The 57,671-nt window shown below is 29.0% G+C and carries 58 protein-coding genes and 1 riboswitch (2 of these 59 cut by a window edge); of the genes, 3 read left to right on the top strand and 55 right to left on the bottom strand.

The features are described from left to right. From ffh to pta, 13 genes are all read right to left on the bottom strand, one after another. Window positions 1-1,101, bottom strand: the 5' portion of a protein-coding gene (gene ffh, locus OXH55_RS17350) for a signal recognition particle protein (protein WP_268051370.1). Its footprint begins 252 nt before the window's first position; the window shows 1,101 of its 1,353 coding nt (coding positions 1-1,101); its start codon is at window positions 1,099-1,101; the stop codon falls past the left edge of the window. Between the two features lie 10 nt (window positions 1,102-1,111). After that, the gene (locus OXH55_RS17345; protein WP_268051368.1) at window positions 1,112-1,459 is read right to left on the bottom strand and encodes a putative DNA-binding protein; all 348 of its coding nucleotides are present in this window, start codon (window positions 1,457-1,459) and stop codon (window positions 1,112-1,114) included. 80 nt (window positions 1,460-1,539) lie between these two features. Next, the gene (ftsY, locus tag OXH55_RS17340; RefSeq protein ID WP_268051366.1) at window positions 1,540-2,457 is read right to left on the bottom strand and encodes a signal recognition particle-docking protein FtsY; all 918 of its coding nucleotides are present in this window, start codon (window positions 2,455-2,457) and stop codon (window positions 1,540-1,542) included. 22 nt (window positions 2,458-2,479) lie between these two features. Further along, the gene (gene smc, locus OXH55_RS17335) at window positions 2,480-6,043 is read right to left on the bottom strand and encodes a chromosome segregation protein SMC (protein WP_268051365.1); all 3,564 of its coding nucleotides are present in this window, start codon (window positions 6,041-6,043) and stop codon (window positions 2,480-2,482) included. A 163-nt stretch (window positions 6,044-6,206) separates the two neighbouring features. Next, window positions 6,207-6,467, bottom strand: a complete 261-nt coding sequence (locus OXH55_RS17330; protein WP_268051364.1) for a stage V sporulation protein S — start codon at window positions 6,465-6,467, stop codon at window positions 6,207-6,209. 62 nt (window positions 6,468-6,529) lie between these two features. After that, window positions 6,530-7,618 carry an elongator complex protein 3 gene (locus OXH55_RS17325; protein ID WP_268051363.1) on the bottom strand — a complete coding sequence of 363 codons (1,089 nt, stop codon included), beginning with the start codon at window positions 7,616-7,618 and terminating at the stop codon, window positions 6,530-6,532. Continuing rightward, window positions 7,611-8,318: a ribonuclease III gene (rnc, locus tag OXH55_RS17320; RefSeq protein WP_268051362.1), complete on the bottom strand. Its 708-nt coding sequence runs from the start codon at window positions 8,316-8,318 to the stop codon at window positions 7,611-7,613. The genes OXH55_RS17325 and rnc overlap by 8 nt, the downstream gene beginning before the upstream one ends. A gap of 59 nt (window positions 8,319-8,377) precedes the next feature. Then, window positions 8,378-8,611: an acyl carrier protein gene (gene acpP / locus OXH55_RS17315; RefSeq protein ID WP_268051361.1), complete on the bottom strand. Its 234-nt coding sequence runs from the start codon at window positions 8,609-8,611 to the stop codon at window positions 8,378-8,380. Window positions 8,612-8,701: 90 nt separating this feature from the next. Beyond that, window positions 8,702-9,700, bottom strand: coding sequence for a phosphate acyltransferase PlsX (gene plsX, locus OXH55_RS17310; protein WP_268051360.1), 999 nt, complete (start codon window positions 9,698-9,700; stop codon window positions 8,702-8,704). Window positions 9,701-9,867: 167 nt separating this feature from the next. Continuing rightward, complete coding sequence (rpmF, locus tag OXH55_RS17305; protein ID WP_268051358.1) at window positions 9,868-10,050, bottom strand: 50S ribosomal protein L32; 183 nt, start codon at window positions 10,048-10,050, stop codon at window positions 9,868-9,870. 18 nt (window positions 10,051-10,068) lie between these two features. Next, window positions 10,069-10,566, bottom strand: coding sequence for a YceD family protein (locus OXH55_RS17300; RefSeq protein ID WP_268051357.1), 498 nt, complete (start codon window positions 10,564-10,566; stop codon window positions 10,069-10,071). Window positions 10,567-10,696: 130 nt separating this feature from the next. Next, window positions 10,697-11,890: an acetate kinase gene (locus tag OXH55_RS17295; protein WP_268051356.1), complete on the bottom strand. Its 1,194-nt coding sequence runs from the start codon at window positions 11,888-11,890 to the stop codon at window positions 10,697-10,699. Between the two features lie 52 nt (window positions 11,891-11,942). Beyond that, window positions 11,943-12,944: a phosphate acetyltransferase gene (gene pta / locus OXH55_RS17290; protein WP_268051355.1), complete on the bottom strand. Its 1,002-nt coding sequence runs from the start codon at window positions 12,942-12,944 to the stop codon at window positions 11,943-11,945. Between the two features lie 314 nt (window positions 12,945-13,258). Here pta and OXH55_RS17285 point away from each other — a divergent pair, with 314 nt between their 5' ends. Together OXH55_RS17285 and ylbJ are read left to right on the top strand one after the other, a co-directional pair. Further along, complete coding sequence (locus OXH55_RS17285) at window positions 13,259-14,446, top strand: nucleotidyltransferase (RefSeq protein ID WP_268051354.1); 1,188 nt, start codon at window positions 13,259-13,261, stop codon at window positions 14,444-14,446. A gap of 73 nt (window positions 14,447-14,519) precedes the next feature. Further along, window positions 14,520-15,719, top strand: a complete 1,200-nt coding sequence (gene ylbJ / locus OXH55_RS17280) for a sporulation integral membrane protein YlbJ (protein ID WP_268051353.1) — start codon at window positions 14,520-14,522, stop codon at window positions 15,717-15,719. Here the strand turns inward: ylbJ and OXH55_RS17275 are convergent. The 6 genes from OXH55_RS17275 to OXH55_RS17250 form a co-directional block, all read right to left on the bottom strand. Continuing rightward, window positions 15,699-16,226: an ATPase gene (locus OXH55_RS17275; protein ID WP_268051352.1), complete on the bottom strand. Its 528-nt coding sequence runs from the start codon at window positions 16,224-16,226 to the stop codon at window positions 15,699-15,701. The genes ylbJ and OXH55_RS17275 overlap by 21 nt on opposite strands. Window positions 16,227-16,239: 13 nt before the next feature. Then, complete coding sequence (gene coaD / locus OXH55_RS17270) at window positions 16,240-16,722, bottom strand: pantetheine-phosphate adenylyltransferase (RefSeq protein WP_268051351.1); 483 nt, start codon at window positions 16,720-16,722, stop codon at window positions 16,240-16,242. Window position 16,723: 1 nt separating this feature from the next. Beyond that, on the bottom strand, window positions 16,724-17,281 hold the full coding sequence (gene rsmD, locus OXH55_RS17265; RefSeq protein ID WP_268051350.1) for a 16S rRNA (guanine(966)-N(2))-methyltransferase RsmD: 558 nt from the start codon (window positions 17,279-17,281) through the stop codon (window positions 16,724-16,726). Window positions 17,282-17,372: 91 nt separating this feature from the next. Next, complete coding sequence (recG, locus tag OXH55_RS17260; RefSeq protein ID WP_268051349.1) at window positions 17,373-19,397, bottom strand: ATP-dependent DNA helicase RecG; 2,025 nt, start codon at window positions 19,395-19,397, stop codon at window positions 17,373-17,375. A 51-nt stretch (window positions 19,398-19,448) separates the two neighbouring features. Then, on the bottom strand, window positions 19,449-21,113 hold the full coding sequence (locus OXH55_RS17255; RefSeq protein WP_268051348.1) for a DAK2 domain-containing protein: 1,665 nt from the start codon (window positions 21,111-21,113) through the stop codon (window positions 19,449-19,451). Window positions 21,114-21,126: 13 nt separating this feature from the next. Beyond that, a complete protein-coding gene (locus OXH55_RS17250) occupies window positions 21,127-21,474 on the bottom strand; it encodes an Asp23/Gls24 family envelope stress response protein (RefSeq protein ID WP_268051346.1) in 348 nt (115 codons plus the stop codon). A 198-nt stretch (window positions 21,475-21,672) separates the two neighbouring features. Here OXH55_RS17250 and rpmB point away from each other — a divergent pair, with 198 nt between their 5' ends. Continuing rightward, on the top strand, window positions 21,673-21,864 hold the full coding sequence (rpmB, locus tag OXH55_RS17245) for a 50S ribosomal protein L28 (protein ID WP_268051345.1): 192 nt from the start codon (window positions 21,673-21,675) through the stop codon (window positions 21,862-21,864). A 257-nt stretch (window positions 21,865-22,121) separates the two neighbouring features. On the opposite strand, the gene OXH55_RS17240 is transcribed toward rpmB, so the two are convergent. From OXH55_RS17240 to ftsZ, 36 genes are all read right to left on the bottom strand, one after another. Further along, window positions 22,122-22,757 carry a thiamine diphosphokinase gene (locus OXH55_RS17240; protein WP_268051344.1) on the bottom strand — a complete coding sequence of 212 codons (636 nt, stop codon included), beginning with the start codon at window positions 22,755-22,757 and terminating at the stop codon, window positions 22,122-22,124. 2 nt (window positions 22,758-22,759) lie between these two features. After that, entirely contained in the window at window positions 22,760-23,410 is a 651-nt protein-coding gene (gene rpe / locus OXH55_RS17235) for a ribulose-phosphate 3-epimerase (protein ID WP_268051343.1), read from the bottom strand. Further along, the gene (gene rsgA, locus OXH55_RS17230; RefSeq protein WP_268051342.1) at window positions 23,404-24,273 is read right to left on the bottom strand and encodes a ribosome small subunit-dependent GTPase A; all 870 of its coding nucleotides are present in this window, start codon (window positions 24,271-24,273) and stop codon (window positions 23,404-23,406) included. Before rsgA ends, rpe begins: the two co-directional genes overlap by 7 nt. A gap of 22 nt (window positions 24,274-24,295) precedes the next feature. After that, window positions 24,296-26,191, bottom strand: a complete 1,896-nt coding sequence (pknB, locus tag OXH55_RS17225; RefSeq protein ID WP_268051341.1) for a Stk1 family PASTA domain-containing Ser/Thr kinase — start codon at window positions 26,189-26,191, stop codon at window positions 24,296-24,298. Continuing rightward, window positions 26,188-26,943 (bottom strand): Stp1/IreP family PP2C-type Ser/Thr phosphatase, encoded by a 756-nt coding sequence (locus tag OXH55_RS17220; protein WP_268051340.1) that lies wholly within the window; start codon window positions 26,941-26,943, stop codon window positions 26,188-26,190. The genes pknB and OXH55_RS17220 overlap by 4 nt, the downstream gene beginning before the upstream one ends. Window positions 26,944-26,992: 49 nt before the next feature. Continuing rightward, a complete protein-coding gene (gene rlmN / locus OXH55_RS17215; RefSeq protein WP_268051339.1) occupies window positions 26,993-28,021 on the bottom strand; it encodes a dual-specificity RNA methyltransferase RlmN in 1,029 nt (342 codons plus the stop codon). Window positions 28,022-28,029: 8 nt separating this feature from the next. Then, complete coding sequence (gene rsmB / locus OXH55_RS17210; RefSeq protein WP_268051338.1) at window positions 28,030-29,361, bottom strand: 16S rRNA (cytosine(967)-C(5))-methyltransferase RsmB; 1,332 nt, start codon at window positions 29,359-29,361, stop codon at window positions 28,030-28,032. 26 nt (window positions 29,362-29,387) lie between these two features. Beyond that, window positions 29,388-30,065 (bottom strand): zinc metallopeptidase, encoded by a 678-nt coding sequence (locus tag OXH55_RS17205; protein ID WP_268051337.1) that lies wholly within the window; start codon window positions 30,063-30,065, stop codon window positions 29,388-29,390. Between the two features lie 37 nt (window positions 30,066-30,102). Further along, on the bottom strand, window positions 30,103-31,032 hold the full coding sequence (fmt, locus tag OXH55_RS17200; protein WP_268051336.1) for a methionyl-tRNA formyltransferase: 930 nt from the start codon (window positions 31,030-31,032) through the stop codon (window positions 30,103-30,105). A 1-nt stretch (window position 31,033) separates the two neighbouring features. Continuing rightward, entirely contained in the window at window positions 31,034-31,489 is a 456-nt protein-coding gene (gene def / locus OXH55_RS17195) for a peptide deformylase (RefSeq protein WP_268051334.1), read from the bottom strand. Between the two features lie 63 nt (window positions 31,490-31,552). Then, window positions 31,553-33,754 (bottom strand): primosomal protein N', encoded by a 2,202-nt coding sequence (gene priA / locus OXH55_RS17190; RefSeq protein ID WP_268051332.1) that lies wholly within the window; start codon window positions 33,752-33,754, stop codon window positions 31,553-31,555. Window positions 33,755-33,812: 58 nt separating this feature from the next. After that, window positions 33,813-35,003 (bottom strand): bifunctional phosphopantothenoylcysteine decarboxylase/phosphopantothenate--cysteine ligase CoaBC, encoded by a 1,191-nt coding sequence (coaBC, locus tag OXH55_RS17185; RefSeq protein ID WP_268051330.1) that lies wholly within the window; start codon window positions 35,001-35,003, stop codon window positions 33,813-33,815. Window position 35,004: 1 nt separating this feature from the next. Further along, a complete protein-coding gene (gene rpoZ, locus OXH55_RS17180) occupies window positions 35,005-35,226 on the bottom strand; it encodes a DNA-directed RNA polymerase subunit omega (RefSeq protein WP_268051328.1) in 222 nt (73 codons plus the stop codon). Further along, window positions 35,207-35,845 (bottom strand): guanylate kinase, encoded by a 639-nt coding sequence (gmk, locus tag OXH55_RS17175; protein ID WP_268051326.1) that lies wholly within the window; start codon window positions 35,843-35,845, stop codon window positions 35,207-35,209. The genes rpoZ and gmk overlap by 20 nt, the downstream gene beginning before the upstream one ends. Beyond that, on the bottom strand, window positions 35,845-36,117 hold the full coding sequence (gene remA, locus OXH55_RS17170) for an extracellular matrix/biofilm regulator RemA (protein WP_268051324.1): 273 nt from the start codon (window positions 36,115-36,117) through the stop codon (window positions 35,845-35,847). Before remA ends, gmk begins: the two co-directional genes overlap by 1 nt. Before the next feature lie 16 nt (window positions 36,118-36,133). Then, window positions 36,134-37,015, bottom strand: coding sequence for a YicC/YloC family endoribonuclease (locus OXH55_RS17165; RefSeq protein ID WP_268051323.1), 882 nt, complete (start codon window positions 37,013-37,015; stop codon window positions 36,134-36,136). A 131-nt stretch (window positions 37,016-37,146) separates the two neighbouring features. After that, the gene (locus OXH55_RS17160; protein WP_268051321.1) at window positions 37,147-38,298 is read right to left on the bottom strand and encodes an aminotransferase class I/II-fold pyridoxal phosphate-dependent enzyme; all 1,152 of its coding nucleotides are present in this window, start codon (window positions 38,296-38,298) and stop codon (window positions 37,147-37,149) included. A 166-nt stretch (window positions 38,299-38,464) separates the two neighbouring features. Next, window positions 38,465-39,826, bottom strand: coding sequence for an NCS2 family permease (locus OXH55_RS17155; protein WP_268051320.1), 1,362 nt, complete (start codon window positions 39,824-39,826; stop codon window positions 38,465-38,467). Between the two features lie 124 nt (window positions 39,827-39,950). Then, window positions 39,951-40,050, bottom strand: a riboswitch (purine riboswitch). 89 nt (window positions 40,051-40,139) lie between these two features. Next, window positions 40,140-41,123, bottom strand: coding sequence for an asparaginase (locus OXH55_RS17150; RefSeq protein ID WP_268051319.1), 984 nt, complete (start codon window positions 41,121-41,123; stop codon window positions 40,140-40,142). A gap of 242 nt (window positions 41,124-41,365) precedes the next feature. Further along, window positions 41,366-42,844: a stage IV sporulation protein A gene (gene spoIVA, locus OXH55_RS17145; RefSeq protein ID WP_268051318.1), complete on the bottom strand. Its 1,479-nt coding sequence runs from the start codon at window positions 42,842-42,844 to the stop codon at window positions 41,366-41,368. A gap of 138 nt (window positions 42,845-42,982) precedes the next feature. After that, the gene (locus OXH55_RS17140; protein WP_268051316.1) at window positions 42,983-43,978 is read right to left on the bottom strand and encodes an NAD(P)H-dependent glycerol-3-phosphate dehydrogenase; all 996 of its coding nucleotides are present in this window, start codon (window positions 43,976-43,978) and stop codon (window positions 42,983-42,985) included. 1 nt (window position 43,979) lies between these two features. Beyond that, window positions 43,980-45,296, bottom strand: a complete 1,317-nt coding sequence (gene der / locus OXH55_RS17135) for a ribosome biogenesis GTPase Der (RefSeq protein WP_268051314.1) — start codon at window positions 45,294-45,296, stop codon at window positions 43,980-43,982. 168 nt (window positions 45,297-45,464) lie between these two features. Then, window positions 45,465-46,124, bottom strand: a complete 660-nt coding sequence (gene phoU, locus OXH55_RS17130; RefSeq protein ID WP_268051313.1) for a phosphate signaling complex protein PhoU — start codon at window positions 46,122-46,124, stop codon at window positions 45,465-45,467. 44 nt (window positions 46,125-46,168) lie between these two features. Continuing rightward, window positions 46,169-46,921 (bottom strand): phosphate ABC transporter ATP-binding protein PstB, encoded by a 753-nt coding sequence (gene pstB / locus OXH55_RS17125; protein ID WP_268051312.1) that lies wholly within the window; start codon window positions 46,919-46,921, stop codon window positions 46,169-46,171. A 12-nt stretch (window positions 46,922-46,933) separates the two neighbouring features. Further along, window positions 46,934-47,800, bottom strand: a complete 867-nt coding sequence (gene pstA / locus OXH55_RS17120) for a phosphate ABC transporter permease PstA (protein ID WP_268051310.1) — start codon at window positions 47,798-47,800, stop codon at window positions 46,934-46,936. Further along, window positions 47,801-48,691 (bottom strand): phosphate ABC transporter permease subunit PstC, encoded by an 891-nt coding sequence (gene pstC / locus OXH55_RS17115; protein ID WP_268051308.1) that lies wholly within the window; start codon window positions 48,689-48,691, stop codon window positions 47,801-47,803. It lies immediately after the preceding gene. An 89-nt stretch (window positions 48,692-48,780) separates the two neighbouring features. After that, on the bottom strand, window positions 48,781-49,692 hold the full coding sequence (locus tag OXH55_RS17110; protein WP_268051307.1) for a phosphate ABC transporter substrate-binding protein: 912 nt from the start codon (window positions 49,690-49,692) through the stop codon (window positions 48,781-48,783). Window positions 49,693-49,844: 152 nt separating this feature from the next. Next, window positions 49,845-51,545, bottom strand: a complete 1,701-nt coding sequence (gene pnpS, locus OXH55_RS17105) for a two-component system histidine kinase PnpS (protein ID WP_268051627.1) — start codon at window positions 51,543-51,545, stop codon at window positions 49,845-49,847. A gap of 7 nt (window positions 51,546-51,552) precedes the next feature. Then, window positions 51,553-52,248 carry a response regulator transcription factor gene (locus tag OXH55_RS17100; RefSeq protein ID WP_268051305.1) on the bottom strand — a complete coding sequence of 232 codons (696 nt, stop codon included), beginning with the start codon at window positions 52,246-52,248 and terminating at the stop codon, window positions 51,553-51,555. A gap of 20 nt (window positions 52,249-52,268) precedes the next feature. Beyond that, window positions 52,269-52,976 carry a peptidoglycan editing factor PgeF gene (gene pgeF, locus OXH55_RS17095; RefSeq protein WP_268051304.1) on the bottom strand — a complete coding sequence of 236 codons (708 nt, stop codon included), beginning with the start codon at window positions 52,974-52,976 and terminating at the stop codon, window positions 52,269-52,271. A 129-nt stretch (window positions 52,977-53,105) separates the two neighbouring features. After that, window positions 53,106-53,570, bottom strand: a complete 465-nt coding sequence (gene nrdR, locus OXH55_RS17090; RefSeq protein ID WP_268051302.1) for a transcriptional regulator NrdR — start codon at window positions 53,568-53,570, stop codon at window positions 53,106-53,108. A gap of 67 nt (window positions 53,571-53,637) precedes the next feature. Beyond that, window positions 53,638-53,892, bottom strand: a complete 255-nt coding sequence (locus OXH55_RS17085; RefSeq protein ID WP_268051301.1) for a YlmC/YmxH family sporulation protein — start codon at window positions 53,890-53,892, stop codon at window positions 53,638-53,640. A 281-nt stretch (window positions 53,893-54,173) separates the two neighbouring features. Next, a complete protein-coding gene (gene sigG, locus OXH55_RS17080) occupies window positions 54,174-54,947 on the bottom strand; it encodes an RNA polymerase sporulation sigma factor SigG (protein ID WP_268051300.1) in 774 nt (257 codons plus the stop codon). A 72-nt stretch (window positions 54,948-55,019) separates the two neighbouring features. Beyond that, window positions 55,020-55,727, bottom strand: coding sequence for an RNA polymerase sporulation sigma factor SigE (gene sigE, locus OXH55_RS17075; protein WP_268051299.1), 708 nt, complete (start codon window positions 55,725-55,727; stop codon window positions 55,020-55,022). 14 nt (window positions 55,728-55,741) lie between these two features. Beyond that, entirely contained in the window at window positions 55,742-56,536 is a 795-nt protein-coding gene (spoIIGA, locus tag OXH55_RS17070) for a sigma-E processing peptidase SpoIIGA (RefSeq protein WP_268051298.1), read from the bottom strand. 154 nt (window positions 56,537-56,690) lie between these two features. Further along, window positions 56,691-57,671, bottom strand: partial view of a cell division protein FtsZ gene (gene ftsZ / locus OXH55_RS17065; RefSeq protein WP_268051296.1) — the 3' portion only. It continues 162 nt past the right edge of the window; only the last 981 of its 1,143 coding nucleotides appear in the window; the start codon falls outside the window, past its right edge; the stop codon is at window positions 56,691-56,693.

Genomic DNA, 57,671 nt, shown 5'->3' with positions numbered 1-57,671 from the left:
GCTAAGATCAATTCCTTCAAGTTGTTTAGTATTAACACCAGGCATCATTTCAAGAATTTTAGTCATAGGTCCCATTTTCTTTATTTGAGACATAGATTCTTTGAAATCCTCTAAATTAAATTCCAATTTCATCATTCTATTTCCAAGTTCTTTTGCTTTCTCTTCATCAATAGCTTCTTGAGCTTTCTCAATTAAAGATAAAACATCTCCCATGCCTAGTATTCTTGAAGCCATTCTATCTGGATGAAATACCTCAAGGTCATTCATTTTTTCTCCAAGACCAACAAACTTAATTGGCTTTCCAGTTACTTTCTTGATAGAAAGAGCAGCACCACCTCTTGTATCACCATCTAGTTTTGTAAGAACAACTCCAGTAATATCAAGCTTCTCATTAAAACTTTTTGCAACATTAACAGCATCCTGACCAGTCATTGAATCAACAACAAGTAATATTTCATTTGGATTTACGTTAGTTTTAATGCTTTCAAGCTCATCCATCAAGTTTTCATCTATATGAAGTCTTCCAGCTGTATCTATTATAACTACATTCAAATCATTATTTTGTGCATGTTCTATAGATGCTTTAGCAATATCAACAGGATTTACTTTATCTCCCATAGAAAATACTGGCACATCAATTTGCTTACCTACAACCTGAAGTTGTTTGATAGCAGCTGGTCTGTAAATATCACAAGCAACTAATAGAGGTTTTTTGTTTTTCTTTCTTAGCTGAAGAGCTAATTTCCCACCCATAGTAGTCTTACCAGCACCTTGAAGACCTGCTAACATAATAACTGTCATGCCTTTTTGTGAAAATTCAATCTTACTTTCTGTTGTTCCCATGAGTTCTTTCAATTCTTCATTAACTATTTTTATAACGTGCTGACCAGGGGTTAAACTTTGCATAACCTCTTTTCCTGAACACTTTTCACTTGTCTTTTTCACAAAGTCTTTTACAATTTTATAGTTAACATCAGCTTCAAGTAAAGCTAATTTCACTTCTCTCATGGCTTCTTTTATATCTTTTTCAGACAGCTTACCTTTGCCTTTTAGTTTTTTCAAAGTTTCTTGAAGTTTTGACGCTAATCCTTCAAATGCCATCTTAAACCTCCTAAATAAACTCACTAATATAAGCTTTCAATTCTTGCAAATCTACTTCTATCTGCTTATCTTCACTTTTTTCTTGGAGTCTATTAATTTTTTTTATAATGACTTCTTTTTTTTTCTTTATATTATTATTCTTTTCTATAAGTTTTAATTTATCTTCATATTCACTAAGTATCTTATTGCCACGTTTTATAATATCATATATTGCCTGTCTACTAGTATTTGTAAGTTCTGAAATTTCTGCTAAAGATAAATCTTGATTAAAATAAAGCTCCATAATATCCTTTTGTTTTTCAGTTAAAAGCTCTTTATAATAATCTAACAAAATAGAAGTTCTTATTCTATCTTCCATGTAATCACCAACTCACAAATAAGATAATATCAAAAACTTGTATTGGTGTCAAGTATTTTTACTTAACACCTTGTTTTTTTTTAGAAAAGTGCTTCTACAAAATCTTCAGCATTAAATTCTTGCAGATCCTCAATTCCCTCTCCTACACCTATAAGCTTTACAGGAATATTCAATTGATGTTTTATTGCTATAACAACTCCACCTTTGGCAGTTCCGTCAAGCTTTGTCAATATAATTCCATCAATAGGACAAACTTCTGTAAACTGCTTAGCTTGTTGAAGAGCATTTTGTCCTGTAGTAGCATCTAAAACTAATAATGTTTCCTTACTTGCTTCATTATATTCTCTATCAATTATTCTGTTTATTTTTTCAAGTTCATTCATCAAATTCTTTTTATTATGAAGTCTACCAGCTGTATCACAAATAAGAACATCTGCTTTTCTAGCTTTTGAAGCTTGTATTGCATCAAATACTACGGCTCCTGGATCTGACCCTTCTTGATGTCTTATTATATCTACACCAGCTCTATTACTCCATACCTCTAATTGATCTATTGCCGCCGCTCTAAAAGTATCTGCTGCAGCCATAACTACTTTATAACCATCCATTTTCAACTTTGATGATATTTTCCCTATAGAAGTTGTTTTACCAGCTCCATTAACACCTATAACCAATGTAACAAGAGGTGTGGTTTTAGGTTTTATACCGCCTTCATCTTTTCCTTCACAAAGCACTTCAACCAATACTTCTTTTAAGCAAGAATATACCTCTTTAGGATCTTTGATTTTCTTTTCTTTTACTTTAATCTTTACTCTTTCAATAATGTCTAGTGATGTATCTACTCCTATATCAGCCGTTATAAGGATTTCTTCTAATTCCTCATATAACTCCTCATCAATTTTTACAGCTAAATTTAATACTTCTGAAACCTTCTCTGTTAAATTATCCTTAGTTTTAGAAAGTCCACTCTTTAATTTTTCAAATAAATTCCCTAGCATATTTTCATCTCCTTTATATGTTTTAATTTGCTTTACTTAGATCCACTGAAACAATTTTAGATACTCCTTTTTCTTCCATTGTAACCCCATATAAAACATCTCCAGCTTCCATACTCCCTTTTCTATGGGTTATTATTATAAATTGAGTATTATTTGAGAATTTTTTCAAAAACTCTGAATATCTAGCTACATTAGAATCATCTAAAGCAGCTTCTATTTCATCTAAAATACAAAATGGAGTAGGCTTCATTTTTAGTATTGCAAATAACAATGCAATAGCCGACAATCCTTTTTCTCCTCCTGACATTAGATTTATATTTTGCAGCTTTTTACCAGGAGGTTGTACGTTTATTTCTATATTTGCACTTAATTCATCCCCATCCTCCAATATTAAATCTGCATTTCCTCCTTTAAATAATTCTTTAAATGTTTCATTAAAATTCTTTCTTAATTTAACAAAGTTTTCACGAAAAACTGCTTTCATTTTATCAGTCATTTCACTAACAACACTTTTCAGTTCCTCTTTAGCTTTAATTAAATCTTCTTTTTGAGCACTCATAAAATTATATTTTTCAATAAGTTCATCATATTCCTCAATGGCTCCCAAATTAACTACTCCTAAATTTGAAATTTGATTTTTATATATTGCTATATCCTTCTTGAATTCTTCAATATTTATATTATCTATTTTAAATTCTAGAGCTTCTGCATACGTTAATTCCATTTCTTCATTTAATTTTTTATATACTGCTTCTTTCTCAGCCTCATTTCTTGCTAAAGAAACTTGTATATTATTCTTTGCACGTTCATTTTTGTCACTTAATAAAACAAGCTTTTCTAAATTCTCAGTAAAACTTTTTATACTATCTTTTATCTTTAATCTTTTAATCTCACTTTCTTTAAATTTTTCATCTAAATCATTTATTATTTCATTAATCTCTTCAATCTTTTTTTCATTATTAGTTATTTTTTCTTTTGCAAAATCTACATTTTGCCTTGCTTCTTTATTTTCACTTTCTAAGTTATATATTTCTTTTTCTAATGATTGTATTTCGCCTTCTATTCTATTTAAATCATTATATCTATTTGATACATTCTCATCAATCTGAGCTTTTTTAATTTTTAATTCAGTAATATTTTCTCTCTTATTCTTAACGTTTTCTTTTTCAATCTCAAATTCTAATTCTAGAGAAGATATTTTTATATTGTTCTCTTTTTCCAGTAAAATTAATTCTTCAATTTTATTTTGCTTATTTGTCAAATTGCTAAGACTATTATTTAAAGTGTCTTCAATTAATACTATTTCATTCTTTGATACATTCAAATCTCTTTTTAACTTTTCATTATCATTATCAATAGCACTAATTTTACCATTTATCTTAGTCTTCTCTATATTTTCATAATGAATTTCATCTCTTAAGTTTAAACAAGTATCATCCATTTCTTTTATACTTATTTTTTGGGCATCAATCTTATCTGTTAACTCACGTATATTTTCATCATATTCCTTTAATTTTGAAGACAATCCTTCTATTTCTCTTTTTCTGCTAATTATGTTTGTATTCTTGTGGTATATGCTTCCTCCCGTTAGTGCTCCTCCAACATTTATAACTTCTCCCTCTAGAGTAACAATTTTAAATCTATACCCACTTTCTTTTGCAAGTAAAAGTGCACTATCCATATTCTCTGCAATTACTGTTCTCCCCAAAACATAGTCAATAGTATTTGCATATTTAACCTCATACTCTATAAGTTCACTAGCTATTCCTATATAGCCTTTAATGTTTTTTAGTTTTTCCGTCATGTGTATTTTTTTACCTTTTATAATATTTATAGGTAAAAATGTAGCTCTTCCTAACTTATTATGTTTTAAGTAGCCAATAAGTTTTGTGGCAATCTTTTCATTGTCAGTAATAATATTAGATATTGCTCCACCTAAAGCAACTTCAATAGCAGTTTCATATTTTTGTCCTACCTTTATTATTTCTCCTAATATGTATGCCTTATTTTTTGCTTCAGAAATTCTATCTTTATCTATATGTTGCATTAAATTTTTAACAGATTTATTATATCCTTCATATTGTTTCTCTAAATTTATAAGTGCATTACAATTAGCTTCTATCTTATTATACTCAATTGTAAATTCTTTAAGCTTACTTTCATCCTTTGCTTGCTTTCTATTTTCAACAGCTATAGCTTTTTTATACTGTTTTATTTGTTCTTCGTATTGATTTATTTTATTATCGATATTTAAAATTTCATTTTTTAGCATGTCTTTTGTAGAATAATTTATCTTAATTGAGTTAATATATGCTTCACTAGCCCCTCTACACTCTTCTAATTTATTCTTTAAGGTATTCATATCATTTTCTAAAATTACTAAATCATTTTTATTTTTTGTAATTTCACTTATCAATTGAACTTGATGTGCTTTAGAATTTTTTATTAATTTATCATTATTTTCAATATTGAAATTAATTTTACTTATTTCTTTTTCAAAATTTGATATATCAGTGTTTATAGAATTTTGTTCATTTTTAAGAGCTTTATTAGATACTTCTTGAGTATTTCTCTCATTTTTTAATCCTACTAATTTTTCATTAAACTGTTGTACACCCCTAGAAGTTCTTTCAATAGTACTTTCTAAATTACTAATTCTTTCATTTAGAAGATCAATTTCTGCTAATAAATTTTGAATCATCGTTTTACTATTATAATATCTTTTTCTTTCATCATTGTTTTCTAATTCAAATTTTTCTAATTCTTCATTTGCCTGTTGAAGCTTTTCTTTTATATTTCTTTTTTCTTCTAATAATTTTCTTAAATTAACATCATTTTCATCTATTTCATTTTGAAATGAAATAATTTTCTTTTCTATAATATCGATATTATAAATAGTTAAATTTACTTCTTTACTTTTTAACAACTTTGATAATTCAAGAAATTGCTTAGCCTTTTCATTTTCATTTTTTAAAGGCTCTAACCGTTCTTCATATGTACTGAAAATATCATTTATTCTTTGTATGTTTTGCTCTGTATTTTCAAGTTTTTTTTCCGCCTCTACTTTTCTTGTTTTAAACTTAACAATACCTGCTGCTTCTTCTAAAAGACTTCTTCTTTCTTCAGGCTTTCCACTCAAAACAGCTTCAATTTTACCTTGTCCTATGATTGAATATCCTTCTTTACCTATACCCGTATCCATAAAAAGTTCCTGAATATCTTTTAGCCTACATTTAGTATTATTTAAATAATATTCACTTTCTCCTGATCTAAAAAGCCTACGCATTATGGTTACATCAGTATATTCTATAGGAAGTTGCCCATCACTATTGTCTAAAATTAGAGTTACTTGTGCAAGACTAACAGGTTTTCTGTATTGTGTTCCTGCAAAAATAACATCTTGCATTTTTCCTCCTCTTAAATTTTTAACACTCTGTTCACCAAGCACCCACTTAACTGCATCAGAAATGTTGCTTTTACCACTTCCATTTGGACCTACTACCGCTGTAATTCCTCTCTTAAAAACTAATTCTGTTTTATCTGCAAAGGATTTAAAGCCTCTTATTTCAAGTGACTTCAAAAACATACTTATCTCTCCTATTTTAATTATAAATTTTACTAAAACTTAATTGTATATGTAGTCACATATTTATTTGATACAACTTTTACCTATATAATTTTATAGCATATGGCTTTAAATATCAATTATAAGTCAAAATAAAAAAAAACCGTGCAGAGCACGGTTTATTTTATCTAGGTTCTACTATAAATTTTATAGCCGTTCTTTCTTCACCATCTATAGATATTTGAGAAAATGCAGGAATAACCACTAAATCGATTCCATTTGGTGCAACAAATCCTCTGGTAATAGCTAATGCTTTAACTGCTTGATTTACTGCTCCTGCTCCTACTGCTTGAAGTTCAACACTTCCACATTCTCTAAGTACGGCCGCAAGTGCACCTGCTACTGATTTTGGTTGAGATTGAGCTGATACTTTTAATATTTCCATTTTAAATCCTCCCTACAAAATTTATTATTGTATATTTTTGCATATCTTATAGGGAATATATTCTATAAATTTTCCAAATATCCTTCTTTATACTTTTTTTTCAAATATTCTTCGAATGATATATTTTTACATGTATTATCAAATATTAACAATACATGTCCTCGTTTAATATCATTTTTTTGTAAAACTTTGATTTTTTTTGTTTTTATTTGAATCTTCATGTCATTAAAAAATTTTTTTCTATGTGCATATAATTTTGAGATATCCTTACTATTTATGTAAATTGTATATTCTTCACATTCATTATTTTTGATTTCTTCAAAAATTATATCATTATATATACTTCCCTCAACCAATTCTCTGAAAGCAGGATGAAACGGACCTGATACAATATCTTTCCCCAAATTTATTTCTTCTGTGGGTTGAAGACCAATTCTTATTACATTAATATCATTAGCTACAAACATAGAATATATAATCTTACTAATCTTCACTGCTTCTTCTAAAGTATAAGGACTATAATTACTACTATTATACATTTTTTCCATTGGAGTATCTTTAATTACTAGTGCTGGATATATTCTTGCAATATGTGGTTTTAGTTTAATAACCTTCTTAGCAGTTTCTATATCTTTTTCAAAATTATCTCCTGGAAGTCCTAACATAACTTGATGACCTAATATAAATCCCTTTTCTTTTATAAGCTTAGAAGCCCTAGCTACATCATTTTCATCATGCCCTCTACCAGCTTTTAAGAGAACTTCATTATCTAAAGATTGGATTCCTAATTCAATTATATCGGCAGAATAATTTCTTAGATTCTCTAGTATATCCTCATCAATATAATCTGGTCTTGTAGATAAATGTATATAATCAATATAACCTTTATCTTTATATTTTTTTGCAACAGCTAATAATTCTCTTTGCTTATTTATATCTATTGCTGTAAAAGTTCCTCCAAAAAATGAAACTTCTACAACAGCATTTTCTCTATTTATAGTTTTTAGATATTCTTCTATGATATTCTCTACAAATTCTGAAGTAACTTTATCCGCTTTCCCAGTAATACTATTTTGATTACAAAAAACACAATTATGAGGACATCCTTCATGTGGTACAAATATAGGGATTATATAATGAGATTTACTCATATTTATCCTCCAAATTTTGAAGCGCTTCCTTAGCAGCATTTTGTTCAGATTCCTTTTTGCTATATCCTTCTCCTACACCCTTAGCTACAGAATCAATCAACACTTCTGTAAAGAACTTCCTTCTATGAGGAGGTCCTTCATATCCAGTTAGATTATATTCTATGATATATTCTCCAAATTTTTGAATAGTTTCTTGTAATTTTGTTTTGTAATCAATTATTATCTCATTGCTATGAGCCTTTTCAATAATTTCTTTAAAATTTTCTATTATAAATGACTTAGCACTATCATATCCTTGATCCAGATAAATAGCAGCAATTATTGCTTCAACACAATCAGCTAATATGGATATTCTTGTCCTCCCTCCAGTCATTTCTTCGCCTTTGCTCATATTAATGTACTTTCCAATATCCCATTTCCTAGCCACATTATAAAGTGAATTACCACATACTATAAGCGCCCTCTTCTTAGTTAAAAATCCTTCTGGCATATCTTTGTATTTATTGAACAAAAGTTCTGAAATACACAATTGAAGTATAGAATCACCTAAAAATTCTAAACGTTCATTATGCTCTATACTTTTATTTTCATTAACACACGAACTATGCGTCAATGCAGTATTTAATAAATTAATATCTTTAAATTTAATATTTAGTTTATCTTCTAATTTCTTGAGGATATACTCTCTATTCTCTTTCATAAAAACAGCTCCTCTATTCTAATAGAAATTTGAAGTCCCGCTAATTACGGGACTTCAAATTATTCCTCAATATGAGAATTTATGTATTCTACTACATCACCAACTTTAGTTGCTTTTTCAGCATCTTCGTCTGGTATTTCAATATCGAACTCTTCTTCTAAAGCCATTATAAGTTCTACTACATCAAGTGAGTCAGCTCCCAAGTCGTCTGCAAATAATGAATCCATTGTAATTGTATTATCATCAAGACCAAGTTGGTCTGCTATAATATTCTTAACTTTATCAAAAACCATTTTTTTCACCTCCAATCAAAATTCTACAATATGATAATATTACATAACTTATATATCGTCAATAAGGTAATATTATTTTTATAGTATATTTTATACCATTTTCTCTTCAATATGTATTTTTATTTTACCAATAATATCATTTTCATAAAAAGTAACTGCCTGTCTTATTGCATTTTTAATAGCTTTACTGTCTGAACTTCCATGAGCTTTAATACATATTCCATCAACGCCAAGAAAAGCTGCCCCACCATATTCTTTATAGTCAAAATCCTTCTTAAACTTAGTGAAAACAGGTTTTAATAATGCTCCACCTAATTTTGTTCTAAATGAAGACATTATCTCATCCTTTAAAGTTGAAAATATAGTTTGAGCAACTCCTTCATACATTTTAAGTACAGTATTTCCTATAAATCCATCACAAACTAATACGTTTACATCACCTGTTGGAATTTCTCTAGGTTCTACATTTCCTACAAAATTAAAATCACATTCTTTTAAAAGTTTATGTGCCTCTTTTGTAAGTTCATTGCCTTTTTCTTCTTCTGCGCCTATATTTATAAGACCAATGGAAGGATTTCCAATCTTTAATATATTCTCAAAATATATTTCCCCCATTTTAGCAAACTGCACTAAATTATTAGGTTTTGATTCTGCATTTGCACCACAATCTATGACCATAAATGGTCCATTCTTACCTGGCATTACAGGTGCTAATGCTGGTCTATTAACACCTTTTATCCTTCCTACAACCAGTGTGGCTCCAGCTAAAAACGCTCCAGTACTTCCTGCTGATATAACAGCATCTGCCTCATCTTTTTTAACTAACTCTAATGCTCTATATATACTGGAATCTTTTTTTCTGCGTATAGCCATTACAGGGTGTTCATTATTACTAATTATCTCTTTAGCATCTAATATAGATATTTTTTCAGAATTATAACTATATTTACTCACTTCTCTCTTCAGTACTTCTTCTGGTCCCGTTATTATTATTTCTATATCATTATATTCCTTTATTGCGTCAATACACCCTTCAATTACTACATGAGGTGAATGGTCTCCTCCCATACCATCTATTGCTATCTTCATACTCCATCCCTCGCTTTATATATATTCACACCTATTTAATTTACCAATAATTCACTTTTATTAGATTATAATATAAATTTATTTAAATATAAAGAATTAATTGTCTTAAATATTTCAAATAGATAAAAAAATTTAAAAAAAGAAAGTCATACGACTTTCTTTTTTTCTTAATTTTCTTTTGAAACTATTTCTTTTCCATTGTAGTATCCACATTCTTTACAAACTCTGTGAGCAAGTTTCATTTCGTGGCATTGTGGACATTCAACCATCCCTGGTACACTTAGTTTAAATGTTTGAGCTCTTCTTGAATCTCTTCTAGCTTTTGATGTTTTACTCTTTGGATGTGCCATCTATTTTCACCTCCTTAGTTAGTTCGGGAAAAAATCTCTTAACTTTGCAAGTCTTGGATCAATATCATTCTTTTCACAATTACATGTAGAATGATTTAAATTTGTGCCACATACCGTACATAGTCCTAAGCACTCTTCACTGCAAAGTCTTTTCATCGGTAGTGACAAAATTATGTTAGTTTCAATGATTGGTGAAAAATCCACCTTATCATCATTTATAATGATAATCTCATCGTCTTTATTATCTTCAAATTTTGAAAAATTTTCATGAATTTGAATTTCTAAAGGGTAATTAAATTTTTCAAGACATCTAGAACATACAAGTTTTAATGTTGTTTTTATTGTTCCGTCAAAGTTAATTATGTCACCTGCTATAGTAAAAATGCCTTCTATGTTAATAGGCTCAACAAATTCAATTTCTTCTTGTTCAAAGGTAATATTTTCACCTTCAAAAGACATATTGATTTTTTTTTCTTTGATTTTTTTCCCAATCAAATCAGAAATACCAATTATCATAATTACACCTCTATTATTATAAATGGGCTAATAAAGCCTATGTAACCATAGAATCTATTAGCCACAACTTATTATATAAATATGAACATAAAAAGTCAAGCATTTTTATTATACTTTGTTATATTATGCTTTATTTTTCAACAATTTCTTTTGTATCTCTTGCAATCATTAATTCTTCGTTTGTTGGTATAATAAATACTTTAACATTAGAGTCATCAGCACTGATTAATCTTGCTTCTCCTCTTACGTTATTTCTTTCTTTATCAATTTTTGCACCTAAGAATTCTAATCCATTAACTATCTCTTCTCTTGTTCCTATTGCATTTTCTCCAAGTCCTGCTGTAAATACAATGCAATCTACTCCACCCATAACAGCAGTATAAGACCCTATGTATTGTATCACTTTGTACTTAAATACTTCTAATGCTAATTCAGCTCTTTTATTACCTTCAGTAGCAGCCCCTTCAATATCTCTAAAGTCACTACTTACTCCTGAGATTCCTAAAACACCTGATTTCTTGTTCATTATATTGTCTACTTCAGCTTCTGACATATTTAATTCTTTTATTAAAAATGTAGCTATAGCAGGATCTATATCTCCACATCTAGTTCCCATTGTTAAACCTGCAAGAGGAGTGAATCCCATACTTGTATCAATACATTTACCATTTTTAACAGCAGCTAAACTTGCTCCATTTCCTAAGTGACATGTAATAATTCTTAATTTTTCAATATTTTCTCCTAACATTTCAGCTGCAGCTCTAGCCACAAATTTGTGAGATGTTCCATGGAAACCATATCTTCTTATACTATGTTTTTCATACAATTCATATGGTAGTGAATATAAATAAGCTTTTTCTGGCATAGTTTGATGAAAAGCAGTATCAAAAACTGCAACCATAGGAGTATTTGGCATTAATTCTTTACATGCATTAATACCTATTATGTTTGGTGGGTTATGAAGCGGTGCAAGCTTCGCACATTCTTCTACAGTCTTCATAACATCTTCATCTATAAGTACTGATTCAGCATATTTTTCTCCACCATGAGCAACTCTGTGACCTACAGCAGAAATTTCAGCCATATCTTTTATAACGCCTTCGTTTTCATCAACTAAAGCTCCTAAAACAAGTTCTACAGCTTTTTTATGACCTTCCATTGGTTCTTCGATTACATATTTTCTTCCATTTGCCTTTTGTGTTAAAATAGAACCTTCTATCCCTATTCTTTCAACTAAACCTTTAGCTAAAACATTTTCATTAGACATATCTATAAGTTGATATTTTAAAGATGAACTTCCACAATTTATTACTAATACTTTCATATGCTAACCTCCAAATTTATGATTTTAACGTTTTATTAACAGTATGTATGGATTAAATTCCTTTTTGTGCTTGAACTGCAGTTATAGCTACAACATTTACTATATCATTTGCACTGCATCCTCTTGATAAATCGTTTATTGCTTTTGAAAATCCTTGACATACAGGTCCTATAGCTTCTGCTTTAGCAAATCTTTGAACCAATTTATATCCTATATTTCCTGTTTGTAAATCTGGGAAAACTAATACATTAGCTTTTCCAGCTACATTACTATTTGGAGCCTTTAATGCAGCAACACTTGGATCTATTGCAGCATCTAATTGCATTTCACCATCGATTTTTAAATCTGGTCTAAATTTCTTAGCTATTTCAGTTGCTTTTCTAACTTTTTCAACAAGTTCATGGTCTGCACTACCCATAGTTGAGAAAGATAACATTGCAACTCTAGGATCTATACCACATAATTTTTTTGCTGTTTCAGCTGTAGTTACAGCAATTGAAGCTAGCTGTTCTGCTGTCGGATTAGGATTTACTGCACAATCAGCAAATACTAACAATCCATTTTCACCATATTCACAGTTAGGTACCATCATAACAAAGAATCCAGAAACTATTGATGAACCTGGAGCTGTTTTTACTATTTGTAATCCTGGTCTTAACAAATCACCAGTTGTATGTATTGCACCTGAAACCATTCCATCTACATCACCCATTTGTAACATCATAGTTCCAAAATACAAAGGATCTTTAACTACTTTTAAAGCTTTTTCAAAAGTCATTCCTTTATGTTTTCTCATTCTATATAGTTCATCAGCATATTCTTCAAGCTTCGGAGCTGTTTCAGGATTAACTATTTCTATTCCTTCAATATTTGCTCCTAATTGTTTTGCTTTGCTTTTTATTATACCTTCATTACCTAATAAAACCAATTTTGCTAATGATTTTTCATTAATTTCTCCTGATGCAATAAGAGTTCTTTCTTCTTCTCCTTCTGGAAGAACTATAGTTTGCAAATCTGCTTTTGCAATGTCCCATATCTTTTCCATAAATCCCATGTTAATTTCTCCTTTCGTTTTAACCAACAATATTGTATAGTATACTGTATAATATACTCTATATAATACTATACACCTTTTCTTATATAATTTTCAACAAAAAAAACAATATTTTTTTAATCTGTATTATTATTTTTTTTAATCTGTATTATGTTGTGTACTATATATTATGCATTATCTTTTTATCTGTATTATATTGTATACTATATATTATCCCTTATTTTATAAAGTTATTTTATAAATTATAATTTATTTCCACATACTATTTGTATATTTATTTATCTATGATTTACTTATTATAAGGTGGTGATTTAATGAATATTACTGGAATAATAGCTGAATACAATCCTCTACATAATGGTCACATATACCACATAGAAGAATCGAGAAAAATTACTAATTGTGATGGTATTATTTGCGTAATGAGTGGAAATTATGTGCAAAGAGGACTTCCTGCAATAATTGATAAATGGAATAGAGCAGAGGCTGCTTTGAAAAATGGAGTTGATTTAGTTATTGAGCTTCCTACAGTTTATAGCTTATCCTCAGCAGAATTTTTTGCCTTTGGTTCTGTTAGCCTTTTAAATAATTTATGTTTTGGCAGCGAAAGCGGAAATGTAGATATTCAAAAAAAAATAGCAACTATACTTATTGAGGAACCAACTGAATTTAAATTAAAACTAAAGGAATATTTAGACAAAGGGTTATCCTATCCAGCTGCTCGCAGCAAATCACTTTCAAATTTATTCCAAGATAATTCCTCTATATCTAATATATTATCTTGTTCTAATAATATATTAGGTATAGAATATTGTAAAAGTTTACTAAGATTAAATAGTACTATTACGCCTTACACAGTCCACAGAAAAGGTTCAGCTTATAATAGTAGTATTATTACAGAAAATAACTTTTGTAGTGCCACAGCAATTAGAAAACATTTGAAAACAAAAGATAACATAGATATTTTGAAAGAAAAGGTACCTCATTATTCATTTGAAATAATAAAAACTATAAATAATAAAAACTCTTTAACCTTTGAAGATTCAATGTTAAAATTTTTAAAATTTAAAGCTTTTACATCATCTAATACTCTTGAAAACCTTCCTGATGTTTCTGAAGGTTTACATAATAAAATATTAAAATCCATATATGATGCTAATACTTATCAAGAATTAGTTTCTAACATTAAAAGCAAACGTTATGCAGAAACTCGCATTAATAGGATTTTATGTCAATATTTTATAGGATTCGATAGATATAATATTAAAACTTTAAGAAATTTATCTTGTCCTTATGCTAGAGTTTTAGGATTCAATAACACAGGAAGAGAAATTTTAAAGAAATTAAAAGTCACCTCTTCAATTCCTCTTTATACTAAATTGCCTAAAAATTTAAATGAAACATTGACATTAGACATACAGGCTACTAATGCTTATAGTTTAATGAATAGTTCTCTTGCACCTTATTCTGATTATTTAATTAGTCCTATTACTTTACTTTAATAGTAATATTGTACCTCCCCCTTAAAATATATTAATTATATGAAAAATTAATATATTTTAAGGGGATTTTAATATGAAAATACTTTTTTTATTAATATTATTTACAATTATATATTTAATTTTTAATTTATCTAAAAGCATCTCTAAAAATTTAGGTAAAAACATTCTTTTCACAATAATATGCAGTGTGCTTATTATTTATATAACCTTAAACCCTGAACTTTGTTTAGAATCAGCTTTAGATGGATCAAAATTATTTATAAAATCTGTTTTTGTATCCTTATTTCCATTTCTAGTATTAATTAATATAATGTTATCTTATAATGCCGTAAATATTTACTCTAAATTTTTTGGAAATATTTTATGTAAACCTCTTAGATTACCCAAAAATTGTTCCATTGTTTTAATCATTAGTATATTTTGTGGATATCCTTTAGGGGCAAAATATGCTTGTGATTTATATGAAAAAAATCTAATAGATTTCAGAACTTGCCAAAGACTTGTAAACATTGCCTCCAACCCAAGCCCTATATTTGTAATAGGAGCTGTTGGAACTTCAATGCTTAATAATTCTTCTTTAGGTTTTTTATTGCTACTTTCATGTTATTTATCTTGTTTCATCACTGGAATTTTTCTACCATCACACACACCTTCTCCTTATATAAAAAGCAGCACAAATAATTATATTTATAAAGAAAGAAATATTGGTAATGTATTAAAGGAAAGTATAGATAATGCTCTTAAATCCTCATTTTCAATTGGTGGATTTATTGTTTTCTTTTCTGTTATTAGTACAATAGTAAAAAACAATATCATATCTGATATTGTTTTTACAAAACTCTCTATGGTTTTAGGTATATGTATAGAAACATTACAAAGTTTTTTACTAGGACTACTTGAAATGACAAATGGATGCAGCCTAATTTCTTCTAATAATGGCCTTACCATTTTATGCAAACTAATACTTATAAGCTTCTTTTTAAGTTTTAGTGGTTTATCTATAATTGGTCAAGTGTATTCTATTGTTTATAAATTTAAAATTTCAATCAATAACTATATAAAAGTAAAATTAATCCAAGGAACAATATGCAGCTTATTAACTGTTGTTCTTTATAAAATAGATATAATTCATATATCAAGTACAGTCTTTAATATAAACATAGAAAATATTAACTTTATTAACCATACTAGTTTATTTATATTGTGCGTACTGATATTAATATCTCCATTCCTTATAACAAAATTTAATAAATTATTTAACCGTATCTCTTAATTCTTTAATATTTTGTCTTATAACATCAGTTGTATCTGTAATATTTGTTTCCATAGATTTTAGATATTCTTCAGTTTGATTTTTAACACTTAAAAGCATTTTTTCACCCATATTATTAATTTCTTTTTCTAAACCGCATAATATTTCATCTGCATATTCTTTTGCACCTAATCTAATTACTTTTGAATCTCTTTGAGCTGAAGTTAGAATTTCTTCAGCTTTTATTTTTGCTTCTTTTGTAATATTATGATTTTCAATCTCTTTTCTTAACATATTATAACTTTCTTTCTTTATTTGCTCAGCTTGTTTATGAGCATCACTTAAAATTCTTTCTTTTTCTTCACATATCCACTGTGCTTTTTTAAATTCATCGGGGAGATAATTTATAATTTGCTCTACAACATCTATTAATTCCCTTTTCTTAACCATCGTCTTCCCTAAAATTGGTACATTGTGTGATGTTTCAATTATTTCTTGAAGATACTCCAATAACTTCATAACCTCCATTTAATTCATCACCTTATTTCTCACTAATTTTCCCCATAATATCTGGTATAATTTCATCTGGAACTAATTCATCGATACAACCACCAAACGTAACAACTTGCTTAATTGAAGATGAACTTAAATAGGAATATTTAGCACTTGTCATCATAAAAACTGTTTCTACTTCTGGATCAAGTTTTTTATTCATAAGCGCCATTTGCAATTCATATTCAAAATCTGCGACAGCTCTTAAACCTTTAATAATTACTTGAGCCTCTCTTTGCTTCATATAATTAACCAGTAGACCATGAAAACTTTCTACTCTTACATTTTCTATATCTTTTATTACTTTTTTTATTAATTCTACTCTTTCTTCTATGGTAAAAAGTCCTTTTTTATCTGGATTGATTAAAACAGCTACAATAACTTCATCAAAAATTTTTGAAGCTCTTTTAATTATATCTAAATGTCCTTTAGTAATTGGATCAAAACTTCCGGGGAAAACTGCCCTTCTCATCTTATTCCTCCTTAAATGCATAAAAACACACAGTTGTATTACCGTATTTTCTATGATTAATAAGGACTATTTTTTCATTACCTTCATATATTTCCTCAGAAGAATCAATCTTTGTTACTATTAATCCATCTCTTTTTAGCAATCCTTCATGATAAACTATTTCCACAGCCGGTGGAATCATCTCTTTAGCATACGGAGGGTCAATAAAAATCAAATCAAATATTTTATTCTTTCTTGCAACTTCTCTTAGTGCATCATATGAATCCATGTTTAAACATCTGCAAATATCTTGAAATTTTAAATTTTCAACATTTTGTTTTAAACGACTAAATGTAGTAGGATGTTTATCCACCAAATAACATTCAGCTGCTCCCCTACTAGCTGCTTCTAACCCTAAGCTTCCTGTTCCTGAAAATACATCAATTACCACTGAATCTCTTACTCTATTTTGAATTATATTAAAAATGCTTTCTTTTATTCTATCGAGTGTAGGTCTTGTTTGCATACCATCAGGTGGCAAAATCTTTCTACCTTTTGCACTCCCTGCAATTATTCTCATTTTTATCCTCCTTCGTTACCACTTTTGTGCATCTTATTTCATATTTTAACATACATCTATTAATTATACAAAAATATTTTATGACTTTATTTTAATTAAAGCAAATATATCTAGAAGTTTGTTCTAGCTTCTTTAAAATTTCATTTTTTATTATCATATCTTCTTGTAAATTACTATTAATTATACGCTTAGCCTCAGTATTTGCTATTTTAAACAAATGAATATCTTGCACTAAGTTTGCTAATAAAAAACCATCTTCTCCATGTTGGCTAACACCAAAGATTTCTCCACTTCCTCTTAACTTTAAATCCTCTTCTGCAATATAAAAGCCATCATTACTTTTAGTCATTATTTCCATTCTTCTTCTAGTTATTTCACTTTTTGCATCAGCAATCAATATACAATAAGATTTCTTATCTCCTCTTCCAACTCTACCTCTTAATTGATGTAACTGTGAAAGGCCAAATCTTTCAGCATTCTCAATTATCATAAGAGTAGCATTAGGAACATTAACACCAACTTCTATTACAGTTGTTGCTACTAGTACTTTTATTTTCCCATTTTTAAACTTATTCATAACTTCTTCTTTATCTTTGGAAGCCATTTTTCCGTGAAGAATTCCTATTTCAATATCACTAAAAAATTCTTCCTTTAATTCTGAATATAGTTTTTCTACTGATGATATTTTTATTTTCTCATTTTCCTCTACGAAAGGACAAACTACATATACCTGTCTTCCTTTTTCAATTTCCTTCAGCGCAAAATTATAAACTCTTTTTCTCATAGTTTTATCTGCATAATAAGTATCTATTTTTTTCCTTCCTGGAGGAAGCTCATTTATGCAAGATATATCTAAATCACCATATAAAGTTAAAGCTAAAGTTCTTGGAATAGGTGTAGCAGTCATAACCAAAATATCAACTTTACTATCCTTATTAAATAATTTACTTCTTTGTCTTACACCAAATCTATGCTGTTCATCGGTTACAATCATTCCTAACTTTCTAAATACCACATCATCTTCTAATAGAGCATGAGTACCAACTATAATATCTATTTTTCCATCCTTTAAATCTTCTTTTATTCTTTTTTTATTTTTAATCGTTGTACTTCCGCATAACAATTCTATATTCACATTAAAATCTTTTAATATATTTTGTGCTTCTACATAATGCTGCATAGCAAGTATTTCAGTAGGTGCCATAAGTACTCCTTGATACCCATTTTGGATAACATTAAAAAGTGTAATAATAGAAACTATGGTTTTACCACTACCAACATCGCCTTGAACTAATCTGTTCATTGGAACATCTTTTTTTTCATCAATTAATATTTCTCTTACCACTCTACTTTGCGCATTAGTCAAATTGAATGGTAGTTTTTCTTTTAAATCTTTAAGTTCTTTTACTATTTTAAATGAAGTCCCTTCACTAATCCTTAAACTTTTTATCATCAATAACTTTAAAGAATATGTAAAAAGTTCTTGGAACTTTAATCTTTTTTTAGCCTCTTCCAATTCTTTTTTTCCTCTAGGCTTATGAATATTTCTAATAGCTTTATCTAGAGAACACAAATCATATGTATCTAAAATTTTATTAGGTAAATTATCTTCAATATTTATATTATCAAGTATCCAAAGATTTGTTTTAACAAAAAAATTATTATTTAGCTTGCCCTTCAATGAATACTTTGGACGGATTTCTCTTATCTCCCCTTTATTAAGCATAATTGGATTCATCAAATTTTTTTTGCTTTTTTGAATTTCCAACTTTCCTAATAAAATATATTCATTAGATAAATTAAACTTATTTTTTATATATGGTTGATTGAACCACTTAGCTTCAAAATTTTCTTTTCCATCATTAAAAACAATAGTTGTAATAATCATGTTTTTTCTTATATAAGCATCTTTCTTTATTTGCTTAACTTTAGCCTTAATAATTATTTTCTTATTTTCTTCTGCTTTAACAATACTATCACAATACTCATTATTTTCGTAATCTCTAGGAAAGTATAGTATAAAATCTAATATTGTAAATATGCCACACTGGTTCAGCACTTCTTTAGTCTTAGGACCTATTCCTTTTAAAACACTAATCTTATCATTAACATTCATCATTCTATTCTCCACTATTCTTTATAATAAAAAAAGCCCTTAGGCTTTTTTTTATTCAACAGATACTATAAAATAGTATAATGGCTGCTCACCACTGTAGCATTGAACATCAATATCAGGATACTTTTCCTCTAACTTTGTAGAAAACTCCTCAACTTTTTCTTCATCACAATCTTTTCCATAAAAAATTGTAATAAGTTCACTTTCTTCAGTTACCATATTAGATATAATATCATCGCAAATTTCATAAATATCTTTTCCAATTTCGCTTATCTTTCCTTCAATTAATCCAAGTATATTCCCTTCTTTAATAGCTTTTCCATCCATTTCAGTATCACGTACTGCATATGTTACAGAAGCAGTATTTACATTTTGTATAGCTGAATTCATTGTCTCAATATTTTCATCTACAGTACTTTCAGGATTAAAAACTGTTACAGCCGTTATTCCCTGTGGAATTGTCTTTGTTGGTATAACAATTACATTTTTTTCTGAAAGTTCAGCTGCTTGTTCAGCTGCCATAATAATATTTTTATTATTTGGTAATACAAATATATTTTCCGCATTAATATTATTTATACATTCCATTATATCTTGTGTACTTGGATTCATAGTTTGACCGCCTTCAATAACTGAATTAACCCCAAGATCACTAAAAATATTTTTAAGTCCATTTCCCATTGTAACGGATATAAAAGCATATTCCTCTTCTTCGAATATTACATCTTCATCTTTACTATAAGTTTCTTCTTCAGTAGTTGCATATTCTAGTTCAAGAATTTTTCTATGTTCCTCTCTCATATTATCAATTTTTATTTTTGATAATTCGCCTAATTTCACTGCTTCAGATAATACAAATCCTGGATCATTTGTATGAATATGAACCTTTATAATATCGTCTACTCCTATAACAATCATAGAATCCCCTATAGGTTCAAGTAACTTTTTAAAATCTGATGTCTTTTCCATTGCATTTTTTGTAGAAACAAAAAACTCTGTACAATATCCATACTTAATATCTTCAGCTTTTATACTAGCTTGAGCTAATTTATTTTTATTAATTTCATTATTCTTTACTTTAACTTCTTCTATTCTTGCTTCAATATTTTCACTTAATGCTTTGTACATTCCCTTTAAGATAATTAATAATCCCATACCACCTGCATCAACAACTTTTGCCTCTTTTAATGCTGGAAGCATATCAGGTGTTTTATTAAGAACACTTTCACTAAATGTACATACTTTATCTAATAAATTAACAATATCACTTTCCTTTGAATCAACAGCACTTTCCCCAGCAGCTCTAATTATAGTTAATATAGTACCTTCTGTAGGACGCATAACTGCTTTATATGCATGCTTAGATCCTTCTTGTATACTATTAGCAAGAGTTAAAGCATCTGCCTCGTCTTTTCCTTCCAAACCTTTTGCTATACCTCTAAAAATTTGAGAAAGTATAACCCCTGAATTCCCTCTAGCTCCCATTAGAGCCCCTCTAGCAATTCTTTTTGCTACTTCTGAAATAGAATTACTTTCTAAATTTTCAACCTCTGCTACTGCACTTCTAAAGGTCATAGACATGTTTGTTCCTGTATCACCATCTGGAACTGGAAAAACATTTAATGAATTTACAAATTCTTTTTTCTCCTCAAGGTTATTTGATGCATTTATTACCATATTGCGCAAATCATGTCCATCTATCTTAAAACGTTCCAATTTTAGTACCTCCTTAGACTCTTACCCCTTGAACATTTACAGTTATGCTTGCAACTTTTAGTCCAGTATAATTTTCTACATGATATTTTATTTTTTGTATTATGTTATTTGCAATAACTGATATTTTTGTTCCATACTCTACTATTATATATAGTTCTATAAATAATTTGTTATCCTTATTATGAATTCTTACTCCTCTATTTAAACTTTCAACCTTCAATAGCTCCCAAAGACCGTCCTTAGCATTTTTTGAAGCCATACCTACAACACCATAACATTCCATTGTTGATACCCCAACAATGTTGGCTAAAACTTCGTCAGAATAATTTATAGCACCATGTTCACTGGTTATTCCTAACATATATATTCCTCCTTAATTCTCATGCATAATATTTATTTTATAATATATGATTAATTTTATCAAGAAAATTAATCATATTAATACTTATTCTTACTATTTGCTTTATATTTTACTTGCCAAAAACATACTATATATGCTACAATATAAGTCGTTCTGTTATATAGAATATTTATCTTCAATTATAGGAGGTGTTATAAAATGTCAAAAGTATGTGAAATATGCGGAAAAGGCGTTATATCAGGTGTACAATACAGCCACTCTCATCGTCAATCAAAGAGAAGATGGGCTCCAAATATAAAAAGTGTTAAAGCTATAGTTGGTGGAACACCTAAAACTGTAAAGGTATGTACTAGATGCCTACGTTCTGGAAAAGTACAACGTGCTATATAGTTTTTGAAGCAAAAATAAAAAATGCAATTGTTAAATCAATTGCATTTTTTATTTTTTTGTTTTTTATTTTTTAGTAAAAACTTTTATTATTTTAGATAGAAACTTTGGAAGTTTAATAGCTATAATTTTCATAATAACCTCCTTAAAATATGGCTATTATATCTGCTTAAAATCAAGCTCTTATTTATTATATGTAACTATTTTATTTGCGTTACAAAAATAGCATATAGGAATAATTAATACCTATATGCTAAAGTTTAATCTCTAGAGTAAATTATCAATAAAATACCCTCATCAAAATTTATTTTAACTTCTTTATCTTGAAATTCATTTGATATAGTTAAAGCACTGCCAATTTCTAAATAATAATTATTTAACGGGTATTTAGCTCCACTAATAGTCAAATTTTCAACATTTTCAGAATATGCAGCTAGCGAAAATGTTTCTCCCTCACTTCCAAATATACTTAAAGATTTATCTGCTATTGTAATTGTATTATGTTCATCTTTAATATATGCTGTTACTTTTTTGCTTAAACATTTTAAAAGCATACCAAGATTACCTAAAAAATGATCTATCCTTGTTCCTGTGCATCCCAATAAAACTATTTCATCAACATTAAGTTCAAGTGCTTTATTGACAGCAATTTCTGTATCTGTATAATCCTTTTCAGGTGGATACTGTATTATATTAGTATGATTGTCTTTAAAATAATTTAAAACTTGAATATCTATTGAATCAAAATCTCCAATCAAAATATCAGGACATATATTATATTCATACAAATAATTTGCTCCACTATCTGCACATATCAAATATGAGGCTTCTTTTAACTCTTCATAAAGCAAATCATAAGAAGGGGGCATTCCCCCTGAAGCAATAACTATTTTCATATTTAAAATCTTTCTTTTAAATCTATAATATTTTTCTCAATATCACCATTTTTAAATACTGCTGAACCTGCTACAATTACATTGGCACCACAATCCACTATTTCGTTAACATTATCTACTCCAACCCCACCGTCAACTTCGATCAATAAATCTTTATTACATTTTTCAGCAAACATTTTCACTTCTCTTATCTTATCAGAACAATAATTTATATATTTTTGTCCTCCAAATCCTGGATTAACCGACATTATAAGCACCATATCAACTAAACTAATTAGATGCTTTATAGACTCTACAGGAGTAGCTGGATTTAATGAAATTCCTGCTTTTACCCCAAAACTCTTTATATAATTTATTGTTCTATCTAAATGCTTTTCTGCTTCATAATGAATTGTTATAATATCTGCCCCTGCATTAGCAAAATCTTCAATATATCTTGATGGTTCTTCAATCATTAAATGAACATCAAATGGAAGCTTAGTAATAGGTCTTATACTTTTAATAATTGGAAGCCCAAAAGAAATATTAGGCACAAACATACCATCCATTACATCAATATGTATTAGATCTGCCCCATATTTTTCTAGTTTTATTACCTCTTCTCCAAGTTTTTTAAAATCAGCTGATAATATAGACGGTGATAATTTTACCATTTGTTTTTTCCTCCCTTAATAATTTCTTCTAAAGTTCTAATATAAAATTCATATCTATTTACATTAATTTCATTATCTTCTACTGCCTTTTTTATCATGCACCCTGGTTCTTTATAGTGCATACACCCACTAAATTTACATCCATCTTCATATTCCCAAAATTCCGGAAAACAATTTTTAAATTCTTCCTTAGATTCAACATTTAAATTCAAAGTAGAAAAACCAGGAGTATCTACTACAAATCCTCCACACACTTCTACCAATTCACTGTGTCTAGTTGTATGTTTTCCTCTTTTTAGCTTTGTGCTTATTTCTCCAGTTTCCATAATATTTTTTCCCACAATATTATTCAAAATAGTAGACTTGCCTACTCCAGATGGACCGCAGAAAACTGTAACATTATTTTTTAATTTATTTTTTAAATTATCTAATCCAATTCCCTTCTTAGCATTTAAAAAAATATATTCATATCCTGCACTTTCAATCATTTTTACAACTTCTTCTTCTTCGTGATTTTCTAACAAATCAATTTTATTAAAGCATATTATAGCTTTTATTTTTTTTAACTCACACTGAATTAAGAATTTGTTCAAAAGATCTAGATTAATATTAGGATTTCTTAAAGCAAAAACAACAAAAGCTTGAGTAATATTACAAACTAAAGGTCGTATTAATTCATTTTTTCTTTCAAATATTTTTTCAATTGTTCCTTTGTCATTATTTGCTGTTATTTCAACTCTATCACCAACAATAGGTGACATTCCTTTATTTCTAAATTTTCCTCTTGCTTTACACTCAATAATTTTTTCTTCTACTTTAATATAATAAAATCCACCTATTCCTTTAATAATTGTACCTTCCATATTTCCTCCTAAATAAATGTTCTTATGGGTTTGGTTCACTTTTAAGGTTTATAGTTGTTCCTTCCAACACTTCTTTTCCTGGAACTTTGTCTTGATAAGTTATAATAAAATCATCATTTCCCTTAACATTTATGTTTAAGTTATACTCTTTAGCAATCTTTTTAGCTTCTTCTACTGTTTTATTTACAAAGTTCGGTACAATAACAAAGCCTTTATCACTATATACATAGTAACTTATATTAACTGAGGTATTTTCTTTTACTGTACTATTATGTTTAATGCTCTGTACCGATACTATTCCATCTAAACTTTCATCAGAAGTTTTAATTTTAGTAACCGAACCAAGTTTTAGTTTAGCTCTATCTAACATATCTGCAGCTTCATCAAAATTTTTATTAATCAAGTTTGGAACTTTAACGTATTTAACTTCTGGTCCCTTACTTACTACTAAATCAACACTATTATCATTTCCAACTTCAGTACCAGCCTCTGGAGATTGCTTACATACACGTCCTTTTTCTACATTACTATATTCATGTGATACTTTACCTAAATTTAAATTATAAGCTTTTAAATATCCTTTAGCCTCTTCAAATTCTATTTCAAATAAGTTAGGTATAGCAGACACTCTCGGTCCTGAACTTACTATAGCCCTTATTTCATCTTGCTCACTTTTATCTATCTCTGTTCCCGCAACCGGATAACATTTAATAACTACCCCTTTAGGTTTATCACTGCTTTCACTTGTAGTAACAAATCTTAATCCTAAAGCTTCAATTTCTTTTTGAGCTTTTTCCTTACTGAAATCTATAATATTGGGTACAGTAACTTTTCCTTTTTTAGCTACTTCACTACCTGTACTCAATTTCTTTTGAGAAACAACAAATGCAGATACAAATCCAATAATTACTATAGCTAAAGCGGCTAGACTTCCAACTATTATTTTTTTTGTTTTACCACTTATTTTCATTCCCTCATCTTCTAAATATTCATCTTCTTCATCCTGAGAAAATTTATCATTTATCTCTGCTGACTCATTTATAGGTTTCATAATTCGAGTATACTCATTCTCACTACCATCAACAACAATTTCCACATCTGGATTTTGTTTGATTTTTTCTAAGTCTAAAAGAATATCTTGAGCTTTTTGATATCTTTTATATTGTTCTTTTTCAATAGCTTTCAATATTAAAGTATTTAAACTTTCAGGAATATCAGGATTAATTTCTTTAGGAGGTATAACCGGTTCCTGTATATGCTTTAAAGCCACAGAAACTGGGCTTTCTGCATCATAGGGAACTCTACCTGTAACCATCTCATATATTATTATTCCTAAAGAATAAATATCAGTTTTGCAATCTACAAAACTTCCTTTCGCTTGTTCTGGAGAAAAATAATGAGCTGAACCAATAATCCTATCAGAATTAGTTATTGTTACAGAAGAAGTTGCCTTTGCTATACCAAAATCAGTAACTTTAATTATCCCTTCTCTTGTAACTAAAATATTATGCGGTTTAACGTCTCTATGAATAATATTATTATTATGTGCACATTCTAATGCTTTAGCTATCTGTATAGCAATCATAATCGCTTCATTGTATTTTAAAACTTTCTGCTCATTTATAATTTGCTTCAAAGTTTTACCATCTATATATTCCATTACTATATAATTTATACTATTTTCAGAACCTATATCATAAATTCCAACAATATTATTGTGAGATAGACTTGCCGCTGATGCTGCTTCTTGCTTAAACTTATCTACAAATTCTACATTATCGGAGTACTGATTCTTTAAAATTTTAACTGCAACAAATCTATTTAGCAAATGGCATTTAGCTTTATATACTTCTGCCATTCCCCCTTCTCCGATTTTTTCTAACAACTCATATCTATTTCCAAGCATAGCTCCTATCATTTTTTGCACTCTCCTCCAAATACAATAACTGAAATGTTATCTCTTCCGCCTTTGTTTTTTGCTGCTTCAATTAATACTCTGCACGCATCATTATTATCATTCTTTAATATTATATCATACATTTCTTTTTTGTTAACTTCATTTGTAAGTCCATCAGTACATAATATAAATTTCTGTATCTCATCTGTTTTTCTTGTAAAAATATCTATCTCCACAGTTTTTCTTGTGCCTAACGCTCTTGTTATTATATTTTTGTTTGGATGGGTTAATGCCTCTTGTTCAGTAATACTTCCATCATCAATCAATTCTTGTACTAAAGAATGATCCTTTGTTATCTTTTCAATTCTATTTTCAGTAACAGCATAGCAGCTACTATCTCCAACGTTTGCAATTACCACCTCTTTTTCCAACATAAAACAAGCTGTGATAGTTGTCCCCATTCCTTTTAAATTGTCATTTGCCTTAGATTTTTCATAAACAATTTCGTTAGCATAAGTAATAGCCTCTCTTAATACTTTGTCTATATCTTTTATCTCTTTTAGTTGTTTAATATAATTTATACAACTTTCAACTGCAACCTTACTAGCAACATCTCCAGCATTGTGTCCACCCATTCCGTCAGCAATTACATATAATTTAACTTTGTGATCTTCATAAAAACCTAAATAATCTTCATTAATTTCTCTAATATTTCCTTTATCAGATAAATATCCTACTGAGCAATTTTCTTGGCACATTCTATTAAAACCCATAAAAATATTCCCTCCATCACACATAACAATTACTACAAAAGCTTAAATTTTATTTCTTAATATAATTTCTCCTTAATTGACCACAGGCTGCATTAATATCTGAACCCATTTCTCTTCTTATTGTAGTTTCTATACCACATTTTGTCAAAACTTCTTTAAATCTATTTATATCATCTATTCTAGATTTTTTAAATTGATTTTCTTTTATTTCATTTATAGGTATTAAATTTACATGACAGCTAAAGTCCTTTAAAATTGAACATAATTCTTCTGCATTTTCTTTTTTATCATTTATTCCTTTTACTAGAGCATATTCAAAAGATATCCTTCTATTAGTTTTATTAAAATAATATCTACAAGATTTTATTAATTCCTCAACAGAATATTTATTGGCAATAGGCATCATGTTTCTTCTTATTTCATCATTTGGTGCATGAAGAGAAATTGCTAATGTTATTTGAAGTTTCTTATCTGCAAGTTCTTCTATTTTAGGAACTATACCACAAGTTGATAATGTTATGTGTCTTTGACCTATATTTAAAGTTTCTTCAGAATTAACTAGTTCTAGAAATGTTAGTACGTTTTCAAAATTGTCCAAAGGTTCGCCACTCCCCATTAAAACAACATTAGAAATTCTCTCTCCAATTTCATCCTGAGCTTTTAAAATTTGCGCTATTATTTCTCCAGAAGTTAAATTTCTTATCATTCCGTCTACAGTAGATGCACAAAATTTACATCCCATTCTACACCCTACTTGAGTTGATATACAAATAGAATTTCCATATTTATATCTCATTACCACAGACTCAATTATATTGTTATCCTTATACTTAAAAAGAAATTTTTTTGTATTATCTATTTCAGAGGTAAAAACTTCCACCACTTCTGGTATACCTATATAGAAAAATTCTTTTAATTTATGTATTGTTTTCTTTGATATATTAGTCATTTGTTCAAAATCAAATATTTCTTTTTTATATATCCAATCAAAAACCTGTTTCCCTCTAAATTTGCTTTCTCCGTTATCTTCCATCCATTTTTTTAAATCGCTTAAGTTTAAATCCAAAATATTCTTCATATAAACACCTACCACTGCCTTCTTAGTTTTGTAATAAAAAAGCCATCCATATATTTATTTGGTAAAATTGTTGTACATCCCTCTTGGCTGTATATAAAATTATCTAACTTTCCATAATATAAAGGTTCTATAGTATATTGAGGGTTATTTTTCAAAAACCATTTTATATTATCTTCATTTTCTTTTTTATTTAATGTGCATGTAGAGTAAAGTAAACTTCCTTTAGGTTTTACATACTTAGCAGCATTATTCATAATTTTTCTTTGAACATCTATTATTTCTTTTAATGCTTTTAAATCTTTCGTATATTTTATTTCAGGTTTTTTTCTTATTATCCCAAGCCCAGAACAAGGTACATCAATAAGTACACAATCTGCAGACGCCTTTAGTTTTTCATCAAATATACTAGCATCCATTTTTTCACATACTAAATTATTAATTCCTAATCTTTTTGCATTAGCTTTAACTAAAGATAACTTATTGCTGTGAATATCGAAAGCCTTTACTATTCCAGTATTGCCCATTATTTCTGATATATGTGTAGTTTTTCCTCCAGGAGCACTACATAAATCTAATACTTGAAAATCATCTTCAAGTTCCATAGAAGGTGCTACAAGCATAGCACTCTCATCCTGTACAGTTATTAACCCTTCTATAAATAAGGGATTAAATTCAACGCTTTTCCCTTTATTTATTACAATCGCTTCTGGACAAACATATCCTTCTTCTATATCATAACCTGCTTCATTCAATCTGTTATACGCTTCATCATAACTGCATTTAAGATTATTAACCCTTACTGTTACAGCTGGTTTTTCATTTAAACCTTTTAAAATTTTTTCAGCGGTATCTATTCCATATTGATTTATAAACAGATTGACAAGCCATTTATCAAAGGAATAGTTGAAGCATAAAGCCTCAACTATATTATCCTGATTGTAATAAATTTTATTTAGATTTCTCAAATAATTTCTTAGCACTCCATTGACTAATTTAGAAGCACCAATTGACTTTTTTTTCTTAGCCAGTTCAACTGCTTCATTTACCGCAGCAAAGTTTGGAACTTTATCCAAAAACTTAATTTGATATACAGCTGTTCTTAATATATTTAATACGTATGAATCTAATTTTTTTATTCCATTTTTCAAAAAACTATTAAGTATTACATCAATAGTATATTTATATTTTATTGTTCCATACACAATTTCAGTAATTAGTCCTTTGTCTTTATCATTTAATTTATGTTTATTTAATTCATTTCTTAAAACAATATTCGAATAGGAATTCTTAGTTAGTACCTGCTCCACTATATCAGCACATATTTTCCTGCTATTCTCCATTATAGTACTCCAATCTTTTCTTTATTTTATTCTTCTCTGCTCAAAATCAAAAGTCTTAAAAGCTGTGATACAGCCATTAATGCCGCTGCGACATAAGTCATAGCTGCAGCACTAAGTACTGATTTTGCTCCTTTAATTTCATCACCATATAATATTGCTCTCCCTGATAATATCTTTAGAGCTCTATTTGATGCATCAAACTCTACTGGTAAAGTAACTAATTGAAACAAAACAACAGCACCAAACAAAAGAACACCTATATTTAATAAGTAGGTTGAACGAAAAATAAAACCTAATAAAAATATTATCCATGACGCATTGGAACTAAAATTAACTACTGGCACTATAGCACTTCTTATTTGAAGTGGTGCATAATGTCTTTGATGCTGAATTGCATGACCAGTTTCATGTGCTGCAACTCCAATTGCTGCAATAGAAGTGCTTCCATATACATCTGGTGATAATCTCATCACTCTGTTTCTTGGATCATAATGATCTGTAAGTCTTCCTGAAATTTGTTCTACTGGTACATCATAAAGGCCTTCAGAATCCAAAAGCATTCTAGCAACTTGTGCTCCAGTATATCCATTAATACTTCTTACTCTAGAAAACTTATCAAAAGTAGATTTTACCTTCATTTGTGCCCAAGCTGATATTATAAGTGCAGGTATTAGAATAATAAATGTACTATCATAAAAAAACATTTATACTCCTCCTTACATTAAACTCACTTTAATTACACTAATTTAAAACAGTGCCTTTTTCTATATTATTCCCTCTAATATATTGTTCTACTTTTAGAACTTTTTTACCCGGGAATTGTATTTCTTTTATTAATAAACTTCCACTACTACAAGCAACCTTTATTCCTTCTTCTGAAACATTTATTATGGTTCCTGGAATACTATTACTCTCTTCTGCTAATATCTCAGCCTTATGAATTTTCATGGCTTTATCATCATAATGTGTATACGCTACTGGCCAAGGATTTAATCCTCTTATAAGATTGTTTATATCTACTGCATTCATATTCCAATCTATGTTACCAATTTTCTTATCAAGCATAGATGCATAGCAAGTCTCAGAGTCATTTTGTTTTATTCTTTCAATATCGCCTGCAATCATTTTATTTATTGTTTCTACAAGGAGTCCTGCTCCATCATTCATTAAAATGTCATGTAAATCTCCAGCTGTCATATTTTCTGTAATCTCAACTTCTTGTTTTAATAGCATATCTCCTGTATCTAATCCTACATCCATTAACATTGTAGTATTTCCACTTTTCTGTTCCCCTTTTATGATTGCCCAATTTATCGGTGCTGCTCCTCTATACTTAGGAAGTAGGGATGCATGTAAATTAATGCATGCATATTTAGGTATATCTATAACTTCTTTTGGAAGTATTTGTCCATACGCAACAACAATAATAAAGTCTGGTTCCATATTTCTTAATTCTTTTATAACCTCAGGTTCTTTTTTTAATCTAGTAGGTTGATAAACAGGAATATTATATTTTAGAGCAAGCTCCTTTACAGGTGACATAGCTACTTTTTTCCCTCTACCTTTTGGTTTGTCTGGCTGAGTGAAAACAGCTTTTACTCCAAACTCATCAATTAGTGTTTGGAGTGACGGAACAGAAAACTCTGGTGTACCCATAAATACAATATTCATTTTATTCCTCCTCACTTTCTTTAATAATCTTATCTATAAATAGAATTCCATTTAAATGATCTATTTCATGACAAAATGCTCTAGCAAGAAGTCCTTCTCCTTCCATTTCAAACTCCTCACCTTTTTCATTCCATGCTTTCACAGTAACGATTGAAGGTCTATCAACTTTTCCTTGAGACCTTGGAATACTTAAACATCCCTCTAAATCAATTTGGCTACCTTCTGCTTTTACTATTTCTGGATTTATTAATGTAATGGGACCATTGCCCACATCTATTACTACTACTCTTTTGAGTATACCTATTTGTGGTGCTGCTAATCCTACTCCATCGGCATGATACATTGTCTCTTTCATATCTTCTATTAAAGTTAAAATTCTATCATTGACTTCTGTAATTTCTCTACAATTCTTTCTTAGTATTTCATCGCCTTCAACTCTTATATTTCTTAATGCCATTTCAAAACCTCCAATATTTTTAAAATTAACCTTATTCGTCAAGTTATTTATTCTAATTTAATTTTACAATAAACTATTTGGATTTATATCAATACTTGCTCTTACTTCATTGTAAATACCTTTTAAATTATTATGTATAATATTTTTGATATTCAAAGCTAATGTATTTTCAAACTCTCCCTTTATAAGTATTTGCCACCTATAATTTTCTTTTACCTTGGACAAGATACAAGGACATGGTCCTAACATTTCTATTTTATCATTATTTTTCAACCTATTCTTTAATAATATGCCAATATTTTGTATACTTTTTATTAACAAATTTTCATTTTTACTGCTAAAATTAATAGATAAAATTTTAGAAAAAGGAGGATAATTCATGTTATATCTTATTCCTATTTCTTCCTTATAAAAATTATCAAAATCATTTAAAGAAGCATATCTTATGCTATAGTTATCAGAATTATATGTTTGAACAATAACCTTTCCTTCTTTTTTACCTCTACCTGCTCTTCCACCAACCTGTGTTATTAATTGAAAGGTTCTCTCACCAGAACGGAAATCGGGTAAATTCAATGATATATCTGCTGCTATAACACCTACCAATGTAACATTTTTAAAATCTAATCCTTTTGTAACCATCTGAGTTCCAATTAAAATATCAGCTTCTCCATTCTTAAAAGAATTATAAATAAATTCATGTGAATTTTTTTTTCTAGTAGTATCAAAATCCATCCTTAATACTCTAGCCGCTGGAAATATTTTATTAATTTCCTGTTCGATTTTTTCAGTTCCAACTCCAAAATGCTTAACATATCTACTTTTACATTGTGGACATATTTTACTAACAGGATATTTTTTACCACAATAATGGCAACTCAAATAATTACCATTACTATGATAAGTTAAAGATATATCACAGCTGTCACATTTAAATACATATCCACATTTTCTACAAGAAACAAAAGTAGAAAAACCTCTTCTATTTAAAAATAAAATAATTTGCTCATTATTTTCAAGTGCATTACTTATTCCATTATATAATTCTTCACTGAAAATAGACTTGTTATTTTTTAAAAGTTCTTCTCTCATGTCAACAATATTAATTTCAGGCATTACAGCTCCATCTGCTCTTTTGCTTAAAGTCAATAATTCTATTTCATCTTTCATACATCTATAATATGTTTCTATAGATGGTGTTGCAGAACCTAAAATCATTTTACAATTTTCAATCTCACATTTAAGTTCTCCTATTTCCCGTGCATTATATTTAGGATTACTATCCGATTTATAGCTTCCTTCATGTTCCTCATCTATTATAATCATTCCTAAATTATCAAAAGGTAAGAATATGGCTGATCTAGCTCCTATAGCAACTTTCACCTCTTTATTTTTAACTCTAAGCCATTCATCATATCTTTCCCCATCAGATAATCTACTATGGAATAAAGCAATATTCTTACCGAATCTCCCTTTAAATCTTTCTATCATCTGGGGTGTAAGAGATATCTCAGGTACTAACATTACGCATTCTTTGTTACTTTTCATCATATGATTTACCAAATTCATATAAATCTCTGTTTTACCACTGCCAGTTACACCATGAATTAAAAACATCGTTTTATCTGATTCTAATATACTGTCTACTGCTTTTTGTTGCTCTTTATTTAAATTTTTTTCTTCATACTTTGAATATTCCCTTAAATTATATCTATTAATTACAGTTTTATCACTTTTTAAAAAATTATGTTTCATCATAGTATTAATAGAAGATAGAGATACTCCAAATTTTTTACTTATTTCTGTTTTAGAATAAATCCCACTATTTTTTGCTACAATATCGTATATTAAACTATATGGTTCTTTTAAGAATTTACCTTCTAATTTCTTACCTAGAATTATAGTATCTTTAACCTTATTCTTAACTCCTTTTATTATCCCTGTAGGTAAAAAAACTTTTATACATTCTAAATACGTACATAAATATTTTTCCTTCATTCTTTTTATAAGTTCAACATCATTTCCCCTTATAACTGTAAATTCATCACAAATATTAATTATGGATTTTAAGCCTCTTATATTTTTACACTCTTCATATAACTCTATGACAAAACCATCAATACTTCTATTCCCTTTTCCAAAAGGAACTTTAACTCTATGACCTATTTTCAATTTAGATAATAATTTCTCTGGAATTTTATATGTAAAAATTCTATCTACTTGAACTGAATCGTTATTAACTATTATTCCTGCATATTGATACACTTATTTCACCCTTTATATAATTATAAGTTAACTTCTATAATTACAAGAAAAAAGCGCATTAGCGCTTTTTATTAATCAAATTAAATAATTCACATGCTACCTTTTTCTTACTCATTTTTTCTAAAGGTATATTACTGCCATCTCTGCATAAAATATTAACTCTATTTTCACTAGATGCAAATCCAGTTTCTTTAGAAGTTATATCATTTGCAACAATATAATCTAAGTTCTTTTTTTCTAACTTAGCTTTGGCATTTTGTATTAAATCATTACTTTCGGCTGCAAAGCCAACTAAAATTTGTTTTTTCTTCATTGAACCTAATTTTTTTAATATATCAGTATCTTTATCTAATTGAAGATAAAATTCATCTTCACTCTTCTTTATCTTCTTTTCAGAATAATTTTTAGGCTTATAATCAGCTACTGCTGCAGCCTTAATTACAATGTCTGCCCATTGGAAATTTTCTTCAACAGAATTTAACATTTGCTCATTTGTAGAAACATTTATAACTTTCATTCCAAAAGGTTTTTCGATACTAGAAGGACCTGAAATTAATGTTACATCAGCACCTCTATCTCTTGCCTCTTCAGCAATGGCATAACCCATTTTTCCACTTGATCTATTAGTTATGTATCTCACAGGATCTAAAGGAGCAATCGTTGGTCCAGCTGTAACTAAAACCTTTTTACCTTCTAAGTCTTTAATATCATGTAACATACTTATAGTTATATCACTAATTAACTTAGTATCTGCAAGTTTTCCAGCACCAACATCTCCACAAGCAAGTCTTCCACTTTCAGGCTCAATAAATTTATATCCATATTGTTTTAACTTCTTAATATTATCTTGAACTATTGGATTTAAAAACATATTAGTATTGGCTGCTGGCGCAAAAACAACTGGTGCTTTAGTTGCCATTATTGTTGTTGAAAGCATGTCATCTGCAATTCCACAAGCTACTTTACCTAATATATTAACTGTAGCAGGAACAATAAGCATTAAATCAGCTTTTTTAGCTAAAGATATATGCTGTATTTCCCAAGCTTTAGGTTCAGCAAACATATCAACCACAACCATATTTTGACTTAATGATTGAAATGAAATAGGATTAACAAACTTTGCAGCATGTTCAGTCATAATTACATGCACATCAATATCTGCTTTTTTCAATCTACTAATTACATCTAAAGCTTTATAAACTGCTATACCTCCTGTTACTCCTACAACTACTGTTTTCTTATTAGCCATTTTACTTTATTCCTTCCACTAACGATTCATAAGAAACTTTTCCTTCATTAATTTCATTTATTGCAACTGTAAGTGGTTTAAGCTCATCATACATTTCTACTAATGAAGCATCTCCATCAATTAATTGTCTTGCTCTTTTAGATGTTACAGTAACTAAAGAATATCTATTATCCACTTTAGTTAATAAATCAACAATCGATGGATTAATCATACAATTGTTCATGAATCAATCCCTCCTTCGATAAAATATTTTTTTGAATTCTTTCTACACTACATTTTTCAGCAGTTATTATACTTTGAATTTTTTCAACTGCTATATCCACTTCATCATTAACAACTGCATAATTATACTTTGAAACATAATTTATTTCTTTATATGCAGATTTAAATCTTGTCATTAATGATTCTTGTGTTTCACTACCTCTTTTAATTATTCTATTTTTCAATTCTTCCATAGATGGCGGAAGTATAAAAATAAATATTCCTTCTGGGTAAGCTTCTTTAACCTTTAATGCTCCTTGAATATCTATTTCTAATATTACATCTTTCCCTTCATCAAGCCTTTCTATAACCTTTGATTTAGGCGTACCATAATAATTACCATAAACCTCAGCATATTCAAGAAAGTCATTTTCATCTATTTTTTGCTTAAATTGTTCTCTAGTTGAAAAATAATAATTTTTCCCTTCAACTTCCCCTTCTCTTGGAGCTCTAGTTGTTGATGAAACTGATAACCAAAAATTATTTTTATTTAATAGTTCCTTGCATATTGTACCTTTACCTGCACCTGATGGTCCCGATATTACAACTAATAGACCTTTATTCGACTTATTTATATTCATTAATCATCAGCCTCTTCAATATTAACTTCACCTTTTGCTGTTAGCCTATGAGCTACTGTTTCAGGTTGAACAGCTGATAATATTACATGGTCACTATCTGTAATAATTACTGCTCTTGTTCTTCTACCATATGTAGCATCAATAAGCATCCCTCTATCTCTAGCTTCTTGTATTATCCTTTTGATTGGTGCAGATTCTGGACTTACAATTGCTACTAATCTATTTGCAGAAACTATATTTCCAAATCCAATATTTATTAACTTTATGCCCATATTGGCCCTCCCACTTTTATTCAATATTTTGTGTTTGTTCTCTGATTTTTTCTATATAATTTTTGATATTTATAACTAAATTTACAGTCTCTAGATCACTAGCTTTTGAACAGATAGTATTAGCTTCTCTGTTCATCTCTTGGATAATAAAATCAAGTTTTCTTCCAATTGGTTCTTCTTTTTTTAATGTTTCTTTTAATTGTTCAATATGGCTGTTAAGTCTTACAATCTCTTCATCTATTGCAGCCTTATCTGCAAATATTGCAACTTCTGCTGCAATTCTATTTTCATCAATACTAGAATTTTGCAAAAGTTCCTGCAATCTATTTTCAAGTCTTTGCTTATAGTCTTCCACTACAAGTGGCGCTCTTTTTTCCACTTCATTTACTAATTCATTAATAAATCTACATTTACATATAATGTCTTCACATAATTTTGTTCCTTCTTTTTCTCTCATGTTAACAAGCGCTTCTACTGCATTATTTAAAGGCTGTGATAAACTTTGCCATACTGCTTCTAAATCTTCTTCCTTTTTCTCTAAAGTTATAACCTCAGGAAATCTAGCAATAAGAGATACTGATATATTGTCAGCAACATCATATCTATCTCTAATCTTTTGCAAACAATTTACATAATTATCACTTAACTTTTCATTAAAATTAATTTCAGCATCTTCTTTCCCATATAAATTTTGAGAAATAAACACATCAACTTTTCCTCTACTAACTTTGTTTTTAATTGATTGTCGGACTTTATTCTCTAACGATACCAAACTTCTAGGCATTCTAACATTCAAATCAAAATACCTATGATTAACTGTTTTAATTTCAATAGTAAAACTGCGACCGGTACCTTCCTCTGAGATTGCCCTGCCAAAGCCTGTCATACTTTTTACCATTATTATCATCCTTTCGCAGTACATTGTCAATTTAAATTAATTATACATAAATGCTACTTAAAATTTCAAGTTTATTTTGTTTGCAATGCATATTAACTATAATACCATATTTTTTATAATATTCAAATACACTAATTATATACCTTTAAATTATTAAGTGATGAATAAATCTTTTCTTTATCAATTGTCAAAGATATTCTAAAATGTCCATGTCCTAAATTGCCAAAAGCATATCCAGGAGTTACAACTATTCCATATTTCAATAGCAGTTCTTCACAAAACTCATTTGTTGTATAATCTTTAGGCACTTTACACCATATATAAAAAGTACCTTCACCTTTATAGAATTTAATATTCTTTTGATTTAAAATATTTTCAGCAACTCTTCTTCTCTCATCATATATTTTCCTTATATCTTTTATATAGTTCCTTGGAAGACTAAGTGCTTCTATGGCAGCATACTGAATAGGTTTAAACTGACTTGAATCGAGATTGCTCTTTACTTTTGATAAGGCTTTTAAAACTTCCCTATTTCCTACAACATATCCAATTCTAAATCCCGTCATATTATACGTCTTAGATAAAGTTCCAAATTCAACATTTAACCTCTTTGTATCATATTGCAAAAGACTTATAGGTTTATTATTTCCATTAATTATTTCACTATAAGCAGCATCGTTACATAAAATTATATTATTTTTTCCACAGAATTTTATTAACTCAGAATAAAATTTTGCATTTGCAATAGCTCCTGTAGGATTATTAGGATAATTAACAATCATAAGCTTGCTGCTTTTCAAAATATCATCTGGAATATTACTAATATCTAATAAATAATTATTTTTATCTTTTAAAGGTACACTGTATGGTTTGCTGCCCCATAAATATGAACACTTTTCATAAACAGGATATCCAGGGTTAGGAGTTATTACGTAATCTCCTAAATCACAGACAGCAGGTATTATGTTACTTAACCCTTCCTTTGACCCTATAAGTATTAAAACTTCATCTGTCTTTAGATAAACCGAATAAACTTCTCTATAATAATTAATTATTTTTAATTTAAGTTCTTTTATACCTTCATAAGGTGGATATTTATTAAATTCTTTATATTCTAATGCCTTAATAAGTGCATTAATAATTTTAGAATTTGTTTTTAAATCTGGGTCACCAATACCTAAATCTGTAATATTTTCCCCATTAGATTTTAACTTTTCTTTGAGTTCATCAATCTTTTTAAAATGATACTCACTGATATTTTCCAACCTATTATTTATTTTCATTTAAAATTCCTCCATTCTGCAATTTTAATTTATTTTATTCAAAATTCAATATGCTTGTTACTTAAAACTGCATAATGGATAATTAATATGAATTTCATAACTAAAATTAAAAAGAGTCTAGATACTATCTAGACTCTTTTTTTAAACTTTTTTAAACTAAACCTAATTATTTTATTCCTGTAGCAATTAACTTAACTATAAACAATATTGCAAGTATATATATTATTGGAGACATTTTCTTCTTTTGGCTTTCCTCTTTTGTAAAAATGTTATTTACAAGATTTAAAACCGCATAAGATAATATTCCAATTGTTAAACCATCACCTATACTATAAGTTAACGGCATTAATGCTATTGTTAAAAATGCTGGTACTCCCTCTGTAAAATCTGTAAAATCAATCTTCACCACATTTTCCATCATGAAAAATCCTACTACTATAAGGGCTGGTGCTGTAGCACACCCAGGAATAGCAATAAATAATGGTGATAAAAACATTGCAACTAAAAATAATGCCCCTGTAACAACTGAAGCTAATCCAGTTCTTCCTCCCTCAGCAACTCCAGCAGAACTTTCTACATATGTTGTAACAGTAGATGTTCCCATAAGTGCTCCAAAGGTTGTACCAATCGAATCTACTAATAGTGCTTTTCCAGCATTCTTTACTTTTCCATGCTCATCTATCATACCAACTTTTGAAGCTACTCCTACCAAGGTTCCTACTGTATCAAAAAAATCTACAAATAAGAAGGTAAGAACTATCGTTATAAATGACCACATTTTTTGTGAATCTTTTAAGAATGAAAAATCTAACTTGAATGCTATAGGTTTAATAGACTCAAATTTAAAAATTCCTTCTGGTAAATATATACTATACACTTCAGCAGCTAATTTAGGATCCATAATTGCATATATCCATGCAGCAGCAGTACTTACTATTATCCCCCAAAGAAGTGCACCTTTTATATTTTTCTTAGATAAGACAACTATTACAATAATACCAAGCAAAGCTACTATAACTGTTGGTGCAGTAAAATTTCCTAACTTAACTAAAGTAGCCTCATCCTTTATAACTATTCCTGCATTTACAAACCCAATAAAAGCTATAAACAATCCAATACCTGCGGTTACTGATAGTTTCAAGGTAGTTGGTATTGCATTAACAACAGCTTCTCTTACATTTGTTATAGATAAAATAATAAATATAATTCCTTCAGCAAATACAGCTGTTAATGCTACTCTATAATCAACTCCCATACCTTTACATACACTAAAAGCGAAGAAAGCATTAAGTCCCATTCCAGATGCTAATGCAAAAGGTAGATTTGCATATACTCCCATTAATATTGTTGTAATACCTGCTGTTAGACATGTAGCAGTTAAAACTGCTCCCTTAGGCATTCCTGCAATTCCTAAAAAATTAGGATTTACTGCAATAATATATGCCATAGCTAAAAATGTTGTTATTCCTGCAATAATTTCTTTTCTTACATCTGTTCCATTTTCTTTTAATTTAAAAAAGTTTTCCATGCTATACCCTCCAAATGCAATATAAAGTAGTTCATATAATTTATGTATGTTAAATATAAATAACCACTTAGAATATGAGTATTCTAAGTGGTTATTTATTTACACCATAATTATGTAAATATATATTAACACTGGGAATACTCATAGTCTTCAATTTACGGTATCTGGTAGAAACTCCTAGACCTTATTACTAGGATTATATGAGCAGTGATATCTATATTCAACTTTCAACAAAATCATTTTATCAAATTTAGTCTTAATTGTCAACCCGTGACGAATCTTTTTAATTTTATTTGGATATATAATTCGTATTTTAATAATTCCCTTCTTCAAAAACTTTTTTTATTTGATTTAAATCCTTCCATTTTCCTAAAGACAGCATAAGTTTTATTCTAGCTTTTTGTCCTGGAAGTGTATCTCCAAATATTACTCCCATATTTCTTAATTGTTTACCACCGCCTACATATCCATAACTATCTAATACTCTACCCTGAAAGCATCTTGAAATTATAACTACAGCTATTCCTTTTTCTATTGCTCTTTTCACTCCATCAACCATTTGTGGTGGAATATTACCTCTTCCTAGCCCTTCTACAACTATTCCTTTAGCTCCCTTATCTATACAAAAATCTATAAAGCTTGAATCCATTCCAGCAGCACACTTAATTAAAAAAACTTTTTCTTCTATTTTATCTGTACATATATGAGTTTTAAATAAAGTGTTTCTATAAAAAATCGCTTCATTATTGTCAATAATTCCAATTGGCCCAAATTCAGGACTTTGAAAAGTATTTAACTTCATTGAATGAGCTTTTGTTACTTCGCTAGCACAATTTAACTCGTCATTTAAACAAACCATAACCCCTTTATTTCTTGCTTGTTCTGAAATAGCAGTACATATAGCGGCTGATAAATTTGCAGGTCCATCATAACCAAGTTCTGAACTATTTCTCATAGAACCTGTTACTATTACCGGCTTATCACTTTTTATTGTTAAATCCAATAAATATGCTGTTTCTTCTAAAGTATCAGTTCCATGAGTTACTACTACTCCAACTATATCCTCTCTCAATAAAATTTGTTGAATGTACTTTGATAATTCCATCATTTTTTTAGGTGTAATATGCGGTCCTGGTAAATTTGAAAATGTAAAACATTCAATTTCAGCATATCTTTCAATTCCAGTTACCATTGCCATTATTTCATTGCCACTTAGCGTTGGCACTGCTGCTTGTATTCTTGGATCTACCTTCATAGATATAGTTCCACCATTAAAAACAACTGCAACTTTTCTCATATTTTAAATACCTCCTATTAATATCTAATACACATTTTTCATATGGTCCCTTATTATTCTACAATAGATAAATAAAATATACATTACTAAAATTTTATATTTACAATATTTTTAACATTACCTTATACTATTTTAGTTTCAAAAGTTAGTATTTGTTATATTCTTAACTTTAATTGATAATTTTAATATAAGCTCAAATAAGCCGACAACACAGCAAAAGCTGTTTGTCGGCTAAAATATTGTTATAATATAATGCAAATCAGTCCTCCATTACCTTCATTAATAATCTTCTCCAATGTTTTTTGTATTTTTATTTGAACATCCTCTGGCATCTTATAAAGCTTATTACGTAATCCATCCTTAACTAAAACTTCTAGGGATTTTCCAAACATATTGCTTTCCCATATCTTAGACGGATCACTTTCAAACTGTTCTAAGAGAGATTTTACTAATTCTTCGCTTTCCCTTTCTGTACCCATTATTGGTGAAATTTCCGTTTGTATGTCTGCTCTAATCAAATGTAACGAAGGAGCACTAGCTTTCAACTTAACACCATATCTATTACCTTGTTTTACTATTTCTGGTTCTTCAAGTCTCATCTCACTTAATTGAGGAGAAACAAGCCCATATCCTCTTTCTCTTACATCTCTAAGAGCATCTTCAACTTTATCATATTCTACTTTTGCTTGACTTAAAGTCTTCATAATATTTAAAAGTTCACTTTCACTATTAACATTAGTGTCACAAACTTCACTTAATACCTTGTAGAACAATTCATGTTTAGGATTCAATTGTAGTCTAGCAGTTCCTTCTCCCATATTTATTTCCTCTAACTTGGAGCCCTGCAAAAATTCAATTTCACCGAACGTGTCTGCAAAATTCTTAACATCTCTAACCTTATATACACTTAAGCACATATCTTTAATTAACGTTGTAAAATCTTTTTTAAGCCAATGAGTTACATCTAACTTTTCGATCCATTCTGGCATATCTATATTAATTTCTTTAATAGGGAATTCCTTAAGTACTCTTTCAAAAACATTTGTAATATCTTCTTCTCTCATATTTAGTATATCCATCTCTTGAACAGGAACATCATATTTTTCTTCCATTCCCCTTTTAAGTTCTAACGTTTCTTTGGAATTTGGCTGCTTAGAATTTAAAATCATGATAAATGGTTTATTAATTGATTTTAATTCATTAACTACCCTTTCCTCTGCTTGCGTATATTCCTCGCGACTTAATCCGGTTATAGACCCATCAGTAGTTATGAGTAACCCTATAGTTGAATGCTCATTAATAACCTTTTTGGTTCCAATTTCAGCAGCTTCTTCAAATGGTATCTCATAGTCATACCAAGGCGTAGTTACCATCTTGGGTTGTTCTCCTTCAACATACCCCAAAGCTGATTTTACTATATACCCAACACAGTCTACCATTCTAACTTTAAACTTAGTTCCTCCATTCAATTCCACTTCTATAGCTTCATTTGGAACAAATTTGGGTTCAGTAGTATGGATAGACTTACCAGATGCACTCTGTGGAAGTTCATCCTGGGCTCTCTGTTTTTTATAAGTATTTTCTATGTTGGGTATAACCATAAGTTCCATAAATCTCTTTATAAATGTAGATTTTCCAGTTCTTACAGGCCCAACCACTCCAACGTATATGTCCCCTTGCGTCCTATCAGCAATATCTTTGTATATGTTAAAATTCTCCAAAGATTCATCCTCCCAGCACTTACTTATTTTTAACATTATATATATATTAATAAATATGAAAAATATTACAAAAAATTAAGTTAAGTCAGTTCATACTTAATATAAACTGACTTAACTTAATTTTCTATAGTCTTTTATTTAGTAAATTTCATCTTTTTTATTTCTTGACATCAACTCATATACCCCATACTTAGCATCCGTATCTTCAAAAAGAACTTTATATAGTATATCAGTAATAGGCATGGAAACTCCTAATTCTTCTTTTAGTTTATAAAAAGCTCTACATGCCTTAATACCTTCAACTACCATTCCAACTTCTTTGCATGCTTCTTCAACAGAATGTCCTTCACCAATTAATATTCCCGCTCTTCTATTCCTACTGTGCATACTAGTACAAGTAACAATTAAATCACCAATTCCTGTAAGACCTGAAAAAGTTTCTTGTCTTCCGCCCAGTTTTATACCAATTCTTATAATTTCACTCATTCCTCTTGTCATAAGAGCTGCCTTAGTGTTATCACCATATCCTATACCATCTGATACGCCTGCAGCTAAAGCTATTATATTTTTAACAGCACCACCTATTTCAACACCTATCAAATCCTCATTAGTATAAACTCTAAATTTATTTGTTATAAATAAATCTTGAATTTTTCTTGCAGCCTCCATATTTTTAGATGAAACAACAACTGTAGTTGGAATATCTAATGCTACTTCTTCCGCATGACTTGGTCCCGAAAGAATAACGATTGGATTATTAGGAATTTCTTCTTCTATAACCTCAGAGAGTCTTTTCGATGATCCTTCTTCAATACCTTTAGCTATACTTACTATTATAACCTCTTTATCTATTATATCCTTTATTCTAATACATATATCTCTAATTACATGAGATGGAACTGCTAACACAACTATTTTACTGTTACCTATAGAATCTTTCAAATCAGAAAAAGCTGTAATATTGGATGGCATAACAACATTGTGTATATATTTAATATTTTCTCTTTTTTCATTTATATCTCGTACAACGTCTTCATTTCTATCCCATATATTAGCATTATATCCTTTTTTCGCAAGCATAATGCTTAATGCTGTACCAAAACTACCTCCTCCTATAAAAGTAACATCTGCCATGTTATTCCTTCCTTTCTCTAAATCTAAATTTAATTCCTGTTCCATTAAAATCAAAACTTTCTCTTAACTGATTTTGAAGATATCTTTCATATGAAAAATGTAGCAATGCTGGATTGTTAACAAAAAACACAAATGTCGGAGGCTTTACTCCAACTTGAGTAACATAATAAATCTTCAATCTATTTAAACCTACAATTGGAGGCTCTTTCATCATTACAGCTTTACTTATCACCTCATTTAACACACCTGTTTTTATTCTTTTTGTATAGCTGCCATAACATTCTTTAGCCATACTTAAAACTTTATGTACCCTTTGCCCAGTCTTTGCTGAAATAAATAAGAAAGGAGCATAACTTAAAAATGATAGTTTGTGTCTTAATTCATTTTTAAATTTATTCATTGTCTTATCGTCTTTTTCTATTAGATCCCATTTATTAACAACTATCATTATAGCTTTATTCATTTCATGAGCATATCCTATTATCTTTTCATCTTGTTCTGCTACACCTTCAGTTGCATCTATCATAAGGATACATACATCTGCATTTTCTATAGCAGCAAGTGTTCTAACTGCACTATATCTTTCAATTTGTTCTTTAATTTTACTTTTTCTTCTAAGTCCAGCAGTATCTACTAAAATAAATTTTCCTTCTTCTCTTTCTATATAACTATCTACAGCATCTCTAGTTGTTCCCGGTATATTACTAACTATATGTTTTTCTTCTCCTAGAATTTTGTTTATTAAAGAAGATTTTCCTACATTAGGCCTTCCAACCATAGCTATTCTTACATATTCATCCTCTTCTTCTTCATAATCCTTTGAAGGAAATTTTTCAACAACTTCATCTAACATATCTCCTAGTCCTAATCCCTGAGATGCAGATATAGCTATTGGTTCTCCTATACCTAAATTATAAAATTCATAAATGCTATCTTCTAAAGCGTTTCTATCTATTTTATTTACTACTAATACAACCTGTTTTTGTGATTTACGAAGCATATGTGCTACCTCATTATCAGCATCAGTTAATCCTTGTTTTCCATCAACAATAAACATTATAACATCAGCCATTTCAATAGCCATTTCTGCCTGTCTTCTCATTTGTGCAACAATAATATCACTATTCTCCGGTTCTATTCCTCCTGTATCAATCATTGTAAATTTATGAGTTAGCCATTCAGCTTCTGCATAAATTCTGTCTCTAGTAACTCCTGGTGTATCCTCAACTATCGCTATTCTTTTACCTGCTAATTTATTAAACAAAGTGGATTTACCTACATTAGGTCTTCCAACTATTGCAACTATCGGTTTACCCATTCTTTTCTCCTCCTTATCATATATGTACTCATATATTTCATTAGATTATATTATCATTAATTTAATAATCTAGTCAAGATTTGACAAGCTATCTAAAAGTATATTTCTTAATATTAATTATTATAAATAAAAACAGCCCTTTTAATTTTAGGCTGTTAGTATCTTTTACTATTCATTTAAATCTACTTGTTCACCTGTTACAATGTATATAGTCCATTCACATATATTTGTTACATGATCTGCAATTCTCTCCAAGAACTTACATACAAATAAAAATTGAGTTGCCTGTTCAATCTTATTCTTATCCTGCGTCATAGCTGACATCAGTTCATTAAATACATTATTATATATCTCATCTATAATATCATCTCTTTTAGATATTTCATATGCACTATCTAAGTCTCTTTCAACATACGTATCCAATCCATCCTTGATCATGCCACTTACAATTTGACCCATTTTAGGTATATCAACGAGTTCTTTAATATATACTTGATTTTTTAATCTAATGGCAATCTTGGCGATATCTACTGCATGATCTGCCATTCTTTCTAAATCCGTAACAATATTTATACATGTAAATATAAATCTTAAGTCAGTAGCTATTGGCTGCTGCATGGCTATAAGCTTAATACTTTTATCTTCTATCTCACGCATCAATTTATCTACAATATCATCATTTTTTATAACTTCTTCTGCTAATTTCACATCTTGTTCTACTAAAGCTTTTATACATTTATGAATTTGCTTTTCAACAATACTACCCATTCTTAATAAATCATTGTGTAATTGATTTAATTCCATTTCAAAAACTTTTCTTGGAGACATAATGCACCTCTTTTCTTATTATTTTAATAAACATATAAATAGTATCAACCAAATCTACCAGTAATATAATCCTCTGTTCTCTTGTCTTTAGGTTTGTAAAAAATATCTTCTGTTTTTCCATATTCAACAATAATACCATTATAGAAAAAGGCTGTATTATCAGATATTCTTCCTGCTTGCTGCATATTATGAGTAACAATTACTACTGTATAATCTTTTTTTAGAACATCCATAAGCTCTTCTACTTTCAAAGTAGAAATTGGATCTAATGCCGATGTAGGCTCATCCATTAAAATGACTTCTGGTTCTACTGCAAGAGTTCTTGCAATACAAAGTCTTTGCTGCTGTCCCCCCGAAAGTCCAATAGCACTTTTTTTAAGTCTATCCTTTACTTCATCCCAAAGCGCTGCACCTTTTAAACTTTTTTCAACAATTTCATCCAATTTACTTTTGCTTTTTATTCCATGAATTTTAGGCCCATATGCTATATTATCATATATACTCATAGGAAATGGATTGGGTCTTTGAAACACCATACCAACTTTTTTTCTAAGTTCAATAACATCATAATTGGATTTATATATATTTTGTCCTTCATATATTACTTCACCATCAATTTTTACACTTTCAATTAAATCATTCATTCTATTTAAACATCGCAAAAAAGTAGATTTACCACACCCAGATGGACCTATTAATGCTGTAACAGCATTCTTATTTATAGGTAAATCAATATCTTTTAAAGCTTGTTTTGTTCCATAAAATAAATTTAATTTGTTAACTTGCATTATATTCATATAGTTTCCCCCTTATTTAGTTCCTGCATAATTTTCGTATATCTTTTTACCTATTATTCTAGCTACAATATTAAATAAAAGTACCATGATAATAAGCACTGCTGATGCACCATTAGCTATTTTTGTAGCATCTGGAACCATACCTTCCGAATTCAGCTGCCATATATACACAGCTAAAGTTTCAGCTGGTCTAAATAAATCAAATGCAGAACCATCACTAATCTTCACAAGAGGAGCACTCATTCCTGCTGTATATAAAAGTGCTGCTGCTTCACCAAATATTCTACCAGCAGCTAAAATTACTCCTGTTAATATTTGAGGTATTGCTGAAGGTAAAATTACTTTAACTATAGTTTGCCATTGAGTTGCACCCAATCCTAAACTTGCCTCTTTTACTTTTTTTGAAGCTTCAATTATTGCATTTTCACTTACTCTTGTCATTGCGGGTAAATTTAATATAGTTATAGCCATAGCACCTGCAAAAATAGAATACCCCCATCCAGTCATATTTACAAAGACCAAAAGTCCAAACAAGCCAACAACTATAGATGGCAGAGATGCCATTGTTTCTATACATAATCTTATAATATTTAATAATTTACCTTCTTTTGCATATTCAGCTAAATAAATACCAGCTCCAACTCCCAAAGGCACTGTTATAATCAACGATATAACAAGCATATAGAATGAATTGAAAAGGTGAAGTCCAATTCCTCCGCCTGCATCTATGGATGGTTTACCAAATATAAAATTAGGATCCAAACAATATCTTCCATGATAAAGTATATATCCAATAAGTCCCATAAGAAGAAATACTACCAATGCAGAAATTATATATAATACAGCAGTAGCAATCTTATCTGCTTTTTTTGCGTTCAATTATATTTCACCTCTTTTTCCAATAGATCTAATAATTAATATAAATATGAATGAAATAACTAAAAGTAATAATGCCAATGACCAAAGAGCATTATTCCATTGAGTCCCAAATATTGTATTAGCCATATCCATTGTAAGAATACCAGTAAGTGTAGTAGTAGTATCTAGTAATCCTCCTGGTATTTTAATAGAATTACCTATTACCATTTGTACAGCTAGCGCTTCACCAAAAGCCCTTGCCACTCCTAAAACAACACCAGTTAAGATACCGCTTTTACAAGCAGGTATAATAACTTTTACTATCGTTTGCCATCTTGTTGCTCCTAATCCATAAGAACCTTCTATATATTCCCTAGGAATAGTCTTAATAGCATCAGAGGAAATACTTGTAATCATAGGTAATATCATGATACTTAAAACTAAAATACCAGCTAATAAACTAAACCCAACTCCCCCAAAGCTTTTTTTAAGCATAGGAATTAATACTGTAATTCCTATCCATCCATATACCACAGAAGGAATTCCTACAAATAACTCCATAGCAGGTTGAAGTACTTTTTTTCCTAATTTAGGTGAAATCAAATTCATGAAAACTGCTAATGCTATACTAATAGGAGCACTGATAATTACCGCCCCAATAGCCACAAGTGCAGAGCCAACAATGAATATTAATGCACCAAATTGTGGTGTTTCACTATCTGGCCTCCAAGTAGTAGAAAATAAAAATTCTGTCAAAGAATACCCATCTTTAAAAAAAGTGCTTAAACCTTTAGAAGCTACAAAACCAATTATGGCTAACGTTAGTATGACTATTAAAAACCCACAAAAGGTTGCAAAACCTCTTCCAATATATTCATTTTTAAATTTCTGCCAATTTTTTTTCTTATTCATAGCATCATACTCCAAACTCATATTTTTTACGTGATTTGAGACCAGTTGTAAAACAACCAGTCTCTATATCTTTTATCTTACTTTAACAATTATTGTTTAACTTTTATATCACTAGCTGGTATATAACCTTTTTTCTCAATTATTGGTTTAACTTCATCTGAAACCATGTAATCAAGGAAAGTTTTTGTTAACCCTGTAGGTTCGCCTTTAGTGTACATATGTTCATAAGCCCAGAAAGGATATTTTCCTGATGTAATATTTTCTTTAGTTGCTTCTACTTCTTCAATTTTTATCAATTTCATACCATTTTTCGCTTTTTCATTTACAAAATAAGATAATGCTAAGTAAGAAATAGAACCTTCAGTAGCTTCAATTGCTTTTTGAACAGCTCCACTTGAATCTTGAGTTGTACCTATTCCATCCGCTTCTTGTTTACTATCCATTACTGTCTTTATAAATGTAGCTCTTGTACCAGAAGATTTTCCTCTATTAATAACTTCTATCTTAAGATCATCTCCACCAACTTCTTTCCAGTTAGTAATTTTACCTTCGAATATATCTTGAATTTGTGCTTTTGTTAATGAATCCACTTTTATATCTTTATTAGCAACAATTGCAAAACCTATAGCACAAACTTTATGGTCTACCAAATCTTTAGCTAATTCTGCTTTCTCACCTTTTAATTTCTCTTCAGCGTAAAGATCTGAATTCCCGATATTTACTGCACCTTGTGCAACTTGTGATAATCCAGTACCACTTCCCCCACCTTGTACATTTATTTGAGCTTTAGTATGTTTTTGCATAAACATATCTGCTGCTGCTTTAGCTAAAGGTTGAAGCGCTGATGAACCTGATGCTGTTATAGAACCACTTATTTCTCCAGTTTTTGCAGTTTCATTTCCTGAATTATTAGCAGCATTTTTACCACATCCTGCAAATAATCCTCCTACTAGAGTTATTGCCATAGCAGCAACGACTATTTTCAAAGATTTTCTTTTCATTTTGTAAAAACCCCCATTCAAGTTTTAAACTTCTAATTAACTTCTACAGGAACTATGATACATTAATAAAGTTAACCATATATTATGCAAATGTTAATTAAATTTAACATCAACTAGTATTATTAACAAAAAGAAAAAATGAGGTAGAATCTCTACCTCATTAATGGTATTTGAACTGTAAATTTAGTTCCTTTCCCTAATTCACTTTCTACAAATATTTCACCATCGAAACTAAGAACTATGTGTTTTACTATAGCAAGCCCAAGACCTGTTCCACCTCTAGACCTAGATCTAGCTTTATCCACTCTATAAAATCTTTCAAATAATCTTGGCATGTGGTCTTTAGATATACCAGGTCCTGTATCTTCAACCCATATAATACAATTATTATTTTCAACTTTAGTTCCAATATTAACTTTATCACCATTTTCAGAATATTTTATTGCATTATCCGTCAGATTTATAAGCATTTGTTTAAATCTATCTTTATCACCATAAATCGTTGGTAATGCTTCACTTATAATCCTTATTCCAATATTTTTTGTATTCGCTGTATGCTTCATAAGATTGCATACATCTTTTATTACAGGAGTTACATCAATAACCTCTTTCACTTTTGTCTCTCTTTGCTGTTCAATATCTGATAAAGTTAATATATCACCTATCAGCCTTGTTAATCTATCTACTTCATCATCAATTATACCTAAGAATTTCTCTCGAGTTTCAGTATCTCCTACATATCTTAATGTTTCGGCAAAGCCTTTTATAGACGTCAATGGTGTCTTTAATTCATGAGATACATTAGCAACAAATTGACTTCTCATATTTTCTAGTCTTTTAATATCAGTTATATCTTGTACAACTGCAACAGTACCAATATGCTCATTATCACTAATAATATCAGCCGTTTTTACTTTTAGATTTCTCTCTTCTGGCCAAAGAATTTTTATTTCTTTACATTCTTCATTATTCTCAAAAATATCTTGCAATTCATAATTACGAATGCAATTCATTAAATTTTGTCCAATAATTTCTTTTTCTACTCCAAATATTTTTTGAGCATAAGGGTTTATATTAATCACCCTATTACTTTTATCAACAGCTATAACTCCACTATCCATACTTTTTAATATAGCCTCTAACTTATTTTGTTTCTCAATAGAATCTCGTAATGTATATTGAAGTCTATCAGCCATATGATTAAAGGTGTTAGCAAGTTGTCCTATCTCATCTTTAGAATTTATACTTACTCTTCTACCAAATTCTCCCTTTGCAATCCTTGAAGTTATAAATTCCAAATCTTTTATAGGTTTAACTATAATATAAGATAATTTTGAAGAAAATATGACAGATATAGAAAATACTATCAATAAAACAATTGCATAATATTCTAAGTATTTACCTTCAAATCCTATAACAACTTCTGTAGGCATTGAACTTCTAATTACATATCCATCCCCAAAGGATGTGGCATAATACATCATTGTCTTTTTTAATGATTTACTAAGTCTAACACTATATCCTTCTCTATATTTTCTTGCCTCTACTATTTCCTTTCTCTCATTATGATTATCCATTTCTTCTGGCTGTGCATCTGAATCATAAAGTACAACACCATTTTTATCTATTAGAGTAACTCTAAAATTAGATTTATTAAAATTGTTAAAGTATATATTTTTATCAACAATTGCACCTGAATTTAATAAGTTTATAGCTAATTCATTGTTAACTTTTAAACTTTTTTTAATATTCTCTTCATGCTGGTAATTTACAATTGTCATATACAAAGCAGTTATCATGGCTAAACTTAAAATTATAGTACTTAATATGGATAACATAAGTTTACTCTTCATCTTCATATCATTCACCTGAATTAAACCTATATCCTATGCCTCTTATTGTTTCAATAAATTTGGGTTTTTTATCATCATCTTCAATTTTTTTTCTCAAATATCTTATATGAACATCAACAGTTCTTGTTTCGCCAATATATTCATATCCCCATACCTTATCTAATAAAAAATCTCTTGTCATAACTCTACCTTTATTTTTTATTAGAACTTCAAGCAGCTCAAACTCCTTTAATGTTAAATCAATTTTTTGATCATTTTTTAATACTTCATGTTTTTGAAAATCTATACTGACGTTTCCAAATTTAAACACATCTGCAATATATTGAATCCTAGTTCTTCTTAGTAATGCTTTTACCCTTGCTACTAATTCTCTTACTGAAAAAGGTTTAGTCAAATAATCATCTGCTCCTAGCTCCAAACCTAAAATTTTATCTAATTCTTCGCCTTTAGCAGTAATCATAATTATAGGTGTGTTAGATATAATACTATCTCTTCTAATTTCTTTGCATACATCATATCCGTCCATTCCTGGCAGCATAACATCTAATAAAATTAATTGTGGCAATTCTTTTTTTGCTAGTTTCAATGCTTCTAATCCATCACTAGCACATAAAGATTCATATCCATTATTTTCTAAATTAAATTTTATAAGTTCTTGTATATGCTCTTCATCATCTACAATTAAAATTTTTTCATTAGCCATTAATTTATACCTCCAATAAATTATTTTATAAAAATAAATGAAAACATTCTTCCACTTTCTTCTTTTTGTTTTCTATAGGAATATAATCGGTGTTTTGTTGAACAAAATGTACATATATCCAAAGTATTTATTTGGTTATCTCTTATACCTATACTATTCAACTGTCCTATAATACATTTTTGCAAACTTAAATTTCTACCTTCTGCTATATCTCTATTCTTATACAATTCTAGATTTTTAAACTTTGAAACCAATTCTTCACTAACTTCATAGCAGCACTGCATATTATGAGGACCAATATATACAACCAAATCCTCTATAGCAGTATTATACTCTTTAATCATTTTATTTATAGTTTCTATAGAAATATTTTCTATAGTTCCTCGCCATCCACTATGAACAGCTGCTGCAACTTTTTTCTTCTTGTCATAGACAATTACTGGTACACAGTCAGCAGTAAAAACTCCTATGGCTACTCCCTTTAAATCTGTTATTATAGCATCGCCATCATGTACTTTACTATCATATGTGTATACTAAATTACTATGAACTTGATTTAAATATCCTACCTCTTTTAAACCAAACCAACTTTTTAGCTTACTTATATTTTCTATTCCTTCCTCAGTATTCTTATTAAAATTCAAATTTTCTTTAGACGTAGAAAAATATATTTCCGCATCTTCTTCTAAAAATTTCAACAATTGAAAGTTATCTATATATGTATTCATAATTATTAATCTATACACTCCTTATCTACTTATTATTGTAACACCATTATAGAATATAATTAAATATATGAAAACATTTTAACTTATTTAATCTTTTTTTAACATAATAAAAATGCCCCTTCTTAAATCTCAGGGCATTTTTTTGTCAGACATTAAGTTTTTTATTTCTTCTATAAAAGTATTAATATCCTTAAATTGTCTATATACAGATGCAAACCTTACATATGAAACTTCATCGATTTTTTTCAATTTTTCCATTATCATTTCACCTATATATTCTGATTTTATTTCTGTAAGCATTTCATTACACATTTTTTTCTCAACTTCATCTGCTATAGCATCTATTTGAACTCTTGAAACAGGTCTTTTTTGACAAGCTTTTAATAATCCATTAATTATTTTTGACTTATCAAAATATTCCCTATTAGAATCTTTTTTTATAACTAATATAGGTATATCTTCTATCTTTTCATATGTAGTGTATCTTTTATTACATTTTAGGCATTCCCTTCTTCTTCTAATTGCCTTATGATCCTCTGTGGATCTTGAATCAACAACTTTACTCTCTTCAAAACCACAATAGGGACATTTCAATTTATCACGTCCTTTTTCTATACTATTTTACATTTAACATTATACCTTTTTTTCATATAAATTACCACTATTTATTATCTATATCAACGATATTTTCATCAACTAAGATTACATCAACACCAACTTTTACAATTTTATCCCATAAAATTTCAATATAATTATTTTTACTAAACAAAGATGTTTTTTCTGCAGGTATTATTATTGAAATTATACTATAATTATTGCAATCCATCTTTAAGTCTCTTATGTATCCAATTTTCGAACCTGTGTTTATATCTATAACCTCCATTAATTTTAAATTATTTATCGAATATAATGCCATTTTAAATCCCCCTCATATAATATTCTCTCTATTAATATATGTACAAGCCTTTTATTATATTATAATTACTTTTATTTGCATTTTATGAATAAGGCTCATTAAACTTTAAGTGATTTTTACTTTATGTTAAAATGAGTAATTCTAACTGGTCGCATTAAATTTGATATGTATAAAATAAAACTTCTAACTTCCTAAAGCTAAACGCATCAAGCATTTAGTATATTTAAAACTAAAAAACTAGTAAGTAAAATATATGGTATAAAAAATAGAGCCTTTCGGCTCTATACATACTTACGCATATGTTTTAATGCAGTTTTTTCAAGCCTTGAAACTTGTGCTTGAGAAATTCCTATCTCATCTGCTACCTCCATTTGAGTTCTTCCTTGAAAAAACCTCATATTTAATATTAATTTTTCTCTATCATTTAATCTTTTCATCGCTTCCTTAATAGAAATATTTTCAAGCCAACTTTCATCAACACTTTTACTATCACTAATTTGATCCATAACATATAAAGCATCTCCGCCATCATGATATATAGGCTCAAATAGTGATACAGGGTCTTGAATGGCATCTAGCGCAAATACAACTTCCTCTCTTGGAATATTAAGTTCTTTTGCAATTTGTGAAACAGTAGGTTCCTTATTTTGCTTATTTACAAGTTTATCTCTTACCTGTAAAGCTTTATATGCTATGTCTCTTAATGACCTGCTTACTCTTATTGAATTATTATCTCTTAAATATCTTCTAATTTCCCCTATAATCATAGGAACAGCATAAGTAGAAAATTTAACATTTTGACTTAAATCAAAATTATCAATAGCTTTTATTAATCCTATACAACCTACTTGGAACAAATCGTCTACATTTTCTCCTCTATTATTAAATCGTTGAATTACACTTAATACCAATCTCAAATTTCCTCTGATAAATTTTTCCCTAGAAACAGCGTCACCATCCTTCATCCTTAGTAATAATTCTTTCATTTCATTTTCTTTCAATATAGGTAATTTAGCAGTGTTTACCCCACAAATTTCCACTTTATTTATCATCATAAAAATCAGCTCCCTCAGAGTAGTCGCATTCTTATTATCTCCTGAGAAGCTAATTTTTATACTAAGGACAATCTATACCATTTTATTAATTTCTTTTTTTAATCTTTTGATTATCCTCTTCTCTAATCTGGAAATATAGGACTGAGATATACCAAGAATATCAGCAACCTGTTTTTGAGTTTTTTCACTATTACCACTTAATCCAAACCTTAATTTAATTATCTCTTTTTCCCGTTCACTTAGTTTTCTCATTGCAATGAATAATAGTTGTTTATCCACTTCATCCTCAATTAAATTATATACCATATCATTTTCAGTACCTAGAATATCTGACAAAAGCAACTTGTTTCCATCCCAATCTGTATTTAATGGTTCATAGAAAGAAATTTCAGCCTTAATTTTATTATTTCTTCTTAGATACATTAATATTTCATTTTCTATACACCTTGAAGCATAAGTAGCTAATTTTATTTTTTTTTCTGGATCAAACGTATTAACGGCTTTAATTAGTCCTATAGTTCCAACAGATATTAAATCCTCAACCAAAATACCTGAATTTTCAAATTTTCTTGCAATATATACTACTAATCTTAAATTTCTCTCTATCAATATTGTACGTACACTCTCATCTCCACCTATTATTCTAGCAACTAAATTTTCTTCTTCCTCCTTAGAAAGTGGCGGTGGCAGTGCATCATTTCCCCCTATAAAATATACTTTTTTAAAGAAAATTTTAAATTTAGATAATAACCTGTTTAACACTATACTTAACTTTAGCAAAAATTCACCCCTCCTCAAAGAATGCCTCTAGACAATAATGCATTATAATCATCTAAAGAACTCAACTGATTTTCACAAAATGCAACTATAACCTGATAGTTTTCAACTGTATTTTCTTTATAAACCCTTACTAATTGGGGTCTAAATCCTTCTAATTTTCCTGTAGATCCATTAACCACCTTATATGGAATTAAAAACTTTTCTTTGTCGCTGATTTTTATATCATTAAAGATATCTTTTTCAACAATCATAACTGGTAAATTTGTAATTGGTTCTCTAAGTTCGTTTCCCGTATCTAAAAATGCCTTAACCTTTTTTTCAACTTTATCTGTAACTATATCAACATCATAGATTAGTCTCATCACACTTTTTCTATCTTTAACATAAACAAGAATTCTATGTACAACTACATATATAATCATTAATGAAGAAAGTAATATTTTATAAGAAAACCCGTTAAATCTCATACTAATACTTACACTTTTGTTAAATTCAATAAATATACATAAACCTGCAAGAAGCATAGAATATAAAATAAATATAATAGTAGCTTTAATATTGAATAAAAAATCTTTTTTTCTGAACAGTATCAATATCATAATTACAGCAACTATAAACTTAATAGGAATAAAAGATAAATAATTAAATTTTGTATATATTGCAATCACAGCATATCCACTACCTACCATAGCCGCTAAAATATTATTCAGCATTTTGGTTCTAATCTTTAGAGTCTGAGTAGTAACATATAGCAAAAATAAATTTACTATAAAATTTTCTATAAGAAATATATCTAAGTAAACTATCAACTCCCTTCCCCCTTTGAAATAATTATATAACTATTCTTTTCAAAATTTTGTCATTTTCTATACCTGAAGATACTTTTATCATCTACATTTATTTCCAATTTACACCATTCACTTCTATTTTTATAAAAAAAAAAGTGCTATATAAGCACTTTTTTTATCTATGGTGTCTTCTTAAAAAAGCTGGAACTTCTAAATCAACCTGAGTATATTCTCTTTCTCTTTCTCTAGAAGTAGCAACTTCATCGAAAGAATTTTTAAACTCTTCCTTATTATCATATGTTTTTTCTTTTTCTTTCTCTATTTCTCTTTCTCTGGTACTTGATGTTAATTTTTGACCTTCTACCTTTTCTTCAAATCCTGTTGCAATAACAGTAATTCTAAGTTCATCTTTCAAATTTTCATCTATCACAGCACCAAAAATAATATTAGCATCTGGATCTGCTGCTTCTTGAACTATTTCAGCAGCTTCATTTATTTCAAGTAATCCTAGATCTCCTCCACCAGTAACATTTAATAGAACTCCTGTAGCCCCCATAATAGAAGTTTCCAAAAGTGGACTAGATATTGCCTGCTTTGCAGCTTCCTGTGCTCTATTGTCACCAGTTCCTTTTCCAACACCCATATGAGCTAATCCCTTGTCTAACATAATAGTTCTTACATCTGCAAAGTCTAAGTTTACAAGACCTGGAATAGTAATTAAATCTGATATACCTTGTACACCTTGTTTTAATACATCATCAGCAAATTTAAAAGCTTCAACTAGCGAAGTTTTCTTATCAACCATAGCTAATAATCTTTCATTAGGAATGGTAACCAAAGTATCTACAGTCTCTTTTAAATTTTTAATTCCCATTTCTGCATGAAGCATTCTTTTTCTTCCTTCAAAAGGGAAAGGTTTAGTTACAACTCCAACTGTTAAAATTCCCATTGATTTAGCAATTTCAGCAACAACTGGTGCAGCACCCGTTCCAGTTCCACCACCCATTCCTGCTGTAATAAATACCATATCAGCACCTTTTATAGCTTGAGATATTTCATCTTTGCTTTCTTCTGCAGCTTTTCTTCCTATTTCTGGATTAGCACCTGCTCCCAATCCTTTTGTTAATTTGTCACCTACTTGTATTTTTTGTGAAGC

The sequence above is a fragment of the Clostridium ganghwense genome (assembly GCF_026735165.1).
Classification (GTDB): Bacteria; Bacillota; Clostridia; order Clostridiales; family Clostridiaceae; genus Clostridium_H; species Clostridium_H ganghwense.
This window is presented reverse-complemented; position numbering and strand designations above follow the sequence as displayed.

What these genes read in the sequence shown, in the direction of transcription:
- pnpS (WP_268051627.1), bottom strand. Translation starts at nt 51,545, where the DNA reads ATGAAGAGTAAACTTATGTTATCCATATTAAGTACTATAATTTTAAGT.
- der (WP_268051314.1), bottom strand. Translation starts at nt 45,296, where the DNA reads ATGGGTAAACCGATAGTTGCAATAGTTGGAAGACCTAATGTAGGTAAA.
- ylbJ (WP_268051353.1), top strand. Translation starts at nt 14,520, where the DNA reads ATGAAAATACTTTTTTTATTAATATTATTTACAATTATATATTTAATT.
- pstC (WP_268051308.1), bottom strand. Translation starts at nt 48,691, where the DNA reads ATGAATAAGAAAAAAAATTGGCAGAAATTTAAAAATGAATATATTGGA.
- rlmN (WP_268051339.1), bottom strand. Translation starts at nt 28,021, where the DNA reads ATGAAGAATATTTTGGATTTAAACTTAAGCGATTTAAAAAAATGGATG.
- OXH55_RS17275 (WP_268051352.1), bottom strand. Translation starts at nt 16,226, where the DNA reads ATGGAGGTTATGAAGTTATTGGAGTATCTTCAAGAAATAATTGAAACA.
- OXH55_RS17330 (WP_268051364.1), bottom strand. Translation starts at nt 6,467, where the DNA reads ATGGAAATATTAAAAGTATCAGCTCAATCTCAACCAAAATCAGTAGCA.
- rpe (WP_268051343.1), bottom strand. Translation starts at nt 23,410, where the DNA reads ATGGTAAAATTATCACCGTCTATATTATCAGCTGATTTTAAAAAACTT.
- rnc (WP_268051362.1), bottom strand. Translation starts at nt 8,318, where the DNA reads ATGAAAGAGAATAGAGAGTATATCCTCAAGAAATTAGAAGATAAACTA.
- ftsY (WP_268051366.1), bottom strand. Translation starts at nt 2,457, where the DNA reads ATGCTAGGGAATTTATTTGAAAAATTAAAGAGTGGACTTTCTAAAACT.
- pta (WP_268051355.1), bottom strand. Translation starts at nt 12,944, where the DNA reads ATGGGATTTATGGAAAAGATATGGGACATTGCAAAAGCAGATTTGCAA.
- OXH55_RS17285 (WP_268051354.1), top strand. Translation starts at nt 13,259, where the DNA reads ATGAATATTACTGGAATAATAGCTGAATACAATCCTCTACATAATGGT.
- OXH55_RS17140 (WP_268051316.1), bottom strand. Translation starts at nt 43,978, where the DNA reads ATGGCAGATGTTACTTTTATAGGAGGAGGTAGTTTTGGTACAGCATTA.
- OXH55_RS17240 (WP_268051344.1), bottom strand. Translation starts at nt 22,757, where the DNA reads ATGAAAATAGTTATTGCTTCAGGGGGAATGCCCCCTTCTTATGATTTG.
- OXH55_RS17300 (WP_268051357.1), bottom strand. Translation starts at nt 10,566, where the DNA reads ATGATAATTGGTATTTCTGATTTGATTGGGAAAAAAATCAAAGAAAAA.
- sigG (WP_268051300.1), bottom strand. Translation starts at nt 54,947, where the DNA reads ATGATGATAAATAAAGTGGAAATTTGTGGGGTAAACACTGCTAAATTA.
- phoU (WP_268051313.1), bottom strand. Translation starts at nt 46,124, where the DNA reads ATGTCTCCAAGAAAAGTTTTTGAAATGGAATTAAATCAATTACACAAT.
- recG (WP_268051349.1), bottom strand. Translation starts at nt 19,397, where the DNA reads ATGAATGTTAATGATAAGATTAGTGTTTTAAAAGGAATAGGTCCTAAG.
- coaBC (WP_268051330.1), bottom strand. Translation starts at nt 35,003, where the DNA reads ATGGCTAATAAGAAAACAGTAGTTGTAGGAGTAACAGGAGGTATAGCA.
- OXH55_RS17345 (WP_268051368.1), bottom strand. Translation starts at nt 1,459, where the DNA reads ATGGAAGATAGAATAAGAACTTCTATTTTGTTAGATTATTATAAAGAG.
- OXH55_RS17150 (WP_268051319.1), bottom strand. Translation starts at nt 41,123, where the DNA reads ATGAGAAAAGTTGCAGTTGTTTTTAATGGTGGAACTATATCTATGAAG.
- rsmB (WP_268051338.1), bottom strand. Translation starts at nt 29,361, where the DNA reads ATGGAGAATAGCAGGAAAATATGTGCTGATATAGTGGAGCAGGTACTA.
- rsgA (WP_268051342.1), bottom strand. Translation starts at nt 24,273, where the DNA reads ATGGAAGGTACAATTATTAAAGGAATAGGTGGATTTTATTATATTAAA.
- fmt (WP_268051336.1), bottom strand. Translation starts at nt 31,032, where the DNA reads ATGAATATTGTATTTATGGGTACACCAGAGTTTTCTGTTCCGTCACTC.
- rpmB (WP_268051345.1), top strand. Translation starts at nt 21,673, where the DNA reads ATGTCAAAAGTATGTGAAATATGCGGAAAAGGCGTTATATCAGGTGTA.
- OXH55_RS17295 (WP_268051356.1), bottom strand. Translation starts at nt 11,890, where the DNA reads ATGAAAGTATTAGTAATAAATTGTGGAAGTTCATCTTTAAAATATCAA.
- coaD (WP_268051351.1), bottom strand. Translation starts at nt 16,722, where the DNA reads ATGAGAAGGGCAGTTTTCCCCGGAAGTTTTGATCCAATTACTAAAGGA.
- rpmF (WP_268051358.1), bottom strand. Translation starts at nt 10,050, where the DNA reads ATGGCACATCCAAAGAGTAAAACATCAAAAGCTAGAAGAGATTCAAGA.
- smc (WP_268051365.1), bottom strand. Translation starts at nt 6,043, where the DNA reads ATGTTTTTGAAGTCACTTGAAATAAGAGGCTTTAAATCCTTTGCAGAT.
- OXH55_RS17325 (WP_268051363.1), bottom strand. Translation starts at nt 7,618, where the DNA reads ATGAGTAAATCTCATTATATAATCCCTATATTTGTACCACATGAAGGA.
- plsX (WP_268051360.1), bottom strand. Translation starts at nt 9,700, where the DNA reads ATGAAGATAGCAATAGATGGTATGGGAGGAGACCATTCACCTCATGTA.
- pgeF (WP_268051304.1), bottom strand. Translation starts at nt 52,976, where the DNA reads ATGAATACATATATAGATAACTTTCAATTGTTGAAATTTTTAGAAGAA.
- OXH55_RS17085 (WP_268051301.1), bottom strand. Translation starts at nt 53,892, where the DNA reads ATGGCATTATATTCGATAAATAATTTAAAATTAATGGAGGTTATAGAT.
- def (WP_268051334.1), bottom strand. Translation starts at nt 31,489, where the DNA reads ATGGCATTAAGAAATATAAGAGTTGAAGGCGATGAAATACTAAGAAAG.
- acpP (WP_268051361.1), bottom strand. Translation starts at nt 8,611, where the DNA reads ATGGTTTTTGATAAAGTTAAGAATATTATAGCAGACCAACTTGGTCTT.
- OXH55_RS17110 (WP_268051307.1), bottom strand. Translation starts at nt 49,692, where the DNA reads ATGAAAAGAAAATCTTTGAAAATAGTCGTTGCTGCTATGGCAATAACT.
- pstB (WP_268051312.1), bottom strand. Translation starts at nt 46,921, where the DNA reads ATGAATATAATGCAAGTTAACAAATTAAATTTATTTTATGGAACAAAA.
- OXH55_RS17155 (WP_268051320.1), bottom strand. Translation starts at nt 39,826, where the DNA reads ATGGAAAACTTTTTTAAATTAAAAGAAAATGGAACAGATGTAAGAAAA.
- OXH55_RS17205 (WP_268051337.1), bottom strand. Translation starts at nt 30,065, where the DNA reads ATGTTTTTTTATGATAGTACATTTATTATTCTAATACCTGCACTTATA.
- gmk (WP_268051326.1), bottom strand. Translation starts at nt 35,845, where the DNA reads ATGAATATAAATAAGTCGAATAAAGGTCTATTAGTTGTAATATCGGGA.
- OXH55_RS17100 (WP_268051305.1), bottom strand. Translation starts at nt 52,248, where the DNA reads ATGGCTAATGAAAAAATTTTAATTGTAGATGATGAAGAGCATATACAA.
- OXH55_RS17220 (WP_268051340.1), bottom strand. Translation starts at nt 26,943, where the DNA reads ATGGGTTTTAATAGAATGTGCCAAGAAAATTGCTCAGTAGGATATTTA.
- OXH55_RS17165 (WP_268051323.1), bottom strand. Translation starts at nt 37,015, where the DNA reads ATGGTAAAAAGTATGACAGGCTTTGGCAGGGCAATCTCAGAGGAAGGT.
- rpoZ (WP_268051328.1), bottom strand. Translation starts at nt 35,226, where the DNA reads ATGAACAATTGTATGATTAATCCATCGATTGTTGATTTATTAACTAAA.
- OXH55_RS17160 (WP_268051321.1), bottom strand. Translation starts at nt 38,298, where the DNA reads ATGAAAATAAATAATAGGTTGGAAAATATCAGTGAGTATCATTTTAAA.
- rsmD (WP_268051350.1), bottom strand. Translation starts at nt 17,281, where the DNA reads ATGAGAATAATTGCAGGGAGTGCAAAAGGTAGAAAGATTTTGCCACCT.
- remA (WP_268051324.1), bottom strand. Translation starts at nt 36,117, where the DNA reads ATGGGCATAAAGTTAATAAATATTGGATTTGGAAATATAGTTTCTGCA.
- OXH55_RS17250 (WP_268051346.1), bottom strand. Translation starts at nt 21,474, where the DNA reads ATGTTAGGAATAACCAGTGAACATGGTGCTATAAATTATTCTGACGAA.
- pknB (WP_268051341.1), bottom strand. Translation starts at nt 26,191, where the DNA reads ATGATAGGAGCTATGCTTGGAAATAGATATGAGTTGTTAGAAAAAATC.